At 73.0% G+C, this 56,755-nt stretch carries 54 protein-coding genes (2 of these 54 only partly in view); 36 read left to right on the top strand and 18 right to left on the bottom strand.

Going from position 1 to position 56,755, the window contains the following annotated elements:
• The 3 genes from TNCT1_RS15485 to holA all read left to right on the top strand — a co-directional run.
• A protein-coding gene (locus TNCT1_RS15485) for an arylamine N-acetyltransferase (RefSeq protein ID WP_143632201.1) crosses the window boundary here: on the top strand, positions 1-808 show its 3' portion. Its footprint begins 86 nt before the window's first position; the window shows 808 of its 894 coding nt (coding positions 87-894); its start codon lies beyond the left edge, outside the window; it ends in the stop codon at positions 806-808.
• A 171-nt stretch (positions 809-979) separates the two neighbouring features.
• Positions 980-1,225, top strand: coding sequence for a hypothetical protein (locus TNCT1_RS15480; protein ID WP_143632199.1), 246 nt, complete (start codon positions 980-982; stop codon positions 1,223-1,225).
• Positions 1,226-1,287: 62 nt separating this feature from the next.
• A complete protein-coding gene (holA, locus tag TNCT1_RS15475; protein WP_143632197.1) occupies positions 1,288-2,277 on the top strand; it encodes a DNA polymerase III subunit delta in 990 nt (329 codons plus the stop codon).
• 636 nt (positions 2,278-2,913) lie between these two features.
• Here holA and rpsT read toward each other — a convergent pair.
• On the bottom strand, positions 2,914-3,180 hold the full coding sequence (gene rpsT / locus TNCT1_RS15465) for a 30S ribosomal protein S20 (RefSeq protein WP_143632195.1): 267 nt from the start codon (positions 3,178-3,180) through the stop codon (positions 2,914-2,916).
• A gap of 227 nt (positions 3,181-3,407) precedes the next feature.
• On the opposite strand from rpsT, the gene lepA reads away from it, so the two are divergent.
• From lepA to hemW, 4 genes are all read left to right on the top strand, one after another.
• Entirely contained in the window at positions 3,408-5,282 is a 1,875-nt protein-coding gene (lepA, locus tag TNCT1_RS15455; RefSeq protein WP_143632191.1) for a translation elongation factor 4, read from the top strand.
• A gap of 261 nt (positions 5,283-5,543) precedes the next feature.
• On the top strand, positions 5,544-7,418 hold the full coding sequence (locus TNCT1_RS15450; RefSeq protein ID WP_143632189.1) for a long-chain fatty acid--CoA ligase: 1,875 nt from the start codon (positions 5,544-5,546) through the stop codon (positions 7,416-7,418).
• Between the two features lie 187 nt (positions 7,419-7,605).
• The gene (locus TNCT1_RS15445; RefSeq protein WP_235902627.1) at positions 7,606-9,411 is read left to right on the top strand and encodes a SpoIIE family protein phosphatase; all 1,806 of its coding nucleotides are present in this window, start codon (positions 7,606-7,608) and stop codon (positions 9,409-9,411) included.
• A gap of 27 nt (positions 9,412-9,438) precedes the next feature.
• A complete protein-coding gene (gene hemW, locus TNCT1_RS15440) occupies positions 9,439-10,671 on the top strand; it encodes a radical SAM family heme chaperone HemW (protein WP_143632186.1) in 1,233 nt (410 codons plus the stop codon).
• Between the two features lie 15 nt (positions 10,672-10,686).
• On the opposite strand, the gene TNCT1_RS15435 is transcribed toward hemW, so the two are convergent.
• Positions 10,687-11,484: a DUF3097 domain-containing protein gene (locus TNCT1_RS15435; RefSeq protein ID WP_143632184.1), complete on the bottom strand. Its 798-nt coding sequence runs from the start codon at positions 11,482-11,484 to the stop codon at positions 10,687-10,689.
• Between the two features lie 34 nt (positions 11,485-11,518).
• Positions 11,519-12,241 carry an MBL fold metallo-hydrolase gene (locus TNCT1_RS15430; protein ID WP_143632182.1) on the bottom strand — a complete coding sequence of 241 codons (723 nt, stop codon included), beginning with the start codon at positions 12,239-12,241 and terminating at the stop codon, positions 11,519-11,521.
• A gap of 161 nt (positions 12,242-12,402) precedes the next feature.
• On the opposite strand from TNCT1_RS15430, the gene hrcA reads away from it, so the two are divergent.
• The 10 genes from hrcA (at position 12,403) to TNCT1_RS15380 (ending at position 23,373) form a co-directional block, all read left to right on the top strand.
• Positions 12,403-13,419, top strand: a complete 1,017-nt coding sequence (hrcA, locus tag TNCT1_RS15425; RefSeq protein WP_143632180.1) for a heat-inducible transcriptional repressor HrcA — start codon at positions 12,403-12,405, stop codon at positions 13,417-13,419.
• A complete protein-coding gene (dnaJ, locus tag TNCT1_RS15420) occupies positions 13,420-14,556 on the top strand; it encodes a molecular chaperone DnaJ (protein ID WP_143632178.1) in 1,137 nt (378 codons plus the stop codon).
• 285 nt (positions 14,557-14,841) lie between these two features.
• Positions 14,842-15,963: a nitronate monooxygenase gene (locus tag TNCT1_RS15415; protein WP_143632176.1), complete on the top strand. Its 1,122-nt coding sequence runs from the start codon at positions 14,842-14,844 to the stop codon at positions 15,961-15,963.
• A complete protein-coding gene (locus tag TNCT1_RS15410; protein ID WP_143632174.1) occupies positions 15,960-16,709 on the top strand; it encodes a 16S rRNA (uracil(1498)-N(3))-methyltransferase in 750 nt (249 codons plus the stop codon). Before TNCT1_RS15415 ends, TNCT1_RS15410 begins: the two co-directional genes overlap by 4 nt.
• Before the next feature lie 16 nt (positions 16,710-16,725).
• A complete protein-coding gene (locus TNCT1_RS15405; protein WP_143632172.1) occupies positions 16,726-17,118 on the top strand; it encodes a VOC family protein in 393 nt (130 codons plus the stop codon).
• 90 nt (positions 17,119-17,208) lie between these two features.
• Positions 17,209-17,763 carry a hypothetical protein gene (locus TNCT1_RS15400; protein ID WP_143632170.1) on the top strand — a complete coding sequence of 185 codons (555 nt, stop codon included), beginning with the start codon at positions 17,209-17,211 and terminating at the stop codon, positions 17,761-17,763.
• 60 nt (positions 17,764-17,823) lie between these two features.
• Positions 17,824-21,030: a S41 family peptidase gene (locus tag TNCT1_RS15395; protein WP_174266306.1), complete on the top strand. Its 3,207-nt coding sequence runs from the start codon at positions 17,824-17,826 to the stop codon at positions 21,028-21,030.
• 64 nt (positions 21,031-21,094) lie between these two features.
• Positions 21,095-21,448 carry a histidine triad nucleotide-binding protein gene (locus tag TNCT1_RS15390; RefSeq protein ID WP_143632165.1) on the top strand — a complete coding sequence of 118 codons (354 nt, stop codon included), beginning with the start codon at positions 21,095-21,097 and terminating at the stop codon, positions 21,446-21,448.
• A 6-nt stretch (positions 21,449-21,454) separates the two neighbouring features.
• Entirely contained in the window at positions 21,455-22,360 is a 906-nt protein-coding gene (locus TNCT1_RS15385; RefSeq protein ID WP_143632162.1) for a ribonuclease Z, read from the top strand.
• 20 nt (positions 22,361-22,380) lie between these two features.
• Positions 22,381-23,373, top strand: coding sequence for an adenosine deaminase (locus TNCT1_RS15380; RefSeq protein WP_174266305.1), 993 nt, complete (start codon positions 22,381-22,383; stop codon positions 23,371-23,373).
• Here TNCT1_RS15380 and TNCT1_RS15375 read toward each other — a convergent pair.
• Positions 23,337-24,626, bottom strand: a complete 1,290-nt coding sequence (locus TNCT1_RS15375) for an MFS transporter (protein WP_143632159.1) — start codon at positions 24,624-24,626, stop codon at positions 23,337-23,339. The two genes, TNCT1_RS15380 and TNCT1_RS15375, sit on opposite strands and share 37 nt — an antisense overlap.
• Before the next feature lie 316 nt (positions 24,627-24,942).
• On the opposite strand from TNCT1_RS15375, the gene TNCT1_RS15370 reads away from it, so the two are divergent.
• The 7 genes from TNCT1_RS15370 (at position 24,943) to TNCT1_RS15340 (ending at position 31,888) form a co-directional block, all read left to right on the top strand.
• The gene (locus TNCT1_RS15370) at positions 24,943-25,890 is read left to right on the top strand and encodes a 5-dehydro-4-deoxyglucarate dehydratase (protein ID WP_268894171.1); all 948 of its coding nucleotides are present in this window, start codon (positions 24,943-24,945) and stop codon (positions 25,888-25,890) included.
• 278 nt (positions 25,891-26,168) lie between these two features.
• Positions 26,169-27,293 carry a carbohydrate kinase family protein gene (locus tag TNCT1_RS15365; protein ID WP_174266322.1) on the top strand — a complete coding sequence of 375 codons (1,125 nt, stop codon included), beginning with the start codon at positions 26,169-26,171 and terminating at the stop codon, positions 27,291-27,293.
• A 272-nt stretch (positions 27,294-27,565) separates the two neighbouring features.
• Positions 27,566-28,645 carry a PhoH family protein gene (locus tag TNCT1_RS15360; protein WP_143632151.1) on the top strand — a complete coding sequence of 360 codons (1,080 nt, stop codon included), beginning with the start codon at positions 27,566-27,568 and terminating at the stop codon, positions 28,643-28,645.
• Positions 28,646-28,657: 12 nt separating this feature from the next.
• A complete protein-coding gene (gene ybeY, locus TNCT1_RS15355) occupies positions 28,658-29,155 on the top strand; it encodes an rRNA maturation RNase YbeY (RefSeq protein ID WP_143632148.1) in 498 nt (165 codons plus the stop codon).
• A 16-nt stretch (positions 29,156-29,171) separates the two neighbouring features.
• The gene (locus TNCT1_RS15350; RefSeq protein ID WP_143632145.1) at positions 29,172-30,470 is read left to right on the top strand and encodes a hemolysin family protein; all 1,299 of its coding nucleotides are present in this window, start codon (positions 29,172-29,174) and stop codon (positions 30,468-30,470) included.
• Complete coding sequence (locus TNCT1_RS15345) at positions 30,467-30,826, top strand: MmcQ/YjbR family DNA-binding protein (protein ID WP_143632141.1); 360 nt, start codon at positions 30,467-30,469, stop codon at positions 30,824-30,826. The genes TNCT1_RS15350 and TNCT1_RS15345 overlap by 4 nt, the downstream gene beginning before the upstream one ends.
• Before the next feature lie 42 nt (positions 30,827-30,868).
• Complete coding sequence (locus TNCT1_RS15340; protein WP_143632139.1) at positions 30,869-31,888, top strand: S66 peptidase family protein; 1,020 nt, start codon at positions 30,869-30,871, stop codon at positions 31,886-31,888.
• Here the strand turns inward: TNCT1_RS15340 and TNCT1_RS15335 are convergent.
• Positions 31,873-33,315, bottom strand: coding sequence for an MFS transporter (locus TNCT1_RS15335; protein WP_143632137.1), 1,443 nt, complete (start codon positions 33,313-33,315; stop codon positions 31,873-31,875). The genes TNCT1_RS15340 and TNCT1_RS15335 overlap by 16 nt on opposite strands.
• Before the next feature lie 148 nt (positions 33,316-33,463).
• Between TNCT1_RS15335 and TNCT1_RS15330 the strand changes: the two genes are divergently transcribed.
• Together TNCT1_RS15330 and TNCT1_RS15325 are read left to right on the top strand one after the other, a co-directional pair.
• The gene (locus tag TNCT1_RS15330; RefSeq protein ID WP_235902623.1) at positions 33,464-34,285 is read left to right on the top strand and encodes a helix-turn-helix transcriptional regulator; all 822 of its coding nucleotides are present in this window, start codon (positions 33,464-33,466) and stop codon (positions 34,283-34,285) included.
• 28 nt (positions 34,286-34,313) lie between these two features.
• Positions 34,314-34,676 carry a cytidine deaminase gene (locus tag TNCT1_RS15325; RefSeq protein WP_143632133.1) on the top strand — a complete coding sequence of 121 codons (363 nt, stop codon included), beginning with the start codon at positions 34,314-34,316 and terminating at the stop codon, positions 34,674-34,676.
• 19 nt (positions 34,677-34,695) lie between these two features.
• Here TNCT1_RS15325 and TNCT1_RS15320 read toward each other — a convergent pair whose 3' ends face one another.
• Positions 34,696-35,034, bottom strand: a complete 339-nt coding sequence (locus tag TNCT1_RS15320) for a P-II family nitrogen regulator (protein ID WP_143632131.1) — start codon at positions 35,032-35,034, stop codon at positions 34,696-34,698.
• On the bottom strand, positions 35,031-36,353 hold the full coding sequence (locus TNCT1_RS15315) for an ammonium transporter (protein ID WP_143632129.1): 1,323 nt from the start codon (positions 36,351-36,353) through the stop codon (positions 35,031-35,033). The genes TNCT1_RS15320 and TNCT1_RS15315 overlap by 4 nt, the downstream gene beginning before the upstream one ends.
• Before the next feature lie 174 nt (positions 36,354-36,527).
• On the opposite strand from TNCT1_RS15315, the gene era reads away from it, so the two are divergent.
• A complete protein-coding gene (gene era / locus TNCT1_RS15310) occupies positions 36,528-37,481 on the top strand; it encodes a GTPase Era (protein ID WP_174266304.1) in 954 nt (317 codons plus the stop codon).
• A 59-nt stretch (positions 37,482-37,540) separates the two neighbouring features.
• Here the strand turns inward: era and TNCT1_RS15305 are convergent, their stop codons facing one another.
• From TNCT1_RS15305 to TNCT1_RS15290, 4 genes are all read right to left on the bottom strand, one after another.
• Positions 37,541-38,791, bottom strand: coding sequence for an MFS transporter (locus TNCT1_RS15305; RefSeq protein WP_143632125.1), 1,251 nt, complete (start codon positions 38,789-38,791; stop codon positions 37,541-37,543).
• Complete coding sequence (locus TNCT1_RS15300; protein WP_143632123.1) at positions 38,788-40,101, bottom strand: GH1 family beta-glucosidase; 1,314 nt, start codon at positions 40,099-40,101, stop codon at positions 38,788-38,790. Before TNCT1_RS15300 ends, TNCT1_RS15305 begins: the two co-directional genes overlap by 4 nt.
• A 67-nt stretch (positions 40,102-40,168) precedes the next feature.
• Positions 40,169-40,435, bottom strand: coding sequence for a protealysin inhibitor emfourin (locus TNCT1_RS15295; RefSeq protein ID WP_143632121.1), 267 nt, complete (start codon positions 40,433-40,435; stop codon positions 40,169-40,171).
• A gap of 21 nt (positions 40,436-40,456) precedes the next feature.
• Positions 40,457-41,527, bottom strand: coding sequence for a M4 family metallopeptidase (locus TNCT1_RS15290; protein WP_143632119.1), 1,071 nt, complete (start codon positions 41,525-41,527; stop codon positions 40,457-40,459).
• Positions 41,528-41,876: 349 nt separating this feature from the next.
• Here TNCT1_RS15290 and leuA point away from each other — a divergent pair, with 349 nt between their 5' ends.
• The 3 genes from leuA (at position 41,877) to TNCT1_RS15270 (ending at position 45,894) form a co-directional block, all read left to right on the top strand.
• Positions 41,877-43,598, top strand: a complete 1,722-nt coding sequence (gene leuA, locus TNCT1_RS15280; protein WP_143632117.1) for a 2-isopropylmalate synthase — start codon at positions 41,877-41,879, stop codon at positions 43,596-43,598.
• A 184-nt stretch (positions 43,599-43,782) separates the two neighbouring features.
• The gene (locus TNCT1_RS15275; RefSeq protein WP_143632115.1) at positions 43,783-44,478 is read left to right on the top strand and encodes a TerB family tellurite resistance protein; all 696 of its coding nucleotides are present in this window, start codon (positions 43,783-43,785) and stop codon (positions 44,476-44,478) included.
• A gap of 225 nt (positions 44,479-44,703) precedes the next feature.
• Positions 44,704-45,894: an exo-alpha-sialidase gene (locus TNCT1_RS15270; RefSeq protein ID WP_143632113.1), complete on the top strand. Its 1,191-nt coding sequence runs from the start codon at positions 44,704-44,706 to the stop codon at positions 45,892-45,894.
• 16 nt (positions 45,895-45,910) lie between these two features.
• Here the strand turns inward: TNCT1_RS15270 and TNCT1_RS15265 are convergent, their stop codons facing one another.
• Positions 45,911-46,186 carry an FG-GAP repeat protein gene (locus tag TNCT1_RS15265; protein ID WP_373920475.1) on the bottom strand — a complete coding sequence of 92 codons (276 nt, stop codon included), beginning with the start codon at positions 46,184-46,186 and terminating at the stop codon, positions 45,911-45,913.
• A gap of 231 nt (positions 46,187-46,417) precedes the next feature.
• On the opposite strand from TNCT1_RS15265, the gene TNCT1_RS15260 reads away from it, so the two are divergent.
• A complete protein-coding gene (locus TNCT1_RS15260; protein ID WP_143632109.1) occupies positions 46,418-46,888 on the top strand; it encodes a hypothetical protein in 471 nt (156 codons plus the stop codon).
• Between the two features lie 38 nt (positions 46,889-46,926).
• Here TNCT1_RS15260 and TNCT1_RS15255 read toward each other — a convergent pair whose 3' ends face one another.
• The gene (locus tag TNCT1_RS15255; RefSeq protein WP_143632107.1) at positions 46,927-47,853 is read right to left on the bottom strand and encodes a dihydrodipicolinate synthase family protein; all 927 of its coding nucleotides are present in this window, start codon (positions 47,851-47,853) and stop codon (positions 46,927-46,929) included.
• 450 nt (positions 47,854-48,303) lie between these two features.
• On the opposite strand from TNCT1_RS15255, the gene TNCT1_RS15250 reads away from it, so the two are divergent.
• From TNCT1_RS15250 to TNCT1_RS15240, 3 genes are read left to right on the top strand one after another with little or no spacing between them, the layout of a single operon-like run.
• A complete protein-coding gene (locus tag TNCT1_RS15250; RefSeq protein WP_143632105.1) occupies positions 48,304-48,525 on the top strand; it encodes a hypothetical protein in 222 nt (73 codons plus the stop codon).
• Positions 48,526-48,574: 49 nt separating this feature from the next.
• Positions 48,575-49,321 carry a DNA repair protein RecO gene (gene recO / locus TNCT1_RS15245; protein WP_143632103.1) on the top strand — a complete coding sequence of 249 codons (747 nt, stop codon included), beginning with the start codon at positions 48,575-48,577 and terminating at the stop codon, positions 49,319-49,321.
• 32 nt (positions 49,322-49,353) lie between these two features.
• Positions 49,354-50,193 (top strand): isoprenyl transferase, encoded by an 840-nt coding sequence (locus TNCT1_RS15240; RefSeq protein WP_143632100.1) that lies wholly within the window; start codon positions 49,354-49,356, stop codon positions 50,191-50,193.
• 140 nt (positions 50,194-50,333) lie between these two features.
• On the opposite strand, the gene TNCT1_RS15235 is transcribed toward TNCT1_RS15240, so the two are convergent.
• The 4 genes from TNCT1_RS15235 to TNCT1_RS15220 are packed head-to-tail and all read right to left on the bottom strand — an operon-like array spanning position 50,334 to position 53,480.
• Positions 50,334-50,753, bottom strand: a complete 420-nt coding sequence (locus TNCT1_RS15235; RefSeq protein WP_143632097.1) for a Fur family transcriptional regulator — start codon at positions 50,751-50,753, stop codon at positions 50,334-50,336.
• 59 nt (positions 50,754-50,812) lie between these two features.
• On the bottom strand, positions 50,813-51,715 hold the full coding sequence (locus TNCT1_RS15230) for a metal ABC transporter permease (RefSeq protein WP_143632095.1): 903 nt from the start codon (positions 51,713-51,715) through the stop codon (positions 50,813-50,815).
• Entirely contained in the window at positions 51,715-52,482 is a 768-nt protein-coding gene (locus TNCT1_RS15225) for a metal ABC transporter ATP-binding protein (protein ID WP_143632092.1), read from the bottom strand. The genes TNCT1_RS15230 and TNCT1_RS15225 overlap by 1 nt, the downstream gene beginning before the upstream one ends.
• A gap of 20 nt (positions 52,483-52,502) precedes the next feature.
• Entirely contained in the window at positions 52,503-53,480 is a 978-nt protein-coding gene (locus TNCT1_RS15220) for a metal ABC transporter substrate-binding protein (RefSeq protein WP_143632090.1), read from the bottom strand.
• A 163-nt stretch (positions 53,481-53,643) separates the two neighbouring features.
• On the opposite strand from TNCT1_RS15220, the gene TNCT1_RS15215 reads away from it, so the two are divergent.
• Positions 53,644-55,026 (top strand): glycine--tRNA ligase, encoded by a 1,383-nt coding sequence (locus TNCT1_RS15215; protein WP_143632087.1) that lies wholly within the window; start codon positions 53,644-53,646, stop codon positions 55,024-55,026.
• A gap of 90 nt (positions 55,027-55,116) precedes the next feature.
• On the opposite strand, the gene TNCT1_RS15210 is transcribed toward TNCT1_RS15215, so the two are convergent.
• Positions 55,117-56,169 carry a chitinase gene (locus TNCT1_RS15210; RefSeq protein ID WP_143632534.1) on the bottom strand — a complete coding sequence of 351 codons (1,053 nt, stop codon included), beginning with the start codon at positions 56,167-56,169 and terminating at the stop codon, positions 55,117-55,119.
• A gap of 189 nt (positions 56,170-56,358) precedes the next feature.
• Between TNCT1_RS15210 and TNCT1_RS15205 the strand changes: the two genes are divergently transcribed.
• A protein-coding gene (locus TNCT1_RS15205) for an aldo/keto reductase (protein ID WP_143632084.1) crosses the window boundary here: on the top strand, positions 56,359-56,755 show its start. Its footprint extends 614 nt past the window's final position; only the first 397 of its 1,011 coding nucleotides appear in the window; its start codon is at positions 56,359-56,361; its stop codon lies beyond the right edge, outside the window.

The raw sequence follows: 56,755 nt of genomic DNA, 5'->3' as shown, positions 1-56,755 counted from the left end.
GCATCTGCGCCATCTGCGGACCGTCCCCTTCGAGAACCTCTCCATCCACCTCGGCGAGGAGATCGTCCTGGAGGAGGAGCGGCTGCTGGACAAGGTCGTCGGACGGCGGCGGGGCGGCTTCTGCTACGAACTGAACGGCGCCTTCGGGGCGTTGCTCGCCGCCCTCGGCTACGAGGTCGCGCTGCTGGCGGGGCGGGTGTACGGGAACGAGGGGCGCCTCGGCATCCCGTACGACCATCTCGCGCTGCGGGTGCGCACGGCGGACGGCGCCGACTGGCTCGCCGACGTCGGGTTCGGTGCGCACAGCCACTTCCCGCTGGCGCTCGCCGAACGCGGTGGTCAGGCCGACCTCAGCGGGACCTACCGGGTGCGGGAGGCCGGCCCGGACCCGGCCGGGGTGACCGGGGCAGCCGCGGACCGGGCCGCGGCGACCGGGGGCCGGGCCGCGGCGAACGGTGCCGGGGCGGGCCCGGCCGGCGGCGCCGACCTGGACGTGCTGCGGGACGGCAGAGCGCAGTACCGGCTGGAGACGCGGCCGCGCGCGCTGGCGGACTTCACCGGCGGGGCCTGGTGGCACAGCACCTCGCCGCACTCGCACTTCACCCGCTCCCTGGTGTGCTCACGGGTGAACGACGACGCGGGCCGGATCACCCTCAGCGGACGCGCGCTGACCCTCACGACACCCATCGGGGAGAAGGAGACACGGGAACTGGGCACGGACGAGGAGGTGCTGGCCGTGTACCGGGAGCGGTTCGGGATCGAGTTGGCGGCCGTGCCGGCGGTGCGGCCGCCGAGCCGGACCGCCTGAACCGGCCCGCCACCGCGTCCGCACCTAGGCCCGCTGCCGCGTCCGTACCTGGGCCCGCCGCCGCGCCCGGGCCCGCGCCCGCGCCAAGACCGGGGCCGGGTCCGGCGGAGCCGCCGGGGCGGGCGGACGCCCACCGCTCCCCGCCCGGGCCCGGTGCCGGAGAATGTGTCCGTGAGCGATGTGAGACACGTGCTGGTGCTGCCCGACCGCGACGCCGCCGAGGAGGTGGCCGAGGCGCTCGGGGAGCACTTCGGCATCGACGAGCAGCCGCGGCCGGTACGGGACGCCCTGGCCGGCGAGGACGACGCCGAGGACGCGCAGTGGCTGCTGGCGCTGCGCGACGAGGCCGGCCGGCTCGACCCCGCCGAGCTGGACGCGTTCGCGGGCCGGTGGGACGGCTGGCGCGAGGAGCCGTGAGCCCGGCCAGCCGGGGTGCGCGGGCGGGGTCGCTGTCAGTGCCGCGTGGGATGCTGTAGGCGATGGCCAGGAAGACTGCGAATGACGACCCTCTCGCCCCGGTGACGCTCGCCGTGGGCCAGGAGGACCTGCTGCTCGACCGTGCGGTGCAGGAGGTGGTGGCCGCCGCCCGGGCCGCCGACGCCGACACCGACGTACGGGACCTGACGCCGGACCAGCTGCAGCCCGGCACGCTCGCCGAGCTGACGAGTCCCTCGCTCTTCGCCGAGCGCAAGGTCGTGGTCGTGCGCAACGCGCAGGACCTTTCGGCCGACACGGTCAAGGACGTGAAGGCGTACCTCGGGTCGCCCGCGGAGGAGATCACCCTCGTGCTGCTGCACGCGGGCGGCGCGAAGGGCAAGGGCCTGCTCGACGCCGCGCGCAAAGCGGGCGCGCGCGAGGTGGCCTGTCCGAAGATGACCAAGCCGGCGGACCGGCTGGCCTTCGTGCGGGGGGAGTTCCGCTCGACCGGCCGGTCGGCCACGCCGGAGGCCTGCCAGGCGCTCTGCGACGCCATCGGCAGCGACCTGCGGGAGCTGGCCTCCGCCGTGTCGCAGCTCGTCGCCGACGTCGAGGGGACGATCGACGAGGCGGTCGTCGGCCGGTACTACACCGGGCGGGCCGAGGCCTCCAGCTTCACCGTCGCCGACCGTGCCGTGGAGGGCCGGACGGCGGAGGCGCTGGAAGCGCTGCGGTGGTCGCTGGCGACCGGAGTGGCCCCGGTGCTCATCACCAGCGCGCTCGCCCAGGGGGTGCGCGCGATCGGCAAGCTGTCCTCGGCGCGCGGCGGCAGGCCCGCGGACCTCGCGCGGGAGCTGGGCATGCCGCCCTGGAAGATCGACCGCGTGCGCCAGCAGATGCGGGGCTGGACACCGGACGGGGTGTCCGTGGCGCTGCGCGCGGTCGCCGAGGCCGACGCGGGTGTGAAGGGCGGCGGCGACGACCCCGAGTACGCGCTGGAGAAGGCGGTCGTGATCATCGCCCGGGCCGCGCGCTCCAGAGGCCGGGGCTGACACAGCCGCCCCCTCGCCGGCGTCCGGACCGAGTCCGGCCGCCCCTTGCCGGCGTCCGCCACGCGCTACCGCGGCCATGTGCCTCGCAGTCATCTGCCCCCCAGGCCACGTCCCCCCCCCCCGGCCACGTGCCCCCCGGCCACGTGCCCCCCGGCCACGTGCCCCCCGGCCACGTGCCCCCCGGCCACGTGCCCCGGCCACGCGCCTCGCAGTTATGTGCCCCAGGACCGCGCGCCTCGCGGCCACGTCTTCCCCCGGCCACGCGCCCCGGCCGCGCGCCCCCGGACACGCGCTGGAACCGTGCGCCCCCGGACACGCACCGGAACCGCGCGCCCCGCGCCCCCGCTCCCCGCGACCTCGCGCCCCTGAGGAACGCCCCCGCCCCCAGGCGACCGCCTGCCCCCCCCCGGGAGACGTCCCGGGCCCCGGGAGACGCCCCCGAGCACCGAGCGGCCGGCATGCCGAAGGCCCCGTCGTCCGCCCTGGGGAAGGGAGGGTGACGGGGCCTTCGGATGGATCCTGAGGATTCGTACCCGCGTGGCGAACGCAGGCCGCGTACGAATCCGGGGTGCCGGACGGGAGCGGATGAGAGAGGGCCCGCTCTGGGTCCTTCCGGCGTCAGATCAGGAAGGTGTTTCAGCCCTGGAGGGACGCGACCTTGGAAGCGAGCGCCGACTTCTTGTTGGCGGCCTGGTTCTTGTGGATGACGCCCTTGGAGACGGCCTTGTCGAGCGCACGCGCGGCAGCGCGCTGCAGCTCGGTGGCCTTCTGGACGTCACCCGCGGCAGCGGCCTCGCGGGCCTTGCGGATCGCGGTCTTCAGGGAGGACTTGACGGCCTTGTTGCGCAGCCGCGCCTTCTCGTTGGTCTTGATCCGCTTGATCTGGGACTTGATGTTCGCCACGAAGGAGCCTTTTCAGGTTCAGGTGCCGGGCCGGGAAGGGTCCCGAACCGGTGATCCAAAATTTCTCTGACGTACCTCGCGCTGAGAGGGCATGAGGCACAGCCATCTACAGTACCAGTGGCCCTGCGAGCGGCCCAAATCGGTCCTCGGTCCCTCCGCGTGGGACCATGGAGACTACGTATCGATCCGACCCGAGGCATAAGGCGCCTCAAGAGACAGGACCCTGCGTGCCCGCGACCCCTAACCATGTGCCCGAGCCGAGCCGTACCGACCCGGCTCTGATCCGCAACTTCTGCATCATCGCGCACATCGACCACGGCAAGTCCACGCTCGCCGACCGGATGCTCCAGCTGACCGGTGTGGTCGAGCAGCGGCAGATGCGTGCTCAGTACCTCGACCGGATGGACATCGAGCGCGAGCGCGGCATCACGATCAAGTCCCAGGCGGTGCGTCTGCCCTGGGCCCCGACCGGGGGCCCCGACCAGGGCACGACGCACATCCTCAACATGATCGACACCCCGGGGCACGTCGACTTCACCTACGAGGTCTCGCGGTCGCTGGCCGCCTGCGAGGGAACCGTCCTCCTCGTCGACGCCGCCCAGGGCATCGAGGCGCAGACCCTCGCCAACCTCTACCTGGCGATGGAGAACGACCTCACGATCATCCCCGTGCTCAACAAGATCGACCTGCCGGCCGCGCAGCCGGAGAAGTTCGCCGAGGAGCTGGCGAACCTGGTCGGCTGCGACCCGGACGACGTCCTCAAGGTCTCCGCGAAGACCGGCCTGGGCGTCGACGCCCTGCTGGACAGGGTCGTCAAGGAGATCCCGGCGCCGGTCGGGGTCGCCGACGCCCCCGCCCGCGCGATGATCTTCGACTCGGTCTACGACTCCTACCGCGGTGTCGTGACGTACGTCCGTGTCATCGACGGCCAGCTCAACAAGCGTGAGCGCATCCGGATGATGTCGACGGGCGCCACCCACGAGCTGCTGGAGATCGGGACCAACTCGCCCGAGATGCTGCCCGCCGACGGCCTCGGCGTGGGCGAGGTGGGCTACCTGATCACCGGTGTGAAGGACGTCCGCCAGTCCAAGGTCGGTGACACCGTCACCAGCCAGGCCAAGGGCGCCACGGAGGCGCTCGGCGGCTACAAGGACCCGAAGCCCATGGTGTTCTCGGGCCTGTACCCGCTGGACGGCTCCGACTACCCCGAGCTGCGCGAGGCCCTGGACAAGCTGCAGCTCAACGACGCCGCGCTGGTCTACGAGCCGGAGACGTCCGCCGCCCTCGGCTTCGGCTTCCGCGTCGGCTTCCTCGGCCTGCTGCACCTGGACGTCATCCGGGAGCGGCTGGAGCGCGAGTTCGGGCTCGACCTGATCGCGACCGCACCGAACGTGGTCTACCGCGTGGTCATGGAGGACGGGACCGAGCACACGGTCACCAACCCCAGCGAGTTCCCCGAGGGCAAGATCAACGAGGTGTACGAGCCGGTCGTGCGCGCCACCATCCTGGCGCCGACCGAGTTCATCGGCTCGATCATGGAGCTGTGCCAGACCCGGCGCGGCACCCTGCTCGGCATGGACTACCTCTCGGAGGACCGGGTCGAGATCCGCTACACGCTGCCGCTCGCGGAGATCGTGTTCGACTTCTTCGACCAGCTCAAGTCCAAGACCCGCGGCTACGCCTCCCTGGACTACGAGCCCACCGGCGAGCAGACGTCGAGCCTGGTCAAGGTCGACATCCTGCTGCACGGCGACAAGGTGGACGCGTTCTCCGCGATCACCCACAAGGACGCGGCCTACGCGTACGGCGTCCGGCTCGTCGCCAAGCTGCGCGAGCTCATCCCGCGGCAGGCCTTCGAGGTGCCCATCCAGGCCGCCATCGGCTCCCGGGTCATCGCCCGCGAGACCATCCGCGCCATCCGCAAGGACGTCCTCGCCAAGTGCTACGGCGGTGACATCTCCCGTAAGCGGAAGCTGCTGGAGAAGCAGAAGGAAGGCAAGAAGCGGATGAAGATGGTGGGTTCCGTGGAGGTTCCGCAGGAGGCCTTCATCGCGGTCCTGTCCAGCGATGACAGCGCGGGGTCGGCCAAGGGCAAGAAGTAACCGGAGGTTACGCCCGGTCACATCCGCAAACCGGACACCGAGGGGCTCGTCGTGCGAAAGTGCGGCGGGCCCCTACGCGTGCGTAGCGTCGCTCTGCGTGGAAAGTGACAGGCCGATGCCCCTTACGCAGCGGCCGGTCGCCGCTTACCCTGATCCCTGCCCGATAGTTACTCGCGAGTTAAACAACGAGTCCGATCCCCACCGTGAGTCAACCCAGCCGCACCTGAGCCAGCCGCGCCGTCGCGGGCCCCGGAGGATGTCGTGAGCGACACACAGACCCTGATCGAGAACCGTCCGCCCTCCGTGGCGGCCCTCTTCCTGGAGCGCGTGGCGGCCACACCGGACGCCGAGGCCTACCGCCATCCCGTGCCCCCGGCCTCCGGGGAGGGACCCGACGACTGGAAGTCGCTGAGCTGGGGCGAGGCGGCCGAGCGGGTCTACGCCATCGCCGCCGGTCTCATCGAGCTGGGACTCGAGCCCGAGCAGCGGGTCGCCCTCGCCGCATCCACCCGGGTCGAGTGGATCCTCGCCGACCTCGGCATCATGTGCGCGGGCGGCGCCACCACCACGATCTACCCGCAGACCAACGCCGACGAGTCGGCGTTCATCCTCTCCGACTCCGACAGCCGGATCCTGATCGCCGAGGACGCGGCCCAGCTCGCCAAGGCCGTGGAGAAGCGCGCCGAGCTGCCCGCGCTGACGAAGGTCGTCGTCATCGACCCGGCGGGCGTGGAGACCGGTGACTGGGTGACCACCCTCACCGAGCTGGAGCAGCGCGGCGCCGCCTATCTCGAGACGCACCCCGAGCTGATCAAGGAGCGGGTCGGCGCGATCTCCCGGGACCAGCTCGCCACCCTGATCTACACCTCCGGCACCACCGGCCGTCCCAAGGGTGTGCGCCTGCCGCACGACAACTGGGCGTACATGGCCAAGGCGATCGCGGCGACCGGCCTGGTCAGCGGTGACGACGTGCAGTACCTGTGGCTGCCCCTCGCGCACGTCTTCGGCAAGGTGCTCACCTCCGGACAGATCGAGGTCGGTCACGTCACCGCCGTCGACGGCCGGGTCGACAAGATCATCGAGAATCTCCCGGTGGTGCAGCCGACGTACATGGCAGCAGTGCCGCGCATCTTCGAGAAGGTCTACAACGGCGTCGCGGCCAAGGCCCGTGAGGGTGGCGCGGCCAAGTACCGGATCTTCCAGTGGGCCGCCGAGGTCGCCCGCGAGTACGCCAAGGTCTCGCAGGACAACTTCCGCCGCACCGGCGCCCACTCGGTGCCGTTCGGCCTGGCCGCCAAGCACAAGGTCGCCGACACCCTCGTCTACGGCAAGCTCCGCGAGGCCTTCGGCGGCCGGCTGCGCGCCTGCGTCTCCGGCGCCTCCGCGCTCGCCCCCGAGATCGGCTACTTCTTCGCCGGCGCCGGCATCCACATCCTGGAGGGCTACGGCCTCACCGAGTCCTCCGCGGCCTCCTTCGTCAACCCCGGCGAGGCCTACCGCACCGGAACCGTCGGCAAGCCGCTGCCCGGCACCGAGGTCCGCATCGCCGACGACGGCGAGATCCTGCTGCGCGGCCCCGGCATCATGGACGGCTACCACCAGCAGCCCGAGAAGACCGCCGAGGTGCTGGAGTCCGACGGCTGGTTCCACACCGGCGACATCGGCGAGCTGTCCGCCGACGGCTACCTGCGCATCACCGACCGCAAGAAGGACCTCATCAAGACCTCGGGCGGCAAGTACGTCGCCCCGGCCGAGGTCGAGGGCCAGTTCAAGGCGGTGTGTCCGTACGTCTCCAACATCCTGGTGCACGGCGCCGACCGGAACTACTGCACCGCCCTCATCGCCCTCGACGAGATCGCGATCCTGCAGTGGGCCAAGGACAACGGCCTCGATGGCAAGCCGTACGCCGAGGTGGTGGCCGCGCCGCAGACCGTCGAGATGGTCGACGGCTACGTCAAGGAGCTCAACGCGGGCCTGCAGCGCTGGCAGACCATCAAGAAGTTCCGGCTGCTGCCCCGCGACCTCGACGTGGAGCACGGCGAGATCACGCCCAGCCTGAAGCTGAAGCGGCCCGTCGTGGAGCGCGAGTACAAGCACCTCATCGACGACATGTACGCGGGGACCCGCGAGTCCTGACGGCGGCGTGCGAGAAGGGTGGGGGCCGCGCCCCGGTGCGGCCCCGCCCCCTTACGACTCGCATCGCATCTCGTCCGGAACTGTCCGTCTTCCCCCGCCTCAGTAGCACACTTCTCACGCGTTGCCGCCCGCTTCGGTGACTCCCCGCTTAGGCTCGCGTCCGGTCTGTCACCCTGGCCGCATGGACATGGCGGCCATACCGACGCAGCGGGAGAACGACACCGACGCCCCTGAGGTGCGCGGCCACGCCGGCCTGCCCGGCAGCCCCCTCGCCCCGGGCTCCGCCCGCGCCCTGGTGCGCGCCGCGCTCGCCGACGTACCCGGGACGCCCCGGCGGTTCGTGGACGACGCCATGGCCGTCGTCAGCGAACTCGTCACCAACGCCGTCGTGCACGCGGGCACCGACGTGGACGTGGACTGGCGCCTGGAAGCGACCGGCGCCTTCGTGGTCGAGGTCGGCGACCGCCATCCCTCCCGCGCCCCGCGCGAGTCCGGCGAGACGTCGTACGACACCTCCGAGTACGGGCGCGGGCTGCGCCTGGTCGCCAACCTCGCCGAGTCCTGGGGCGTCACCTACCGGCGGGGCGGGAAGACCGTGTGGGCGCGGCTGCTGCCCGGCGGCGAGCCCCCGGACGGCCCCGCGAACGAACACGACCTGGACATCGCCGAGGTCCTCGCGCCGCGGCCGCAGGGCGAGGGACGGGACCGGGACTGGCTCGGCCGGGGCGCGCTGTCCTTCCTCGCCGAGGCCTCCGACCTGCTCGCCGGACAGCTCGACGAGAACCTGGTCGCCGCCCTCACCGGCCAGCTCATCGTGCCCCGGCTCGCCGACTGGTGCGCGGTCTGGCTGGAGGACGAGGCGACCGCACGCGGCGGCGACGGCGGCGGGCCGGCCCGGGTCTGGGCGGCCGGCGAGGAGCGCGCCGAGGAACTGCACCGCGCCCTGGAGAAGGACCCGCCGCGGCCGCCGGCGGGCCTGCGGTCCGGCCCGGAGCCCTATCCCTGGCCCGGCGAGGTGCTCGGCACCCACGGCACGGCCCTCGCCTTCCGGCTCATCGCCGGCGGCCGTCCCCTGGGCACCCTGGTCCTCGGGCGGTGCGGGCAGCACGCCTTCCCCGAGGAGGTCACCGGCCTCGTGGAGGACCTGAGCCGCCGGGTGGCCCTCGCCATCGGCGCGGCCCGCCAGTACGCCCGGCAGGCCACCATCAGCGCCGTCCTGCAGCGCGGGCTGCTGCCCGGAGCGGTCGCCGAGATCCCCGGGGTGAGCAGCGCCCTCGTCTACGAGCCCTGCGACAAGGGCGGCCCGAGCGGCGACTTCTACGACCTGTTCCCGGCGGGCGACGGCCGCTGGTGCTTCGCGGTGGGCGACGTCCAGGGCAAGGGCCCGGAGGCGGCCGTCGTGATCGGGCTCGCCCGGCCCTGGCTGCGCCTGCTCGCCCGCGAGGGCTACCGGGTCGCCGACGTCCTCGACCGGCTCAACCAGCTCCTCCTGGACGACGCCACCGAGGCGGCCGACGCCGCCGCCCGTGCGCTGGCCGCGGCCGGCGGCCGGCCCGTGACGGCGGGGGACGGGCCGCAGACCCGCTTCCTGTCCCTGCTCTACGGCGAGCTGACGCCCCTCGCGGACGGCGGCGTCCGCTGCACCCTCGCCTCCGCCGGGCACCCTCTTCCGCTGCTCCTGCGCCCCGACGGCGAGGTGCGCACCGCCGCCCGCCCGCAGACCCTGCTCGGCGTCGTGGAGGACGAGACCTACACCAGTGAGACCGTCGAGCTGCGGCCCGGCGACAGCCTGCTGTGCGTCACCGACGGCGTCACCGAGCGGCGCTCCGGCTCCCGCCAGTTCGACGACGGCGACGGGCTCGCCCGGGCCCTGTCCGGCTGCGCGGGCCTGAGCGCCGAGGCGATCGCCGAGCGGATCCGCGGCCTCGTGCACGGCTTCGGGGGCGGTCTGCCCGAGGACGACCTGGCCCTGCTGGTGCTCCAGGCCGGGTGAGTCCCGCCGTACGGGACAATGGAGGACATGCCTTCCGCACTCCCCGACGGCGAGCCCGTCCCCGACGACGGCGCGCTGCCCGCCTCCGCGCTCGCCGGGGCCGCCGGCCGCCCCCTCGGGTTCTACCTGCACGTCCCGTACTGCGCGACCCGCTGCGGCTACTGCGACTTCAACACCTACACCGCCACCGAGCTGCGCGGCACCGGCGGCGTGCTCGCCTCCCGGGACAACTACGCCGGCACCCTGACCGACGAGGTCCGGCAGGCGCGGAAGGTGCTGGGCGACGACCCCCGCCAGGTCCGTACGGTCTTCGTGGGCGGCGGCACGCCCACGCTGCTGCCCGCCGCCGACCTCGTGACCATGCTGGCGGCGATCCGCGACGAGTTCGGTCTGGCGCCGGACGCGGAGATCACCACGGAGGCCAACCCGGAGTCGGTCGACCCGGCGTACCTCGCCGCCCTCCGGGAGGGCGGCTTCAACCGGATCTCCTTCGGCATGCAGAGCGCGCGGCAGCACGTGCTGCGGGTCCTGGACCGCACGCACACCCCCGGCCGCCCGGAGGCCTGCGTGGCCGAGGCGCGGGCGGCGGGCTTCGAGCACGTCAACCTGGACCTGATCTACGGCACCCCGGGGGAGAGCGACGACGACTGGCGGGCCTCGCTGGACGCGGCGATCGGCGCGGGCCCCGACCACGTCAGCGCGTACGCCCTGATCGTCGAGGAGGGCACCCAGCTCGCCCGCCGCATCCGCCGCGGCGAGGTCCCGATGACGGACGACGACGTCCACGCGGACCGCTACCTGATCGCGGAGGAGACCCTGTCGGCCGCGGGCTTCGACTGGTACGAGGTCTCCAACTGGGCCACCTCCGAGTCCGGGCGCTGCCTGCACAACGAGCTGTACTGGCGGGGCGCCGACTGGTGGGGCGCGGGACCCGGGGCCCACTCGCACGTGGGCGGGGTGCGCTGGTGGAACGTCAAGCACCCCGGAGCGTACGCGGCGGCGCTGGCGGAGGGCCGGTCGCCGGGGGCCGGGCGGGAGCTGCTGTCGGACGAGGACCGGCGGGTGGAGCGCATCCTGCTGGAGCTGCGGCTGCGGGAGGGCGTCCCGCTGTCGCTCCTGAAGGAGGAAGGACTGGCGGCCTCCCGCCGGGCGCTGACGGACGGACTCCTCCAGGACGGGCCGTACCGGGAGGGCCGGGCCGTGCTGACGCTGCGCGGGCGCCTGCTGGCGGACGCGGTGGTACGGGACCTGGTGGACTGACGGCCCCCGGCCCCGCTACGCGGTGACGAAGTCGATCAGCTCCTCGACCCGCCCCAGCAGCTCCGGCTCCAGGTCCTTGTAGGACCGCACCCGGGACAGGATGTGCTGCCAGGCCGCGCCCGTGTTCTCCGGCCAGCCCAGGGCCCGGCAGACGCCCGTCTTCCAGTCCTGGCCGTGCGGGACGCGGGGCCAGGACCGGATGCCGACCGAGGCCGGTTTCACCGCCTCCCAGACGTCGATGTACGGGTGGCCGACGACCAGCGCGTGCTCGCTCGTCACCGACTCGGCGATGCGCCACTCCTTGCTGCCCGGCACCAGGTGGTCCACCAGGACGCCGAGGCGCGCGTCCGGGCCCGGCGCGAACTCCGCGACGATCGACGGCAGGTCGTCCACGCCCTCCAGGTACTCCACCACCACGCCCTCGATGCGCAGGTCGTCGCCCCAGACCTTCTCGACCAGCTCCGCGTCGTGCCGGCCCTCGACATAGATGCGGCCGGCGCGGGCCACGCGCGCGCGTGCGCCTGGAACGGCCACCGAACCGGACGCCGTGCGGGTGGGCCGGGCCGGCCCCGACGGCGGCCGGACCAGGGTCACCGCCCTGCCCTCCAGCAGGAACCCGCGCGGCTCCAGCGGGAACACCCGGTGCTTGCCGAAGCGGTCCTCCAGCGTCACGGTGCCCGCCTCGCAGCGGATCACCGCCCCGCAGAACCCGGTGCCGGCCTCCTCCACCACCAGGCCCGGCTCCGCCGCGACCTCCGGCACGGGCCGGGGCTTCTTCCAGGACGGGGTCAGATCGGCGGAGTACTGGCGCATTCGGATGACGATAGGAGAACCGGCGGCCCTGTGCTCATGACACGCCGAAACGCGCCGCCAGCACGTCCCGCTGGCGCCGCACGAAGGCCGAGTCCACCACCGCTCCGTGACCGGGTACGTACAGCGCGTCCTCACCGCCCAGGGACAGCAGACGGTCGAGCGCGTCCGGCCAGCGGGCCGGCACCGCGTCCGGGCCCGCCTGCGGTTCGCCCGACTCCTCCACCAGGTCGCCGCAGAAGACGACCTCCGGGGCGCCCGGCACCAGCACCGCCAGATCGTGGGCCGTGTGGCCGGGGCCCACGTTGGCCAGCAGCGCCTGCCGCCCGTCGCCGAGGTCCAGCGTCCACTCCCCGCAGACCAGGTGCCGGGGCGGCGCCAGCGCGTCCACCGCCTCGTCGGCGTCCGCGGCCGGCAGGCCGTTCCTGACCGCGTCCAGGCGCAGCTCCTCGCGCTCGTGCGCCAGCGCCGCGTCCGCGCCCACCGCCGCGTACACCTCGGCCCCGGCCAGGGCGGCCGCGCCGAAGACGTGGTCGAAGTGGGGGTGGGTGAGCGCGAGATGGGTCACGCGGTGGCCCGCGAGCCGCTGGGCCCGCTCCCGCAGCCGCGCGCCCTCGGCGAGGCTCGACCCGGCGTCCACCATCAGCGCCGTACCCGCCCCGAGCACCAGGCCCGAGGTGCAGTCCCAGCCGGGCAGCCGGCACCGGCCGACCCCGTCGGCCAGCCGCTCCCATCCCAGCTCTTCCCAAGTCACGGTCATGACGCGACGCTAACGGCAGGACGGGGTGCGGCGGGACCGACCTTGCCCAGTGCGTACCCCACGGCCGTACACTGGCGGGGGAACGCTGGCACTCGGACACACAGAGTGCCAGGGGGACGACCCGAAGGGCCGAGCGGAAGACATGCTGGAGGTGCGCGCGGATGCTGAGTGAACGCAGACTTCAGGTGCTGCGCGCCATCGTCCAGGACTACGTGGGCACCGAGGAGCCGGTCGGTTCCAAGGCGCTCACCGAACGGCACAGCCTCGGCGTGTCCCCGGCGACCGTGCGCAACGACATGGCCGCCCTCGAGGAAGAGGGCTACATCGCCCAGCCGCACACCAGCGCCGGCCGTATCCCCACCGACAAGGGGTACCGGCTGTTCGTGGACAAGCTCGCGGGCGTCAAGCCGATGACCGCGCCCGAGCGGCGGGCGATCCAGAACTTCCTGGAGGGCGCCGTCGACCTCGACGACGTCGTCGCGCGCACGGTGCGGCTGCTCGCGCAGCTCACCCGGCAGGTCGCCGTCGTGCAGTACCCGTCCCTGACCCGCTCCACCGTGCGGCACGTGGAACTCCTCTCGCTCGCCCCGGCGCGCGTGATGCTCGTGCTGATCACGGACACCGGCCGGGTCGAGCAGCGGATGGTGGACTGCCCGGCGCCGTTCGGGGAGACGGCCCTCGCCGACCTCAGGGCAAGACTCAACAGCCGGGTCGCGGGCCGTCGGTTCACCGACGTGCCGCACCTGGTCGAGGACCTGCCGGAGGCCTTCGAGCACGAGGATCGCGGTACGGTCTCCACAGTGCTCTCCACACTGCTGGAGACACTGGTCGAGGAGAACGAGGAGCGGCTGATGATCGGCGGCACCGCCAATCTCACCCGCTTCGGACATGACTTTCCCCTCACGATCCGGCCCGTCCTGGAGGCCCTGGAGGAGCAGGTCGTGCTCCTCAAGCTCCTCGGCGAGGCGAAGGATCCGGGCGTGATGGTGCGCATCGGGCACGAGAACGCCCACGAGGGACTCAACTCCACGTCCGTCGTGTCGGTCGGCTACGGTTCGGGCGGCGAGGCGGTTGCCAAGCTCGGCGTGGTCGGACCGACCCGCATGGACTACCCGGGAACGATGGGAGCGGTACGCGCAGTGGCACGGTACGTCGGACAGATCCTGGCGGAGTCGTAAGTGGCCACGGACTACTACGCCGTTCTCGGCGTGCGCCGCGACGCGTCGCAGGATGAGATCAAGAAGGCCTTCCGGCGGCTCGCGCGCGAGCTGCACCCGGACGTCAACCCCGACCCGAAGACCCAGGAGCGGTTCAAGGAGATCAACGCCGCTTACGAGGTGCTGTCGGACCCGCAGAAGAAGCAGGTCTACGACCTCGGCGGCGACCCGCTCTCGCAGGCGGGCGGCGGTGGCGCGGGCGGCTTCGGCGCCGGCGGCTTCGGCAACTTCTCCGACATCATGGACGCGTTCTTCGGCACGGCGTCGCAGCGCGGGCCCCGCTCGCGCACCCGGCGCGGCCAGGACGCGATGATCCGGATCGACGTCGAGCTGGACGAGGCGGCCTTCGGCACGACCAAGGACATCCAGGTCGACACCGCGGTCGTCTGCAACACCTGCAACGGCGAGGGCGCGGCCCCGGGCACGACCGCCCAGACGTGTGACATGTGCCGCGGCCGCGGCGAGGTGTCGCAGGTCACCCGGTCCTTCCTGGGTCAGGTCATGACCTCCCGCCCCTGCCCCCAGTGCCAGGGCTTCGGCACGGTCGTGCCGACCCCGTGCCCGGAGTGCGCGGGCGACGGCCGGGTGCGCTCGCGCCGCACCCTCACCGTCAAGATCCCGGCCGGTGTCGACAACGGCACCCGGATCCAGCTCGCCGGCGAGGGCGAGGTCGGCCCCGGCGGCGGTCCGGCCGGCGACCTCTACGTCGAGATCCACGAGCTGCCGCACTCGACCTTCCAGCGGCGCGGCGACGACCTGCACTGCACGGTCACCATCCCGATGACCGCGGCGGCCCTCGGCACCAAGGTCCCGCTGGAGACGCTGGACGGCATGGAGGAGGTCGACATCCGCCCGGGCACCCAGTCCGGCCAGTCGATCCCGCTGCACAACCGGGGCGTCACGCATCTGCGCGGCGGCGGCCGGGGCGACCTGATCGTCCACGTCGAGGTCACCACCCCGACCAAGCTGGACCCCGAGCAGGAGAGGCTGCTGCGCGAACTGGCGAAGCTGCGCGGCGAGGAGCGGCCCCAGGGGCAGTTCCAGCCGGGTCAGCAAGGCCTCTTCTCACGGCTGAAGGACGCGTTCAACGGGCGCTGAGGGCTCCGCCCCTTGTCCGGGCTACAGGGCTCCGTTCCTTGTCCGCAGCGCAAGGGGCTCCGCCCCTCGGACCCCGCCAGGGGGCTCCCGCCCCCTGGACCCCCGGCCTCTGCCCACCCGCCACCCGGCTCGGGAGCTGGAAAGCGGCTGTGCCGCAGGGGACCGGCTCGGGAGCTGGAAAGCGGCTGTGCCGCAGGGGACCGGCTCGGGGGCTGGAAAGTGGCATGTGCCAGCGGGGATACGACCCGATTCGGAGCTCCCCCCAGGACGTGACAACATGCGGGCATGTCCTCCGCGCTGACCGATCTCGTCCCCCAGCCGATCGTGCAGGCTCCGATGGCGGGCGGGGTCTCCGTGCCCCAGCTCGCCGCGGCCGTGTCCGAGGCGGGCGGGCTCGGGTTCCTCGCCGCCGGGTACAAGACCGCCGACGGCATGTACCAGGAGATCAAACAGCTCCGGGGGCTGACCGCACGGCCTTTCGGCGTGAACCTCTTCGTGCCGCAGCCCGAGCACCCCGGCGCGGGCAGCGGCTCCGCAGCGGCGGCCGGCGCCGCGCCCTTCGACGCGGGCGCCGTCGAGGTCTACACCCACCAGCTCGCCGGTGAGGCCGCCTGGTACGAGACCGAGCTGGGCGACCCGGACAGCGGCCGGGACGACGGCTACGACGCCAAGCTCGCCGTGCTGCTCGACAACCCGGTGCCGGTGGTCTCGTTCCACTTCGGCGTCCCCGACCGCGAGGTCATCGACTCCCTGCGCCGCGCCGGCACGTACACCCTGGTCGCCGCCACCACCGCGGAGGAGGCGCGCGCGGTCGAGCGGGCCGGGGCGGACGCGGTGATCGCGCAGGGCGTGGAGGCCGGCGGACACCAGGGCACCCACCGGGACGTCCCCGAGAACGACGGCTCCGGCCTCGGACTGCTGGCACTGCTCGCGCTGGTCCGCGAGGCGGTGCGCATCCCGGTCGTCGCCGCCGGCGGCATCATGCGCGGCGGCCAGATCGCCGCCGTCCTCGCCGCGGGCGCGAGCGCCGCCCAGCTCGGCACCGCGTTCCTCGCCACCCCGGAGTCCGGCGCCCCCGACCTGTACAAGCAGGCCCTGACCAACCCCCTGTTCGCGCGCACCGAACTGACCCGCGCCTTCTCCGGCCGCCCGGCGCGCGGTCTGGTCAACCGCTTCCTGCGCGAGCACGGCCCCTACGCCCCCGCCGCCTACCCCGAGGTCCACCACGTGACGGCGCCGCTGCGCAGGGCTGCCGCCAAGGCCGGTGACGCGCAGGGCATGGCGCTGTGGGCGGGGCAGGGCCACCGGCTGGCCCGGGAGCTGCCGGCCGGGCAGCTCGTGGAAGTGCTGGCCGCCGAACTCGCCGAGGCCCGGACAGCGTTGTCGGCCGGGGGTGACGCGCGATGACCGCCCCCGTGTTCGTCGTCGGGCACTTCGACGCCGGGGACGGCGGCCACTACGTCCTGGACGGCCCCGAGGGACGCCACGCCGTCTCCGTGAAGCGGCTCCAGGCCGGCGAGGAGGTCGTCCTCACCGACGGCGCCGGCCGGTACGCGGTGTGCGAGGTGACCGGCACCGAGGGCAAGGACCGGCTGATCGTCCGCATGGGCACGGTCGCGGAGGAACCCGAACCGGCCCCGCGCATCACCGTCGTCCAGGCCCTGCCCAAGGGCGACCGGGGCGAGCTCGCCGTCGAGACCATGACCGAGGTCGGCGTCGACGCGATCGTGCCCTGGCAGGCCGCCCGCTGCATCACCCAGTGGCGGGGCGACCGCGGGCTGAAGGCCCTCGGCAAGTGGCGGGCCACCGCCCGCGAGGCCGGCAAGCAGTCCCGCCGCCTCCGCTTCCCCGAGGTCGCGGACGCGGCGACGACCAGACAGGTCGCCGCTCTCCTCGCCGCGGCCGACTTCGCCGCCGTGCTCCACTCCGACTTCGAGCACGTCAGCGCCCCTCTCGCCACCGCCGAACTCCCCGCACGGGGCGAGATCGTGCTGGTCGTGGGACCCGAAGGAGGCGTGGCCCGCGACGAGTTGGCCCTCTTCGAGGAGGCGGGCGCCAAGCCGTACGTGCTGGGGCCCACGGTGCTGCGCACGTCCACCGCCGGCACCGCCGCCGCGGCCCTGCTGCTGGGCCGCACCGGCCGCTGGTCCTGACCGCTGGGGGTACACCGTGGAACTCGCCCAAGTCCGGCTCCTCGTCACCGACTTCGCCGCCTGCTACCGCTTCTACGGCGAAGTCCTCGGCCTCAGGCCGCAGTCCGGCACCGGCGAGGGGCCGTACGAGAAGTTCAGCCCGCACGCCGGCTCCGCCGGGATCGCGCTGCAGGACCGCGCCATGATGGCCGGCGTCCTCGCGGAGACCGGTGAGACCGCCACCGGCCACCGCTCCCTGGTCGTGCTGCGCGTGGACGACCTCGACGCGTACTGCGCGGAGATCACCGCACGGGGCGCGACCGTGCTGCACGGCCCGGCCCCGATGACCGACCGCATGCGGGTGGCCCATCTCAAGGACCCCGAGGGCAACCTGGTGGAACTCCAGGAGTGGCTCCTGCTGCGCGGCTGACGCCACGGGAGCGGGGCCGCCGCTGCCCGAACGGGTGAGTGGCCGTAAGCGCCCTTCCGCACCGGGGACGGTGGTGGCACGCTGCCGTGCATGGGGGCATCGAGGCGGATCTGGCGCCGGCCGCGGGCCGTGCGCGGCGTGACCGTGGCGGGGCTCGTGCTGCTGGGCGCGGGCGCGGTGGTGGCGTGTCAGCCGGGCGACCTGAGCTCGGCCTCGGCCGCGTACACCACCGACGGCACCGCGACCGCCGAGCTGAGACGACGGCACGTGGACGTGAGCTGGCTCACCTGCACCGGTGCCTACGGCGACAAGGGCGTCCGGACGCCGGGCGGTTCACCCTCGCCCTCCGAGAGCACCGTCGTCTCCGTCGACTGCCAGGGCCGGACCAAGGACGGGCGGGAGATCACCGTCAAGGGCAAGGTGACCCGGGCCGTCGACGGGGCCTGTGTGCGCGGGGACCTCACGGGCACGGTCGGCGGCCGCCAGGTCTTCCGCGTCAGCGGGCTCGGCGACTGCGACGCCACCCCGGGACCGACATACCGGCCGCCCACCCGGCGGGGCGGGCAGCCGACGGTGACCGTGACGGTGACGCGCACCATCTGGTGCAGGAAGGACCCCAGTTGCTGGCCCGTGGAGGGCAAGTGAGTGCGGGGCAGGTGATCGGAACCGGCCCGGAGGACACCGGTGGCTGCGTACAGTGACGGGGTGACTCAGGGAGCTCCGACGGCATCCTCCGGCTATCTCCGATTCCCGCACCCGCACGGCGACCTGGTGACGTTCGTCGCCGAGGACGACGTCTGGCTGGCCCCCCTCGACGGCGGCCGCGCCTGGCGGGTCAGCGCCGACAACGTGCCCGTCGACCACCCCCGCATCTCGCCCGACGGCACCGCCGTGGCCTGGACCTCCACCCGCGACGGCGCCCCCGAGGTGCACCTCGCCCCGGTGGCCGGCGGCCCCGCCAGGCGGCTGACGCACTGGGGCAGCCCGCGGACCCAGGTGCGCGGCTGGACCGAGGACGGCGAGGTGCTCGCGCTCAGCACCCAGGGCCAGGCGAGCCTGCGCCGCAGCTGGGCCCGGGCCGTCCCGCTCGACGGCGGACCGGCCGCCACCCTGCCGTACGGGCCGGTCGGCGCCGTCGCCCACGGCCCGCACACCGTGCTGCTGTCCGCCCCGATGGGCCGCGAGGCCGCCTGGTGGAAGCGGTACCGGGGCGGCACGGCGGGCAAGCTGTGGATCGACCTGGCGGGCGACGGCGAGTTCACCCGGCTGCACGAGGAGTTGGACGGCAACGTCGAGTACCCGCTGTGGGCCGGCGACCGGATCGCGTTCCTCTCCGACCACGAGGGCACCGGCGCGCTCTACTCCTCCCTCGCCGACGGCTCCGACCTGCGCCGGCACACCCCGCTGGAGGGCTTCTACGCCCGGCACGCCGCCACCGACGGCACCCGGGTCGTCTACTCGAGCGCCGGTGAACTCTGGCTGCTGGACGACCTCGACGGCGCCGAACCGCGCCGGCTGGACATCCGGCTCGGCGGGCCGCGCGTGGACCTCCAGCCGTTCCCGGTGAACGCCTCGCACTGGTTCGGCTCCGGCGCCCCCGACCACACCGCGCGCGGCAGCGTCGTCGCGGTGCGCGGCGCCGTCCACTGGGTGACCCACCGCTCCGGGCCCGCCCGCGCGCTCGCCGCCCAGCCGGGCGTGCGGACCCGGCTGCCGCGCGCCTTCCGCTCCGAGGGCGAGGAGTGGGCGGTGTGGGTGACGGACGCCGAGGGCGAGGACGCCCTGGAGTTCGCGCCCGCCACCGGCGCCGCCCTCGGCACGCCCCCGCGCCGGCTCGCCGCCGGGCAGCTCGGCCGCGTCCTGGAGCTGGCCATGGCGCCCGACGGCAGCCGGGCCGCCGTCGCCTCGCACGACGGGCGGCTGCTGCTGGTCGAACGGGAGACCGGCGAGGTCCGCGAGGTCACCCGCAGCGAACACGGCGACGTCCACGACCTCGCCTTCTCGCCCGACTCCGGCTGGCTGGCCTGGGCCCACCCCGGCCCCCGCCCGCTCTCCCAGCTCCGCCTCGCCAACACCACCGACCTGTCGGTCACCGAGGCGACCCCGCTGCGCTTCCAGGACCACGCGCCCGCCTTCACCCTGGACGGCAGGCACCTCGCCTTCCTCTCCAGCCGCTCCTTCGACCCGGTCTACGACGAGCACGTCTTCGACCTGGCCTTCGTGGAGGGCACCCGCCCGTACCTGATCACCCTCTCCGCGACCACCCCGTCCCCGTTCGGGCCGCAGCGGCACGGCCGGCCCTTCGGCGCCCCCGACAAGGACGAGACACCGGACAGCGAGGGCGCCCCCGCGACCCGGATCGACCTCGACGGTCTCGCCGACCGCATCGTGCCCTTCCCGGTCGAGGCCGCCCGCTACTCCAACCTGCGCGCGGCCAGGGACGGGCTGCTCTGGCTGCGCCACCCGGTGCGCGGCGTCCTCGGCGCGGGCCGCGCCACGCCCGACGCCCCCGACCCGAGGACCCGGCTGGAGCGCTACGACCTCGCCCAGCGGCGCCTTGAACACCTCGCCGCCGACGCCGACCACTTCGAGGTCAGCGGCGACGGCAGGCGGGTGCTGCTGTGGAGCGACGGCCGGCTGCGGGTCGTGCCCTCCGACCGGCACGCCGCCGACGACGAGGACGGCGAGTCGAACATCGCCGTGGACCTGACCCGGATCCGGCAGACCGTCGACCCGCTCGCCGAATGGCGGCAGATGTACGACGAGACGGGCCGGATCATGCGGGACAACTTCTGGCGGCCCGACATGGGCGGCGTCGACTGGGACGGCGTCCTCGACCGCTACCGGCCCCTCCTCGACCGCCTCGGCGCCCACGACGACCTGGTGGACCTGCTGTGGGAGGTGCAGGGCGAACTCGGCACCTCGCACGCCTACGTCACCCCGCGCGGCGGCTACGGCGACGGCGCCCGGCAGGGGCTGCTCGGCGCCGACATCTCCCGCCACCAGGACGGCGGCTGGCGGGTCGACCGCGTCCTGCCCTCGGAGACCTCGGACCCGGCCGCCCGCTCCCCGCTGGCCGCGCCCGGGGTCGCCGTGCGCCCGGGCGACGCGATCGTCGCGGTCGGAGGGCAGCCGGTCGACCCGGTCACCGGCCCCGGCCCGCTGCTGGTCGGCACGGCCGGCAAGCCCGTGGAGCTGACCGTCTCGCCGGCCGGCGGCGGCGATCTGCGGCACGTGGTCGTGGTCCCGCTCGCGGACGAGGAGCCGCTGCGCTACCACGACTGGGTGGCCGGCCGCCGCGCCCACGTCCACGAGCGGTCCGGCGGCCGGCTCGGCTATCTGCACGTGCCCGACATGCAGGCGCCCGGCTGGGCCCAGATCCACCGCGACCTGCGCGTCGAGGTGGCCCGCGAGGGGCTGGTCGTGGACGTCCGGGAGAACCGCGGCGGCCACACCTCGCAGCTCGTCGTGGAGAAGCTGGCCCGGCGGGTCGTCGGCTGGGACCTGCCGCGCGGGATGCGGCCCGAGAGCTACCCGAGGGACGCCCCGCGCGGACCGGTCGTCGCCGTCGCCAACGAGTTCTCCGGCTCCGACGGGGACATCGTCAACGCGGCGATCCGCGCCCTGGGGATCGGCCCCGTGGTCGGCACCCGCACCTGGGGCGGTGTCATCGGCATCGACAGCCGCTACCGTCTGGTCGACGGCACCCTGATCACCCAGCCGAAGTACGCGTTCTGGCTGGAGGGCGCCGGCTGGGGCGTGGAGAACCACGGCGTCGAGCCGGACGTCGAGGTCGTCCAGCGTCCGCAGGACCACGCGGCGGGCCGCGACCCCCAGCTCGACGAGGCGATCAGGCTGGCGCTCCAGGCGCTGGAGGCCACACCGGCCAGGACGCCGCCGGAACTGCCGTGACCGGTTCCCCGGCGCCCCCGATACGATGCCCCGGTACCGATCACCGGCGTGAGGAGTCACACGCATGGCAGGGGAACCGCAGGACGACTGCCTGTTCTGCAAGATCGTCGCGGGGGCCATCCCGGCGACGGTCGTCCGCGAGACCGAGACCACCGTCGCCTTCCGGGACATAAACCCGCAGGCCCCCACCCACGTCCTGGTGATCCCCAAGGCCCACTACAAGAACGCGGCCGAACTCGCCGCAGGCGCCCCGGGGCTCGCCGCCGACGTGCTCGCCGAGACGCAGGCCGTCGCCGACGAGGAGAAGCTGGACAGCTACCGCGTCGTCTTCAACACCGGCAGCGGCGCCGGCCAGACCGTCTGGCACGCCCACGCGCACGTCCTCGGCGGCCGTGGGCTGGAATGGCCCCCCGGATAACCGGCCATGTCCGTCCGTGAGTTCGTCGTCCTCGGCACCGCGAGCCAGGTCCCGACCCGGCACCGCAACCACAACGGCTACCTGCTCCGCTGGGACGGCGAGGGCATCCTGTTCGACCCCGGCGAGGGCACCCAGCGGCAGATGCTGCGCGCCGGGGTCGCCGCCCACGACCTCGACCGGATCTGCGTCACGCACTTCCACGGCGACCACTCCCTCGGCCTGGCCGGAGTGATCCAGCGGATCAACCTCGACCAGGTGCCGCACGAGGTGACCGCGCACTACCCGCGCTCCGGCCAGCGCTTCTTCGACCGGCTGCGGTATGCGACCGCCTACCGGGAGACGGTCCGCCTCACCGAGGCCCCGGTCGCCGCCGACGGCGTGCTCGCCGCGACGCCGTCGTACACGCTGGAGGCCCGGAGGCTGTCGCACCCCGTCGAGTCCTACGGCTACCGGCTGACCGAGCCCGACGGCCGCCGGATGCTGCCCGCCGCCCTCGCCGCGCACGGCATCGCGGGCCCGGGCGTCGGCCGCCTCCAGCGCGAGGGCCGGCTCGGGGACGTGACGCTGGCGGACGTCAGCGAGGTGCGGCGCGGGCAGCGGTTCGCGTTCGTCATGGACACCCGGCTGTGCGACGGCGTGCACGCCCTCGCCGAGGGCTGCGACCTGCTCGTCATCGAGTCCACGTTCCTCGACGAGGACGCGGCGCTGGCGGCGGACCACGGCCATCTGACGGCCGGCCAGGCGGCGGCCGCGGCACGCGACGCCGGGGTGCGGCACCTCGTCCTCACCCACTTCAGCCAGCGCTACTCCGACCCGGCGGAGTTCGAACGGCAGGCACGGGCCGCAGGGTTCGAGGGCGAGCTGACCGTGGCCTACGACCTGCTGCGGGTGCCGGTTCCGAAACGGAGATAAACCCCCCGTACGATGCTTTGATGCCCCTCCCCAAAGCAGAACTGCACCTGCATATCGAAGGCACACTGGAGCCCGAGCTGGCGTTCGAGCTGGCCGCCCGCAACGGTGTCGAACTGCCCTACGCCGACACCGAACAGCTCCGCGAGGCATACCGGTTCGAGGATCTGCAGTCCTTCCTGAACCTGTACTACGAGCTGATGGCCGTGCTGCGCACCGAGCAGGACTTCGCGGACCTGGCCGACGCCTACCTCGCCCGCGCCGCCGCGCAGGGCGTCCGCCACGCGGAGATCTTCTTCGACCCGCAGGCCCACCTCGCCCGGGGACTGGACATGGGCACCGTCGTGGAGGGGCTGTGGCGGGCGCTCGGCCGCAGCGAGGAGAACCACGGCGTCTCCACCCGGCTGATCATGTGCTTCCTGCGCGACGAGTCCGCCGAGTCGGCGCTCGCGACCCTGGACGCGGCCAGGCCCTACCTGGACCGGATCACCGGCGTCGGCCTCGACTCCGCCGAGGTCGGCCACCCGCCGGTGAAGTTCCGCGAGGTGTACGAGGCCGCCGCCGCGCTCGGGCTGCGCCGGGTGGCGCACGCCGGTGAGGAGGGACCGCCGGAGTACATCACCGAGGCCCTGGACGTGCTCGGCGTGGAGCGCGTCGACCACGGCCTGCGCTGCCTGGAGGACCCCGCGCTGGTCGAGCGGCTGGTCCGGGACCGGATTCCGCTGACCCTGTGCCCGCTGTCCAACGTCCGGCTGCGCGCGGTGGACGTGCTCGCCGAGCACCCGCTGCCCGCCATGCTGGACGCCGGGCTGCGGTGCACGGTCAACTCCGACGACCCGGCCTACTTCGGCGGGTACGCGGGCGACAACTTCGACGCGGTGCGCTCGGCGCTGGGCCTCGGCGACGAGCGGCTCAGGGAACTGGCCCGCAACTCCTTCCTCGCCTCCTTCCTGGAGGACGACGAGGAGCGCCGGGCCCGCTACCTGGCCGAGGTGGAGGCGTACGAGTTCGGATAGGCGGTGCCGTACGCCCCCTGCGCGGCCGGGGCCGGAGCCTCCACGGGGATCTCCACGACCGGGATCTCGGACACGGGGCTCTCCACGACCGGGATCTCCACCACGGGGATCTTGGCCACCGGCAGCGGCTGCCGGCCCGCGCGCAGGGCCACCGCCGTCATCGGCACCGCGATCGCCAGCAGGCCGGCGGCCAGGACCCGGCCCATGACCGGGAAGCCCGCCCCGGCCGCCAGCACGCTCCCGGTCAGCGGGCCCGCCGCGGTGCCCAGCGAAGCCGCCGAGCCAACCAGCACCGCCCAGCGGCCCCGCGGGTCCAGGGAGGCGGCCAGGCCGATGACGTACGACAGCACGACCGGGTAGAGCAGGTTCCAGGAGATCTCGCCCGCCGCGAAGGCCGGCAGGCCGGTCGCCGAGGCGCTGAGCACGATGCAGCCCGCGATGAGGGCCGTGCCCGCGCCGATCGGCACGGCCCGGCCGAGGCGCGGTCCGAGCGCCCCGGCGCCCAGCACGCCGACCAGCCCGGCGCCGAGCGCGACGGCGAACACCGCGCCGACGGTGACCTCGGTCAGGTGGGCCTGGCCGAGCCCGATGCGTCCGCTGACGCCCCAGAGCGCGTTCTGCGCCAGCGACCAGCAGGGCATGGCCGCCGCGAGCAGCAGCCCGGCCCGCCGGTGGGGCAGCCGGGCGCCGCCGCCCGCCGGGCGGCGGGCCGGGGCCGTGGCGCCGGGCAGCCGCCCGGTGAGCGGCCACACCGCGAGCGCGGTCAGCGCGATCGCGGCGAGCGGCAGGCCGTGGCCGGGGCCGAGGTGGGGGATCGTCAGATAGAGCACGCCGGCGAGCGCGGAGACGCCGAGCAGGCCGAATGTGGTGGTCCGGTGCGGGTCACGCTGGGCCGCGATGCCGCCGGCGGCGACCGCCGTGACCGTGCCGGAGCCGAAGCCGCCGAGGAGCACGCCCACGACGACGGCCGGCACGACCCCGCTGAGCGCGGCCCCGCCGTAGCCGAGGGCGGCGAGCGTGAGCCCGAGCCGGGCCAGGCCGCGGGCGCCGGCCCGTTCGACCCGGGAGGCCAGCAGGAAGCCGGCGGCCGCCGAACTCAGCAGCAGGGCACTGCCGACCGCCCCGGCCTCGGTGGTGGTGAGCGGAAGCCCGGTGTCCAGCCGGCCGACCGTGGTCGGCAGCAGATACGGGGCGAGGTACCCGGCCGTGAAAAGGGCGACGAGGGGCCAGGGCATGGAGCGGGGGGCGGACACGGGCGTTCCCAGGGCAGGCGGAGGAGCGGCTCGAGAGCCGGGGGAGAGGGGAGGGCGACGGCCGTCGACGGACGGGAACGCGCGAGCAAGTTGTATCAAGCACGCGGTTCCAGATGAAGATCGGCAGGTGTGATCTGGATCACTGCTGTGTTTGGTCCGGACGATCGCGGGTAGCAGCTTGCATTTTCCTCGCGCCGGACGGCCCTGCCACCGCCCTGCCGTCGCCCGACTCTCCGCGGCGCCATTGACGGCTCTCTGTTCGTGTATCTAGCCTCTGTTCTCATACATGGACGACGTTCACAAGGGGAGATGTCTGGTGAGTGGCGACCGAAGCCCGCGGCACGTGGCGCGGCGACTGCGGGAGGGCATGGCGCGCGGCGTGCTGTCGTTCCCGCTCACCGCCTTCCACGACGACGGCACCCTCGACCCGGACGGCTGTCGCGCGCACCTGGCGGCCCGGCTCGCCGCCGGGCCGGGAGCCGTCTTCCCGGCCTGCGGCACCGGGGAGTTCTTCTCCCTCGACGAGGAGGAGTACCGGCAGGTCGTCACCATCGCCGTCGAGGAGGCGCGGGGCCGGGTGCCCGTGGTCGCCGGCACCGGGTACGGCTGGGCCCAGGCCGCCCGGTTCGCGCGGATCGCCGAGGAGGCCGGCGCCGACGCCCTGCTCGTGCTGCCGCACTACCTCGTCGCCGCGCCGCAGGAGGGCCTCGCCGTCCAGCTCGAGCAGCTCGCGGCCCGCACCCGGCTGCCGGTCGTCGCCTACCAGCGCGGCCAGGTCGCCTACACCGCGGCCACGCTGCGCCGCATCGCGCGCGTCCCGAACGTCATCGGCCTGAAGGACGGCCACAGCGACCTCGACCGCCTCCAGCGCCTGACCCTCGCCGCCCCGGAGGACTTCCTGTTCTTCAACGGCGCCGCCACGGCCGAGATGCAGGCCCGCGCCTACGCCACCGTCGGCGTACCGGCCTACTCCTCGGCGGTGCACGCCTTCGCCCCCGAGATCGCCGGCGCGTTCTTCGCCGCGCTGCGGGACGAGGACCACGCCACGACCGGGAGACTGCTGCGCGACTTCTACGTCCCGCTGGTCGAACTCCGCGACCGCGTCCCCGGTTACCCGGTGTCCCTGGTGAAGGCGGCGGCCCGGCTGCGCGGGGAGCGCGTCGGCCCGGTCCGGGCCCCGCTCACCGACCCCGCGCCCGCCGACCTCGCCGAGCTGAGGACCCTGCTCGCCGCCGGACTCGCTCTGGTGGGAGCCTCCTTGTGACCCCCGGCGGGATGCACGCCGACGCCGACTGCCCCGGAACCGGCCGGTCGCCCGGCCACTGGGCGCCCGGCCATCTATGTGAACGCCCGCCTCGCGCTGGACGCCCCCGCGGGTGAGAGCCGCACGAGGGGCGCCGTGGACGCCGGCGGGCCCCGCCGGTGAGGCGCCGGCGCTGACGCCGCAGCCGGTACGGAGTGGCCGTGGCCCTGGCGGGAAGTGGTGCACACTGGCCAGATCCGCACCAGCTCAGGGAGCGCACCGTGACTCCGTCCAGCACGATCGCCGGAGAGGAACCCGAACACCTCACACAGGCAGCGCGCTGCCAGGCCCAGGTCGACCCGCTCGCCGCGCTCCGTGCACCCGGCGACCCGCCCTGGGACGTGTACCTCACGGGCACCGTCTTCCTCGACATCGTCTTCACCGGCCTGGACTCGGCGCCCGTGCGCGGCACCGAGTCCTGGGCCCGGGGGATGGGCTCCAGTCCCGGCGGGGTCGCCAACATGGCCACCGCGCTCGCCCGGCTCGGCCTGCGGACCTCGCTGGCCGCCGCGTTCGGCGACGACCACTACGGCGAGTACTGCTGGGATGCCCTCGCCCGGGGCGAGGGCATCGACCTCGCGCCCTCCCGCAGCGTGCCCGGCTGGCACTCGCCGGTCACCGTCTCCATGGCGTACGAGGGCGAGCGGACGATGGTCTCCCACGGCCACGAACCGCCCCCCGAGGAACCCGCCCCGGACTTCCCGCCGCGCGCGCGGGCCGCCGTCGCCTCGCTGGCCCCGGGCAAGCGCTCCCCCTGGATCGCGGAGGCCGCCCGCGCGGGCACCCGGATCTTCGCCGACGTCGGCTGGGACGAGACCGGGGCCTGGGACCTGGCCGGGCTCCCCGATCTCGGGCACTGCGAGGCGTTCCTGCCCAACGCGGCGGAGGCGATGCGGTACACCGGGGCCGACTGCCCGCGCGCGGCCGCGCACGCGCTGACCGAGTACGTCCCCGTGGCCGTCGTCACCCTCGGCTCGGACGGGGCGTACGCCGTGGACCGCCGCACGGGGGAGTCGGCGGAGGTGCCGGCGATCGCCGTGGAGGCGCTCGACCCCACCGGGGCCGGGGACGTGTTTGTGGCCGGGTTCGTCACGGGGACCCTGGCGGGCTGGCCGCTCGCCGACCGGCTCGCGCTCGCCGGGCTCACCGCGGCGCTGTCCGTGCAGGAGTTCGGGGGCTCGCTGTCGGCGCCCGGGTGGTCCGAGATCGGGGCCTGGTGGCGCCGCGTCCAGTCGGTGCCGGGCCAGGACCCGGAGGCGCTGCGCCGCTACGGCTTCCTGGAGGGGCTGGTGCCCGAGGAACTGGACCGGCCCTGGCCGCTGCGACGGGCGGTGCCGACGATCGGGTTCGGCCGTTCGGCGTGACGGCGCGGGACTACGGCCCACACCCCGCCCCGGTCTGACCGCGGTCGGCGCGGGCTCGTGCGGGCGGCGCGGCCGCGAGGACGTCCGGCCGCCGCGGATCCGCCGCCCCGCCGCCGCGGATCCGCTTCCGCTCCGGGCCCGCCGAAGGCGCCGCCCGCTCATGGAAAAGCCCTACGGCGTTGTCGGTGGCCCGTCGTACTCTTGACAGTGCGAGGCCGCCCTCAGCTACGCGGCCGTGACGAGGAGGAACCGCAGGCCTTAAGCGCCGGCCCATGACTCAGACACCCCATGCTCACATCCCCGCGCGGGAGCAGGCGAGAGCGCAGCTCACCGTCCCCGCCCAGCACCCCATGGTGACCGTGCTGGGCTCCGGCGACTCCCTCCTGCGCGTGATCGAGAAGGCCTTCCCGGCGGCCGACATACACGTCCGGGGCAATGAGATCAGCGCGGTCGGCGATCCCGCGGACGTCGCCCTGATCTCACGCGTGTTCGACGAGATGATGCTGGTGCTCCGCACCGGGCAGCCGATGACGGAGGACGCAGTGGAACGCTCGATCGCCATGCTCAAGGCGAGCGAGAACGGGACGAGCGACGGCCCGGAGACCCCGGCCGAGGTGCTGACGCAGAACATCCTGTCCTCGCGGGGCCGCACGATCCGGCCCAAGACGCTCAACCAGAAGCGGTACGTCGACGCGATCGACAAGCACACGATCGTCTTCGGCATCGGCCCCGCCGGTACCGGCAAGACCTACCTGGCCATGGCCAAGGCGGTCCAGGCCCTGCAGTCCAAGCAGGTCAACCGGATCATCCTGACCCGCCCGGCGGTGGAGGCGGGCGAGCGGCTCGGCTTCCTGCCCGGCACGCTGTACGAGAAGATCGACCCCTACCTGCGCCCGCTGTACGACGCGCTGCACGACATGCTCGACCCGGACTCGATCCCGCGCCTGATGGCCGCCGGGACCATCGAGGTGGCTCCGCTGGCGTACATGCGCGGCCGTACGCTCAACGACGCCTTCATCATCCTGGACGAGGCCCAGAACACCTCGCCCGAGCAGATGAAGATGTTCCTCACCCGGCTCGGCTTCGACTCGAAGATCGTGATCACCGGTGACGTCACCCAGGTCGACCTGCCGAACGGGACCAAGAGCGGTCTGCGGCAGGTGCAGGAGATCCTGGAGGGCGTCGAGGACGTCCACTTCTCCCGGCTGTCGTCCCAGGATGTCGTCCGGCACAAGCTGGTGGGCCGTATCGTCGACGCGTACGAGATGTACGACAGCAAGCACGGCACCGAGAACGGCACCCACCAGGGCGGCCGTGGCAGGACCGGCGCCAAGGGTCCCAAGGGGAAGTAGACCAGCACGCCCATGTCGATCGACGTCAACAACGAGTCCGGAACCGAGGTCGACGAGCAGGCGATCCTCGACATCGCCCGCTACGCCCTCGCACGGATGCGCATCCACCCGCTCTCCGAGCTCTCGGTGATCGTCGTGGACGCCGACGCCATGGAGCAGCTGCACATCCAGTGGATGGACCTGCCCGGGCCCACCGATGTCATGTCGTTCCCGATGGACGAGCTGCGGCCGCCGTCGAAGGACGACGACGAGCCGCCGCAGGGGCTGCTCGGCGACATCGTGCTGTGCCCGGAGGTCGCCAAGAAGCAGGGCGAGGAAGCGCCGACGCGGCACTCCATGGACGAGGAGCTGCAGTTGCTCACCGTCCACGGCGTGCTGCACCTGCTCGGGTACGACCACGAGGAACCCGACGAGAAGGCCGAGATGTTCGGGCTGCAGGCCGCCATCGTCGACGGGTGGCGGTCCGAGCGGGGTCTGACCGGGCCGTCCCCGGCGCCGACCGTCTCGTAGGCGGGCCGGTCAACGCATGAATCCGCAGATCGTGACCGGCGCGATCGCGCTGGTCGTCGTCGCCTGGCTGGCCGCCTGCGCCGAGGCGGGCATCGCGCGCGTCTCCAGCTTCCGGGCCGAGGAGGCCGTGAAGTCCGGCCGGCGCGGCAGCGCCCGGCTGGCCCAGGTCGCCGCCGACCCCACCCGCTACCTGAACGTGGCCCTGCTGGTCCGCGTCGCCTGCGAGATGGCGGCCGCGGCCCTGGTGACCTACGCCTGCCTGCAGGAGTTCACCGCCACCTGGCAGGCCCTGCTGATCGCCATCGGCGTCATGGTGCTGGTGTCGTACGTCGCCGTCGGCGTCTCCCCGCGCACCATCGGCCGCCAGCACCCGCTGAACACCGCGACGGCGGCCGCCTACGTGCTGCTGCCGCTGGCCCGCGTCATGGGCCCCGTCCCGTCGCTGCTGATCCTCATCGGCAACGCGCTCACCCCCGGCAAGGGCTTCCGCCGCGGCCCCTTCGCCTCCGAGGCGGAGCTGCGCGCGATGGTGGACCTCGCCGAGCAGGAGTCGCTGATCGAGGACGACGAGCGCCGCATGGTGCACTCGGTCTTCGAACTCGGCGACACCCTGGTGCGCGAGGTGATGGTGCCGCGCACCGACCTGGTGGTCATCGAGCGCTACAAGACCATCCGGCAGGCGCTCACCCTCGCCCTGCGCTCCGGCTTCTCGCGCATCCCGGTCACCGGCGAGAGCGAGGACGACATCGTCGGCATCGTGTACCTGAAGGACCTGGTCCGCAAGACGCACATCAGCCGCGATGCCGAGAACGACCTGGTGTCCACCGCGATGCGCCCGGCCGTCTTCGTCCCCGACACCAAGAACGCGGGCGACCTGCTGCGCGAGATGCAGAAGGAGCGCAACCACGTCGCCGTGGTCATCGACGAGTACGGCGGCACCGCCGGGATCGTCACCATCGAGGACATCCTGGAGGAGATCGTCGGCGAGATCACCGACGAGTACGACCGGGAGATCCCGCCCGTGGAGGACCTCGGCGACGACCGCCACCGCGTCACCGCGCGCCTGGACATCACCGACCTCGGCGAGCTGTACGGCCTGGAGGAGTACGACGACGAGGACGTGGAGACCGTCGGCGGGCTGCTCGCCAAGGCGCTCGGCCGGGTCCCCATCGCCGGCGCGTCCGCCGTGGTCGAACTGCCCGACGAGCGCAGGCTGCGGCTGACCGCCGAAGCGGCGGCCGGACGCCGGAACAAGATCGTGACGGTGCTGGTGGAGCCGGCCGGCAAGCCCGCCGAGGAGGAGACGCCCGAGTGACCCCGAAGGAGCTGCGCGCCTTCTGCCTGTCCTTCGACGCGGTCGTGGAGGACTTCCCCTTCAACCCGGAGACCTCCGTCTTCAAGGTCCTCGGCAAGATGTTCGCCCTGACGAACCTGGGCGCGCGGCCCCTGACGGTGAACCTCAAGTGCGCCCCGGAGGACGCGGTGCGGCTGCGGGCGGAGCACGAGGGCCTGATCGTCCCCGGCCGGCACATGAACAAGCGCCACTGGAACACCGTGACCGTCGACGCCGGCCTCCCGGACCGGCAGGTCCGGGAGATGGTCGAGGACTCCTACGACCTCGTCGTCGCCGGGCTGCCGAGGGCGGAGCGGCTGCGGCTGGACCGGCCGTAATTGCGTGTCGGTGCCGGCGGGGGCCGTGCCAGAATCCGGCGCATGGACGTTCGATACCCGCGCCCGCTGCGCCCCGGTGACCGTATCGGTGTGACCTCTCCGTCCAGCGGGGTGCCCGAGCGGCTGCGCGGCCGGCTCGACGTGGCGGTACGCGACCTTCAGGCGCGCGGGTACGAGGTCGTCGTCGGCCGGTGCATGGACGGCTCGACCCACATCAGCGCCCCGGCCGCCGAACGCGCCGCCGAGCTGACCGGGATGCTGACCGACCCCACGATCCGGGCCGTGGTGCCCCCGTGGGGCGGTGAGACCGCCGTCGACCTGCTGCACCTGCTCGACTTCGAGGCCATCGGGCGGGCCGAGCCGACCTGGGTCGCCGGCTGGTCGGACATCTCCACGATCATCACCCCGCTGACCCTGCTCACCGGCGTCGCCACCGTGCACGGCAACAACCTCATGGACACCCCGTACCGGACGCCCGAGGGCCTGCTGTCCTGGCTGGACGTCATGACCGCCGCGCCGGGCGAGCCGCTCGCGCAGACCCCGCCCGGCCGCCACCGCAGCACCGGCTGGGACGACTACGCGCTCCACCCGGAGGTCCGCGACCTCACCCTGGACACGGCCGGCGGCTGGACCAGGCTGGACGGCACCGGCGACGTGGACGTCGAGGGCCGGCTGATCGGCGGCTGCATCGAGACCCTGGTCAACGTCGCGGGCACGCGCCTGCTGGACACGCGGGCCTTCGCGGAGGGCGACGATCTGCTCGTCTACGTCGAGGCGTGCGAGGACAACGCCTTCACCATCTGCCGCAACCTGCACGGCATGCGGCTCGCCGGGTTCTTCGACCGTGCCGCCGCCGTCCTCGTCGGCCGCACCAAGGCCCCCGACGCCCCCACCCTCAGTCAGACCGAGGCGGTCCTCGACGCCCTCGGCCCGCTCGGGGTGCCGATCGTCGCCGACGTCGAGTGCGGGCACGTGCCGCCCTACCTGGCGCTGGTGAACGGCGCGCGCGGCCGTGTGGTGCACACGGCCGCGCGGAGCGAGATCGTTCAGACCCTGGACTGACCCCGGCGCAGGCCGAGTCCGACGAGGACGGCGGCGCTCAGCACGATCGCCGCGTCCAGCGCGAGCACCGTGTGGACGCCGGACAGCAGGTCGCCGGAGGTGGTGGCCAGCACGCCCAGCAGGGGGATGCCGACGGTGATGCCCACCTGCTGGGTGGAGGTCACCAGGCCGGTGGCCAGCCCCTGTTCCCCGTCCGGGACGCCCGAGGTGACCGTGAGGCCGTAGGAGATGATCGCGCCCAGGTGGCACATGCTCGCCAGGGACACGGCCGCGGCGGCCGGCCACACCGACCAGGTGTGGGCGTTCAGCGGCAGCAGGGCGGCGACCAGCGCGCCCTGCCCGGCCAGCGAGCCGACCAGCGTGCGGCGGGCGCCGAAGCGGCCGATGACCCGGGGGGCCAGGGTGCCGGCGACGGCCGACAGCGCGCCCTGGAAGCCGAAGACCAGGCCCGTCTCGAAGGCCGACAGACGCAGCGTCTCCTGCAGGTACAGGGTCAGCACGAGGACCACCGTCGACATCATCGAGAAGGTGACCAGACCGCCCACGTTGCCCCACGCCACCGTGCGGCGGCGCAGCATGGGCAGGGAGACCAGCGGGGAGGCCGAGCGGGACTCCACCGCCGTGAACACGGCCAGCAGGAGCAGGCCGGCGACCAGCGCGGCGATGACGTCGGCGCGGCCGAAGCCGCGGTCGGCGGCCGTGGACAGGGCGTAGATCAGCGACAGCAGGCCGGCGGTGACGGTGACCGCGCCGGGCACGTCGAGACGCGGGCGGTCCGGGGTGCGTGACTCGGGCAGCAGACCCGGCGCCAGCGGCAGCACGGTCAGCGCGAACACGGTGAGCAGGGCCATGGTGGAGCGCCAGCCCAGCGCGTCGGTCAGGACGCCGCCCGCCACCATGCCGACCGTGAAGCCCAGCGACAGCAGCGTGCCGGAGATGCCGAGGGCGCGGTCGCGGGCCGGGCCCTCCGGGAAGGTGGTGGTGAGCAAGGACATGCCCGTGGGCACGATCGCCGCCGCGCCGAGGCCCTGCAGCGCCCGCCCGGTGAGGAAGGACACCGGGTCCCAGGCCAGGGTCGCCAGCAGGGAGGCCGCGCCGAACAGGGCCAGGCCGGCGATGAACAGCTTCCGGCGGCCGTACAGGTCGCCGACGCGGCCGAACAGCAGCAGGAAGCCGCCGGAGGGCAGCGCGAACGCGGTGACCGCCCACTGCAGCGCGGAGCGGCTCAGCCCGAGGTCCGCGCCCAGCTCCGGCAGGGCCACGTTCAGCACGGAGAAGTCCAGCGCGACCATGAACTGGGCCGCGCACAGCACGAAGAGGACCAGCTTGTCCCGCGTCGACAGCCGGGGCGTGCCGAGCGGCTCGCCGGGGGCCGGGGCCGGGGCGGGGGCCGGGGTGGTGGTCTGAGTGGTGGTGTCGAACGCCATGGACAGAGCTTGTGGCGAGCGGAATACGCGTGGGGAGTCGGAACTTATGGTGGTGGTGGCACCACCAGACACCACGGGGGAGGAGCGGTACGTGACCGCTGCGGAGGCGACACGCAGTCAACGGCGGGACGAGCTGCGGGAGTTCCTGATGAGCCGGCGGGCCCGGGTGAGCCCCGAGGAGGCCGGACTGCCGGGCGGCGGCGGCCGGCGCCGGACGCCCGGACTGCGCCGGGAGGAGGTCGCCGTGCTGGCCGGGGTGGGCGCGTCCTGGTACCAGTGGCTCGAACAGGGGCGGGACATCTCCGTCTCGCCGCAGGTCCTCGACGCCGTGGCGCGGGTGCTGCGGCTCAGCGACGCCGAACGCCGGCACCTGTACCTGCTGGCCGGGATGAACCCGCCGGCACCCCAAGTGGCGCCGGAGAAGCGGGACATGTGCGAGGGGCTGCGCCGGCTGATCGACACCTGGATGCCCTACCCGGCGCACATCATGGACTCGTACTACAACTGCGTGATGTACAACGACGCGGCGGCGCTCGTCCTCGGCATGCGGCCGGACACCACCCAGAACTGCCTCGTCGACTTCTTCGTCGATCCGCTGTACCGGTCGCGCAGCAGGAGCTGGGAGCGCAACGCGCGCACGGTCGTGGCCCAGTTCCGGGCCGCCTGCGCGGCCCGGCCGGACGACGAGGGGTTCCAGGCGGTGCTCGCCGAGGCGTCGGCGCGCAGCCCCGAGTTCGTGGCGCTGTGGGCCGAGCGGGACATCGAGGATCAGGGGCAGGTACGCAAGGAGCTGACCCACCCGCTGGCCGGGCTGCTGGTCGTGGAGTCGACGGTGCTGAAGGTGCCGGCCCGGCCCGACCTGATGATCGTGCTGCACACCCCGCTGGACGAGGAGGACACCGCGGCGAAGCTGGAGTGGCTGGCGTCCCCCGAGGGACGGCGGGACGCCATGCACCCCGTGGCGGGGTGAGCCCGCGGTGGCTTCGTATGCTCTGGGCATGACCGACAGCAACGCGCTTGACCCCGAGGACCGCAAGATCGTCACGCTGGCCCGTTCCGTGCGCGCCCGCAACGGTGTGCCCGAGGGGGCCGCCGTACGCGACGAGACCGGGCGCACCTACGCCGCCGGGTCGGTGGACCTGCCCTCGCTGCGGCTGAGCGCCCTGCAGACCGCCGTCGCCATGGCGGTCGCCTCGGGCGCGCGGTCGCTGGAGGCGGCGGCCGTGGTGAGCGAGGCCGAGGAGGTCGCGCCGCAGGACCGGGCCGCCGTGGCCGACCTCGGCGGCGACGCGACGCCGGTGCTGCTCGCCGGCCCCGACGGGGAAGTGCGGCGGACGGCCCAGGCGGGCACCGGCCGGTAGCGGGCCGGGCGGCTGCCCGTCAGAGGGCGTCGGGGCCGCGTTCGCCGGTGCGCACCCGTACGACGGTCTCCACGGGCAGCGCCCAGACCTTGCCGTCCCCGATCCTGCCCGTGCGCGCGGCCGCGACGACCGCGTCGATCACGGCGTCGGCGACCGCGTCCTCCACCACGACCTCGATGCGCACCTTCGGCACCAGGTCGACCCGGTACTCGGCGCCCCGGTAGACCTCGGTGTGGCCGTGCTGCCGGCCGTACCCGCTCGCCTCGCTGACCGTCAGACCGTGCACCCCCAGCTCCTGCAGGGCGGTCTTGACCTCCTCCAGACGGAACGGCTTGACGATCGCGGTGATGAGCTTCATGCCTGGCTCTCGACCTTCCGGGTGGGGTCCTGCTGGGCGGCGACGAGGGAGTGTCCGACCGGGGCGCCGTGGCCCAGGACCCCGTGATCGTAAGCCGTCTCGGCGTGCACCGTGAGGTCGAGCCCGGTGTGCTCCTGCTCCTCGCCGGCCCGGAAGCCCAGCACCCGGTCGATCACCTTGCCGAGGCCGTACGTCACCGCGAAGGCGTACGCGCCGACGACGGCCACGGCCAGCGACTGCCTGCCCAGCGGCACCAGTCCGCCGCCGTAGAACAGCCCCTCGGCGCCGCCGGTCATCGCCCGCTCGGCGAACAGGCCGATCAGCAGGGTGCCGATGACACCGCCGACCAGGTGGACGCCGACGACGTCCAGCGAGTCGTCGTAGTTCAGACGGAACTTCCAGCTCACCGCGTAGGAGCAGACGACGCCGGCGGCCAGGCCCACCACCAGCGCGCCCAGCAGGGAGACGGTGCCGCAGGACGGCGTGATCGCGACCAGACCGGCCACCGCGCCGGAGGCCGCGCCCAGCGTGGTCGGGTGGCCGTCGCGCCGTTGCTCGACGAAGAGCCAGCCGAGCAGGCCGGTGCAGCCGGCCGCGAGCGTGTTGAGGAAGGCCGCCGCGGCGAGGCCGTTCGCGCCGAGCGCGGAGCCGGCGTTGAAGCCGAACCAGCCGAACCAGAGCAGGCCGGCGCCGAGGACCACCATGGGCAGGTTGTGCGGGCGCATGGCGTCCTTCCTGAAGCCGAGCCGGGGCCCGAGCACCAGGCACAGGGCGAGTCCGGAGGCGCCGGAGGTGATCTCCACGGGCATGCCGCCGGCGAAGTCGAGCGCCCCGAGCCGGTCCGCGATCCAGCCGCCCGGGCCCCACACCCAGTGCGCCACGGGGACGTACACGAGCAGCGCCCAGACCGGGACGAACACCAGCCAGGCCGAGAACTTCGTGCGGTCCGCGACCGCGCCGCTGATCAGGGCCGCGGTGATGATCGCGAAGGTGAGCTGGAAGGTGGCGAAGAGCAGGGTGGGCACGCTGCCGTGGACGCTGCCCGGGCCGATCCCGCTCATGCCGGAGTGGCCCAGGCCGCCGATCAGCCCGCCGAGGACGTCGTCCCCGAAGGCGAGGGAGTACCCGGCCGCCAGCCAGACCACCGTCACCAGGGCGATCGACACGAAGCTCATCATCAGCATGTTCAGGACGCTCTTCGTGCGCACCATGCCGCCGTAGAAGAGGGCCAGGCCCGGGGTCATCAGCAGGACGAGGGCGGTGGCGGCGAGGAGCCAGGCGGTGTCGCCGGTGTCGACGTGGGCTGCGGCGAGGGTCACGGGCGTCTCCAGCGGTGTGGGGGCTCGTCAGAGGGTCACCGGCCGGGATTTCCGGTTGCGTACGGGTGTGTTTCCGTGACGTTTCGTTGCGGGGCGGTTTCGTCGGGCTCACATCGAGAGCCCGTGGCGGCCGTTGGTACGGCGCGGTCCCGTGGATCAGGGACAATGAACGCCATGAGCGTTCGTACCCAGTCATCCGAGCCGTCGGGCGAGGCCGCCCACCGCGCCGGCTTCGCCTGCTTCGTGGGCCGCCCCAACGCGGGCAAGTCCACCCTCACGAACGCTCTGGTCGGGCAGAAGGTGGCGATCACCGCCAACCAGCCGCAGACCACGCGGCACACGGTGCGCGGGATCGTGCACCGCCCCGACGCCCAGCTCATCCTGGTTGACACCCCGGGCCTGCACAAGCCGCGCACCCTGCTCGGCGAGCGGCTCAACGACGTCGTGCGCACGACGTGGGCCGAGGTCGACGTGATCGGCTTCTGCCTGCCCGCGAACGAGAAGATCGGTCCCGGCGACCGCTTCATCGCCAAGGAACTGGCCGGCATCCGCAAGTCCCCGAAGGTCGCCATCGTCACCAAGACGGACCTGGTCGACTCCAAGACCCTCGCCGAGCAGCTCATCGCGATCGACCAGCTCGGCAAGGAGCTGGGCATCGAGTGGGCGCAGATCGTCCCGGTGTCGGCGACCGCGAACAAGCAGGTCGACCTGCTGGCGGACCTGCTGATCCCGATGCTGCCCGAGGGTCCGGCCCTCTACCCCGAGGGCGACCTCACCGACGAGCCCGAGCAGGTCATGATCGCGGAACTCATCCGCGAGGCGGCCCTTGAGGGCGTCCGCGACGAGCTGCCGCACTCCATCGCCGTGGTCGTGGAGGAGATGCTGCCGCGCGAGGACCGCCCGGCCGACAAGCCGCTGCTGGACATCCACGCCAACGTCTACATCGAGCGCCCCAGCCAGAAGGGCATCATCATCGGCCCCAAGGGCAAGCGGCTGAAGGACGTCGGCATCAAGTCCCGCAAGCAGATCGAGGCGCTGCTCGGCACGCCGGTCTTCCTGGACCTGCACGTCAAGGTGGCCAAGGACTGGCAGCGGGACCCGAAGCAGCTCCGCCGCCTGGGGTTCTGAGGCGGCCGGCAGGCCCCGCCGCCGCCCGGCAGGCCCCGCCGCCGCCCGGCGGGCGCCGCTCACTCGACCCCCCTGATCCGCCCCACCAGCACCGCCCCCGCCAGCCCGATCACGGCCGCCACTAGGTACAGCACCCGGTAGCCGCCCAGGTACGTCACGATCGGCGCGGCGAGGGCGGGCGCCGCGACCTGCGGCAGGGCGTTGGCCACGTTGATCACGCCCAGGTCCTTGCCGCGGTCCAGCGCCCTCGGCAGCACGTCCGTCATCAGGGCGAAGTCGACCGAGGTGAACACCCCGAAGCCGACCCCGAGGACCGCGGCCGCGACGACCGCGCCCGGCCAGGTCTGCCAGCCGGCGAGGGCCGCCGTCGCCACCGCCATCAGCACGCCCGACCAGATCACGAACGGCTTGCGGCGCCCCGAGCGGTCCGACCACACGCCGCCCACCACGACCGTGGCGAGCAGGGTCGCACCGTTCACGGCCGTCAGGACCAGCACGCCCCGGCCGGGATCGCCGTAGTGGAGGCGGTCGCGCAGGTAGTACAGCAGGTACAGCAGGACCAGCGCGTTGCTGAGGTTGATCAGGAAGCGGGTCAGCCAGGCCCAGCCCAGGTCCCGGTGGCGGCGCGGGCTGAGCCAGAAGCCCGCCAGGAAGGCCCGCCAGGACCAGGCCGGCCGGTCCGCCCGGGCCAGCCGCAGATCCTCGTACCGCAGCACGTACGGTCCCACGCCCACCAGCGTGAACACCGCGCACGCCGTGTACCCGGCCGCGGTGCCGCCCGCCGCCGTGGCCAGGCCCGTGCCCCCGACCACCCCCAGGATCTGCGCCGCGCCCAGCCAGCCGCCCACCGCGCCCCGCCGGCCGCGCGGCACCCGGTCCGGGACGGCCGCCGTCACCGCCGCGAAGGCCGCGTTCAGGGTGAGCTGGGCCAGGCACCAGCCCAGCGCCATCGTCCCCACCCCGTCCGCGGCCGCGAGCAGCAGCAGGGACAGCGCCCCGCCCGCCGCACCGGCCACGATCCACGGGGTGCGGCGGCCCCAGCGGGCGGTGGTGCGGTCGGACAGGGCGCCGAAGAGCGGGTTCGCGAGCAGCGAGACGACCGCGCCGGCTCCGGTCACCCAGGCCAGGACCGTCTCCTTCTCCATCCCGGCGGCGGGCGCGAAGTCCCTCGCCTGAGAGGCCAGCAGGATCTGCAGCGGGCCGAACCAGCCCACCCAGATCGCCCCGTTGGCCAGCGCCAGCGCCGCCGTCCAGCCCCGGCGGACCGGTTCGACGGGCTCGGCCAGGGCGGCCGAGGCGGCGGCGGTCATCTCTGGGCCCGCAGCACGTCCCTGAACCAGCGGTAGGACGCCTTGGGGGTGCGCTCCAGCGTCGCCTGGTCGACGTGCACCAGGCCGAAGCGGCGCGCGTACCCCTCCGCCCACTCGAAGTTGTCCATCAGGGACCAGACGAAGTAGCCGCGCACGTCGACGCCCGCCTCGAGCGCCGTGTGCAGGGCGCGGATGTGGGCGTCCAGGTAGGCGATGCGCTCCTGGTCGTCGACGCCCTCGTAGGAGCAGCCGTTCTCGGTGATGACGACCGGCGGGAGCCGGTCGCCGTACCGGTCGCGGAAGCCGGTCAGCAGCTCGGTCAGGCCCTCGGGGACGACCGGCCAGCCGAAGTCCGTCACCGGGCGGCCCTCGATCGGCCTCACCGAGAAGGGGAGTTCGGCGGGCAGACCGACCCCGCCGAACTCGGTGGCGGTGCCCTGCGGGGCGCTCACCCGGGACGGGGCGTAGTAGTTGACGCCGTACCAGTCGAGCGGCGCGGAGATGACCGACAGGTCGGACGCCACGTCTCCCGGCATCAGCTCGCCGACGCCCTCCGGGTACGCGCCCAGCAGGACCGGCTCGGCGAACAGCCGGTTCAGCAGCAGGTCGTAGAAGCCCGCCGCCTCCTGGTCGGCCGGGTCGCCGGAGGCGGGCCAGGTGGGGCCGTGGGAGTTGGCGATGCCGACGTCCGCGGCGCCGGCCGCGCGCAGGGCCCCCACCGCGAGCCCGTGGGCGAGCAGTTGGTGGTGGGCCGCGGGCAGCGCGTCGAACAGCAGCCGCCGGCCGGGGGCGTGCACGCCGAGGGCGTGGCCCAGCAGGGTGTGCTCGGCCGGCTCGTTGAGCGTGATCCACTTGCCGACCCGGTCGCCGAGCCGTCCGGCGACCGTGGACACGTACTCGGCGAACCGGGCCGCCGTGTCCCGTTCCAGCCAGTCCAGGCCGGCGGGCAGGTCCCAGTGGAAGAGGGTGGGCACGGGCCGCACGCCCGCCGCGCACAGCTCGTCCACCAGCCGGTCGTAGAAGTCGAGGCCACCGGGGGAGTTCACCCGGGGCCACGACACGGAGAAGCGGTACGCGTCCACGCCGAGACCGGCGAGCAGCGCCACGTCCTCCCGGTAGCGGTGGTAGTGGTCACAGGCCACCGCCGCCGTCGAACCGTCCTTCACCCGTCCCGGCGTGGCCGTGAACACGTCCCACACGGACGGCTCCCGTATGTCGGCCGCCCCCTCGATCTGGTGGGCCGAGGTGGACACGCCCCACAGGAAGCCGGCCGGGAAGCGGGGGATCGCCTTGCCTGCGTCAGTCGCCATGGCCCGGATCATCCGTACCGTCGGTAACGGAAGTCAACGCCCCTGCGGGAACCGGCGCCCGCCGGCCCTAGGCCCCCTCCTTCAGCACCCTCGTGATCAACTCCCTCTGCTCCTCGGTGAGTCGGGGGTCGGCCGCGTGGACCGTGCGGCCGTCGACCGTGATCTCGTAGGCGAAGCCGTCCGGGACCCCCGCCGGTGGCGTCGAACCGCCGGAGGCCAGGACGCGTTCGGCCAGGGCCTGCCACTCCTGGGCGTCGGGCCGGGCCGAGGTGTCCACCTCGGCCCGGCGCTCGATGCCCGCGAATCCGCCTGTGCGCCGTACCTGAATACGCATGGGAGCCTGTCTAGTACGGAACTACAGCGTCCGCACCCCGACCTGCTCCCAGGCCTTCTGCACGGCCTCCAGTTCGTCGCCGGCGCCGTACCGCTCGCGCGCCGCCTTCACGGTCAGTTTGGCGAAGTCGGCGAACTGGGCCTGCTGCTGGAGCTCGCCGCCGGTCAGCACGTCGTACCAGACCTGCCCCGCCTTCTCCCAGGAGTGGCCGCCCATGGCGGTGGCGACCAGGTAGAACGCGTGGTTCGGGATGCCGGAGTTGATGTGCACGCCGCCGTTGTCGCGGCCGGTGCGCACGTAGTGCTCCATGGTCGCCGGCTGCGGGTCCTTACCGAGGTTCGGGTCGTCGTACGCCGTGCCCGGCGCCTTCATCGAGCGCAGGGCCGTGCCGTGCACACCCGGGGCGAGCAGTCCGGCGCCGATCAGCCAGTCGGCCTCGGCGGCGGTCTGGCCGAGGCTGTACTGCTTGATCAGCGAGCCGAAGACGTCGGACAGCGACTCGTTGAGCGCGCCGGGCTGGCCGAAGTAGGTGAGGTTGGCGGTGTGCTGGGTGACGCCGTGGGTCAGCTCGTGGCCGATGACGTCGACCGGGATGGTGAAGTCCAGGAAGATCTCGCCGTCCCCGTCGCCGAACACCATCTGCTCGCCGTTCCAGAAGGCGTTGTCGTAGTCGGTGCCGAAGTGCACGCTGGCGTCAAGCGGCAGGCCCGCGCCGTCGATGGAGTCGCGGCCGTACGCCTTCTGGTACAGGTCGAAGGTGGCGCCGAGACCCGCGTAGGCGCGGTTCACCGAGGCGTCCGCGCCCGGCTCGGAGCCCTCCTCGCGGACCTTGGTGCCGGGCAGGTCCTGCCGGTGGCGGGCGTCGTAGACGGTGCGGTGCGGGCGGCCGGCGGCGGCGCCGGCCGGCTGGGCGACGGCGGGCGCGCCGAGCACCGTGGTCAGGCGGCGCTTGGTGCGCTGGTAGGCGTCGTGCTCCAGGGACCGGCGGGCGGGACCGGAGAGCGCCAAGTCGCCGGATCGCGCGAGCCGGTCGAGGACGTGCGGCGGGACGATCGTGCAGAAGACGGGCTCGAAGCCCCCGTTGGTGGTCATACTCGGCACCATCGCACTGCGTGACATGACTGTCACTACTCGCAACCATGATTGGTGAAATACCCGGACATCCGTCGTCGCGCTGCGTCACGGGGTGGTAAGCGATCGTGACCCCGGAGTGAGATTGCACGCTTTTCGTCCGATTGGTCCCGGCGGTCCCGCATACTGGGACAGGCCCGCGCATCCGGTGCGGCTCGGCTAGGCTGCGGAGCATCATGCGTTTCGGGCTGCTTCTCCTTAGCTGCCGCGGCGAGGGCCTGTAGAGGCCGACTCCCTCCCCGCGGAGCTCTGGCGTTGCGTCGTCGGCCGTCCACTCGGACATCCGGACACCCTGAGGAGCCCACGCATCATGGCCAACCGCCAGCAGCCCAGTTCCATGCCGATCCACAAGTACGGCCGGTACGAGCAGGTCGACATCCCGGACCGCACCTGGCCCGGCAAGCGTGTCACCGTCGCCCCCCGCTGGCTCTCCACCGACCTGCGCGACGGCAACCAGGCCCTGATCGACCCCATGTCCCCCGAGCGCAAGCGCCGCATGTTCGACCAGCTGGTGGCGATGGGCTACAAGGAGATCGAGGTCGGCTTCCCCGCCTCCGGCCAGACCGACTTCGACTTCGTACGCTCGATCATCGAGGAAGAGGGCGCGATCCCCGAGGACGTCACGATCTCCGTCCTGACCCAGGCCCGCGAGGACCTGATCGAGCGGACCGTGGAGTCCCTGAAGGGCGCCCGGCGGGCCACCGTCCACCTGTACAACGCGACCGCCCCGGTGTTCCGCCGGGTCGTCTTCCGCGGCTCCAAGGACGACATCAAGCAGATCGCCGTCGACGGCACCCGCCTGGTGATGGAGTACGCCGAGAAACTGCTGGGCCCCGAGACCGAGTTCGGCTACCAGTACTCCCCGGAGATCTTCACCGACACCGAACTGGACTTCGCGCTGGAGGTCTGCGAGGCGGTGATGGACGTCTACCAGCCCGGCCCGGGCCGCGAGATCATCCTCAACCTGCCCGCCACCGTGGAGCGTTCGACCCCGTCCACGCACGCCGACCGGTTCGAGTGGATGCACCGCAACCTGTCCAGGCGCGAGTACGTCTGCCTGTCCGTCCACCCGCACAACGACCGCGGCACGGCCGTGGCGGCCGCCGAACTGGCCGTGATGGCCGGCGCCGACCGCGTCGAGGGCTGCCTGTTCGGCCAGGGCGAGCGCACCGGCAACGTCGACCTGGTCACCCTGGGCATGAACCTGTTCTCGCAGGGGGTCGACCCGCAGATCGACTTCTCCGACATCGACGAGATCCGTCGCACGTGGGAGTACTGCAACCAGATGGAGGTCCACCCGCGCCACCCGTACGTGGGCGACCTGGTCTACACGTCCTTCTCCGGCTCCCACCAGGACGCCATCAAGAAGGGCTTCGACGCCATGGAGGCCGACGCGAAGGCCAAGGGCGTCAGCGTCGACGACATCGAGTGGGCGGTGCCGTACCTGCCGATCGACCCCAAGGACGTCGGCCGCTCCTACGAGGCCGTCATCCGGGTCAACTCGCAGTCCGGCAAGGGCGGCATCTCCTACGTCCTGAAGAACGACCACAAGCTGGACCTGCCGCGCCGCATGCAGATCGAGTTCTCCAGGCTCATCCAGGCCAAGACGGACGCCGAGGGCGGCGAGATCACGCCGAAGGACATCTGGGCCGTCTTCCAGGACGAGTACCTGCCGAACCCGCAGAACCCGTGGGGCCGCATCCAGGTCCGCACGGGCCAGTCGACCACGGACACCGACGGCGTGGACACGCTGACCGTGGAGGCGACCGTCGACGGCGAGGACACCGTCCTGACCGGCTCGGGCAACGGCCCGATCTCCGCCTTCTTCGACGCCCTGCAGTCCATCGGCGTCGACGTACGCCTGCTGGACTACCAGGAGCACACGATGAGCGAGGGCGCCTCCGCGCAGGCCGCCTCCTACATCGAGTGCGCGATCGGCGACAAGGTCCTGTGGGGCATCGGCATCGACGCGAACACGACGCGTGCGTCGCTGAAGGCCGTCGTCTCCGCGGTGAACCGCTCGGCCCGCTGACCCCTCTGACCGGGTCTTTCGGGGCCCCGGCCGCCGTACCGGGCGGCCGGGGCCCCGTCGTTTCCCGGCCATCGCGCGCACCAGGTCACGGAAAGGTCTCGTACGGGGTACTGACTCAGCCTCCGGGATGTGGCTAACATCACGCCAGCGCTGCGATGTTGCCGCGCGGTTACGGAGGTGCGACGTGCTGCCAGTACGGGGACGAGACGGCCGTGCCGCCAGGGCTGCGCGCATCCTGGGCACCCGCACCGCGTGGACACCCGTCGGCGACGGCGAGTTCTACTGCCCGGGCTGCGGGGGCGACCGCAACTACCAGCGGCTCTCCGGCCGCCGCCGCCTCACCCTGCTCGGAGTGCCGCTGCTGCCGCGCGGCGCCGCCGGACCCGTCGTGGAGTGCGCCGCCTGCGGCCACCACTACGGCACCGAGGTCCTCGACCACCCCACCACCCGCCGCTTCTCCGCGATGCTCCGCGACGCCGTGCACACCGTCGCCCTCGCCGTCCTCGCCGCGGGCGGCACCTCCTCCCGCACCGTCCTGGAGACGGCCGCCGGCACCGTCCGCGCCGCCGGCTTCCAGGACTGCACCGAGGACCGGCTGGCCGCCCTGGTCGAGGCGCTCGCCGCCGACACCGGCCGGGTCCTCGGCGGGCCGTGCGGCGCGAGCCTCGCCATAGAGCTGCACGAGGCCCTGGACCCGCTCGCCCCGCACCTCGCCCCGGCCGGCCGCGAGTCCCTGTTCCTCGACGCCGCCCGCATCGCCCTGGCCGACGGCCCCTACACCCCCGCCGAACGCGACGCGCTCACCACCGTCGGCGCGGCCCTCACCATCTGCGCCGAGGACGTCGGCAGGCTGCTGACGGCCGCCCGGACGCCGTCCTGACCCGCCCGGGCCCGCCACCGCGCTCCGGCCGGTGACCGCGGGCAGCATGGGGGCGTGACCCCGCTGAGCCGCGCCCTCGCCGCAGCCATCGCGCCCCACGGTCGGCGCGGCCCTCACCGTCTGCGCCGGACGTCGGCAGGCTGCCGGCGGCCGCCCGGACGCCGTCCTGACCCGCCCGGGCCCGCCACCGTGCCCGGGCCGGTGACCGCGGGGAGCATGGGGGTCGTGACCCCGCTGAGCCGCGCCCTCGCCGCAGCCGCCGCGCTCCTCGCCCCGCTCGCCGTCGTGCAGCCGGCCCGGCCCGCGTCCGGCTGCGCGTCCTCGGTGCCGTACACCGCGGGGGAGGGCGGCTACGACGCCTACCGCATCCCGGCCGCCGTCGTCACCCGGCGCGGAACCGTGCTGGCCTTCGCCGAGGGCCGGCACGACGGCGCGGGCGACAGCGGCGACATCGACGTCGTGCTGCGCCGCTCCGCCGACGGCGGCTGCACCTGGGGGAAGCTCACGGTGGTGGCCGCCGGGCAGGGCGACACCCGGGGCAACCCGGCCCCCGTCGTCGACCCGCGCACCGGCGCGGTCGTCCTCGTCACCTCGTTCAACGCCGGCTCGGCGACCGAGGCGCGGATCATGCGCGGCGAGGTCGCCCCCGGGCAGGGCCGCCGGGTGTTCGTGCAGCGCAGCCTGGACGACGGCCGCCGCTTCACGACCCCGCGGGACATCACGGCCGCGGTGAAGCCGCCGCGCTGGCGCTGGTTCGCGACCGGCCCCGGTCACGCCCTGGCCCTGACCCGCGGCCCCCACGCCGGCCGCCTGCTCGTGCCCGCCGACCACTCCACCGCGCCGCCGCCCGGCTCACCCGACACCGGCCAGGAGCCCCGGTACTACGGCGCCCACGCCCTCTACAGCGACGACGGCGGCCGCACCTGGCGGCTCGGCTTCACGGACGACGGCCACGACGGCGTGACCAACGCCAACGAGACCGGCGCCGCCCAGCTCCCGGACGGACGGCTGTACTTCTCCTCGCGCGACCAGCACGGCAGCGGACCCGGCCACCGCCTCGACGCCTTCTCCAGCGACGCGGGCGCGACCCTGGACGCCCCGTTCGCCGTGCAGAGCACGCTGGACGACGTCCCGGTGGTCCAGGGCAGCGTCCTGCAACCACCCGGCGCACACGCCGCCCCGTTGCTGTTCTCCGCGCCCTCCGTGCCCACCGCCCGCCGGGCGATGGCCCTGTGGCGCAGCACCGACGGCGGACGGACCTTCAGCAGGGCGCTCACCCTGTCCGGCCGGCCCGCCGCCTACTCCGACCTCGTCCCGCTCGGCGCGCACACGGCCGGGCTGCTGTACGAGACCGGCACGAACGGGCCGTACGAGAGGATCGAGTTCCGGCGGCTGCCGGCGCGGACGACGCGCTGACCGGCCGCCGGCCGCGTCAGCGGCGGTCGAAGGCCGCGCCCAGGGCGGCCTTCGCCGCGACCGTGCCCAGCGTGCCCGCGCCCAAGGAGACCGAGCCCTTGCCGGTCACCTGCGTGGCGGTCCCCGGGAGCGCCCACACCGAGCCGGCGCCCGCGTTCTCCCCCGGAGCCCCGGCGTACAGCTCCGCCCGGCCGTCGCCGGTGGTGTCGGCGAGCCGCACGGCCCCGCCGAACCGGTCGCCCTTCTCCCGGATCCTGCCGGAACACGACGACCGGCCGCAGCCGTCTCGCACACCCGGTCGAGACCCCCGTCGAAACCGGATGGTTGTACTGCCTCCATCGGGCGTTCACCGGGACCGCGGCCTGCCCGGCCACGACGGCGGCAACCACCTTGACTGCAACGGCAGTTGGCCATCCTTTGCCTCTTGTTGATCCGGACGGCACTGCTTGAGTCGACTCGAACAGGTGAGCATGGAAGATCGTTCACTGCCTTCGACGCTCTAGGCCGCCTGACGACCCAATCGGTGACCGGTGTCGGTGATCGGACGGTGCAGCACCGTGCGTACTCCGACCGAGCCGACGGCAACCAGATCGGACGTTTCATGTCGACCCGGACCGTGGACGCGATGAAGGCGCTCAGCAGGTTTGGCGAACTCGCCTGGTTCAAGCTGCCGACCGAATACAACGACGAGTACGGCTACCACCAGGTGGCCTACATGGGATGGCGCTACAAAGCTCCGAGGGAAGGCGTGGACCAGTTCGTCGAGGATGTCGTGAAGGATGTTCCCACTCAGCTCGCATGGGTGCTCGACCGGACGAGGAGAAACCGGATCCTGCTGCCGAATCGCGTTCTGCTCGAGACCGGCGGTCTCGGGAATCCGGCATTCGCTGACGTCGTTCACTCCGTGAACACGCGGGACCAGGAATTCTGTATAGCGTCCATTTCGGACCTCGCTCTCATCGTTCAGCATCTGCAACGGGTCCCGGTCCCGTAGGCAGGTCGGATCGAGGTGCGGGGCGCTCGTGCCTCCGCCTACAGCAGTCCCGCCCCCGTCAGCTGCTGGCTCACCCGGGTCACCTCGTCGCCCGACAGCTGTACCTGGGGTTCGGCCGTCGCCGGGCAGTCGATGACTCCGCGCAGGTGCAGGGCCGCCTTGAAGGCGCCCAGGGCCGAGGAGCTCGCGCCCATCCGGGCCGGGTCGCCGGCCGCGACGATGCCGAACAGGGCGCACAGCCGCTCCTGTTCGGCCCGGGCGCCCTCCCAGTCGCCCGCCCGGCACAGCCGGTAGAGCCGGACGTACCCGTGCGGGTCCACGTTGGCCAGCCCCGGCACCACCCCGTCGGCGCCCAGCGCCAGCGCGGCGTCCGCGATCAGCTCGGAGCCGGTCAGCACGCCGAACCCGGCGTGGGCGCGGGCCCCGGTGACGACCTCCCGGAACGCGGCCAGGTCCCCGCTGGAGTCCTTCAGGCCGGCCAGCACCCCGTCGGCGGCCAGACCCAGCACCAGCTCGGCGGGGAGTTTGGTGTGCACGGCGACCGGGATGTCGTAGGCGATCACCGGGACCGGGCTGGCGGCGGCGATCCGGCGGTAGTGGTGGACGATCTCGGCGGGGTGGGTGCGGGCGTAGAAGGGGGCGGTGACGACGACGGCCTGCGCCCCCGCCGCACTGACCTCCCGGACGTGCTCCAGGACGCGCGGAGTGGTCATGTCGATGGCCCCGGCGATGACGGGGAGCCGGCCGCCGGCGTGGTCCGCGACCGCCTCCACCACCTGCCGGCGCTGGCGGTCCGTCAGGAAGGCCGCCTCCGAGGTCGAACCGAGCACGAACAGCCCGTGCACCCCGCCCGCCACCAGGTGGTCCACCAGTCTCAGCAGCGAGGGCACGTCCACCTCGCGCTCGGGTGTGAGCGGGGTGCAGACGGGCGGGACGACACCGGTGAGCGGGGCGGGGAGGGTCATTCACGGCTCCTGGCGGGCTGGGTCGCGGACCGGCCGGTCCTCCTGCCCAGGATGGCGGCAGCGGCGGCGGTGTCCGTGCCGCGACGCGGCCGCGCGATCCGGCGTGGAGCGCGGGTCGTGCTCCGGAACGGCAGCGGCGGGCGCGGAACCGGCCCCCCCGGAACGGCGCCGAGGCCGCCCCGGAACCGCCCCGGAGCGGCGCCGAAGCCGCCCCAGAACCGCCCCGGAACGGCGCCGAGGCCGCCCCGGAACCGTCCCGGAGCAGCGTCGGCGAGTGCGCCACCGCCCGGCCGGAGGCGGTGCCTGACCTGCGGCGGGCGGCGCGGGGCCGGCGTCGTACGGCGGGCGGCGCCGCGGGCAGACTCCGGCCGAGTGTAGACACGCTGGGCCACCAGTGGCATGCGAAGAGTGAAATTGCCGGTGGCAGGGGAACCACCGGAGGTGGACGCGATGAATCTCCCGGTCGGCTCCTGCGCCGTCGACACCCGTACCGGACGCCTCGGCATCGTCATGGGGCACGAGGGGCCGTACGTACAGCTGCGGCCCTACGGCGGCGGCCGCGAGTGGGACTGCGATCCGCGGGCCGTCCGCGCGGCCACCCCCGGCGAGCAGCTCCATGCCGTGGCCGCCCATGCCGACGCGCGCGGGCGGACGCGGGGGCCGGTGGCCTGAACCGCCGCCCGCGGGCCCGGCGGCCCGTGCGGGCGGGCAGAATGGAGCCATGAGTCTGTTCCGCGACGACGGCATCGTCCTGCGGACCCAGAAGCTCGGCGAAGCGGATCGCATCATCACGCTGCTCACCCGCGGGCACGGCCGGGTACGGGCCGTGGCCAGGGGTGTGCGTCGGACGAAGTCGAAGTTCGGGGCCCGGCTGGAGCCCTTCTCCCATGTCGACGTGCAGTTCTTCGCACGCGGCAGTGAGCTGGTCGGGCGCGGGCTGCCGCTGTGCACGCAGAGCGAGACCATCGCGCCCTACGGCGGCGGGATCGTCACCGACTACGCCCGGTACACCGCGGGCACCGCGATGCTGGAGACGGCCGAGCGGTTCACCGACCACGAGGGCGAACCGGCCGTCCAGCAGTACCTGCTGCTCGTCGGCGGGCTGCGCACCCTGGCCCGCGGCGAGCACGCCCCGCACCTCGTGCTGGACGCCTTCCTGCTGCGCTCGCTCGCCGTCAACGGCTACGCCCCCAGCTTCGGCGACTGCGCGAAGTGCGGGATGCCCGGCCCGAACCGGTTCTTCTCGGTGGCCTCCGGCGGCTCGGTCTGCGCCGACTGCCGGGTGCCGGGCAGCGTCGTGCCCTCCCCGCAGACCCTGGTGCTGCTCGGCGCGCTGCTTACGGGAGACTGGGAGACGGCGGATGCGTGCGAGCCGCGCCACGTCCGGGAGGGCAGCGGGCTGGTGTCCGCGTATCTGCACTGGCACCTGGAGCGCGGGCTGCGCTCGCTCAGGTACGTCGAGAAGTAAGCGCGAGAAGAGCTAGAGGAGTCGAGGAGCACATGGTCGTACGCGGGATCCTGGGAAGCCGGCGCCGCGAGTACAGGGCGCCCGAGCCGCACCCGTCCGGTGCCCGCGCGCCGAAGCTCCCGGGCGAGCTGGTACCGAACCACGTGGCGATCGTCATGGACGGCAACGGCCGCTGGGCCAAGGAGCGGGGGCTGCCCCGCACCGAGGGGCACAAGGTCGGCGCCGAGCGGGTGCTCGACGTGCTGCAGGGCTCGGTCGAGATCGGCGTCCGCAACATCTCCCTGTACGCCTTCTCCACCGAGAACTGGAAGCGCTCGCCCGAAGAGGTCCGCTTCCTGATGAACTTCAACCGCGACTTCATCCGCAGGACCCGCGACCAGCTCGACGCGCTGGGCATCCGGGTGCGCTGGGTGGGCCGTATGCCCAGGCTGTGGAAGTCGGTGGCCAAGGAGCTCCAGGTCGCCCAGGAGCAGACCAAGGACAACGACCTGCTCACCCTGTACTTCTGCATGAACTACGGCGGCCGGGCGGAGATCGCCGACGCCGCGCAGCGGCTCGCCGAGGACGTGAAGGCGGGCCGGCTCGACCCGTCGAAGGTCAACGAGAAGACCCTCCAGAAGTACATGTACTACCCGGACATGCCGGACGTCGACCTCTTCCTGCGCCCCAGCGGCGAGCAGCGCACCTCCAACTACCTGCTCTGGCAGAGCGCCTACGCGGAGATGGTCTTCCAGGACGTGCTGTGGCCCGACTTCGACCGCCGTGACCTGTGGCGGGCCTGCGTCGAGTTCGCCTCCCGCGACCGCCGCTTCGGCGGCGCGATCCCGAACGAGGAGCTGCTGGCCATGGAGGGCCGCACCGAGGAGGACTGACAGCGGCCGCCGGCGCACCGGGCGGCGGCGGCAAGCGCGACGGCAAGTGCGACGGGCGGCGGCAAGTGCGACGGGGCGGGGCTCCATGAGCCGCCGCCCCCCCTGCCCGCCGTACGCCCGGACGCCCGTACGGCGCCCGGTCAGCCGCCGGGGACCGTCGCGCAGTCCGCGCAGGTGCCGAAGATCTCCACCGTGTGGGCCACGTTCACGAAGCCGTGCTCGGCCGCGATGGCCTCGGCCCACTTCTCCACCGCCGGGCCCTCGACCTCGACCGCCTTGCCGCAGGTGCGGCAGACCAGGTGGTGGTGGTGTTCGCCGGTGGAGCAGCGCCGGTAGACGGACTCGCCCTCGGAGGTGCGCAGGACGTCGACCTCGCCGGCCTCGGCGAGGGACTGCAGCGTGCGGTAGACGGTGGTGAGCCCGACGGAGTCGCCCTTGTGCTTGAGCATGTCGTGCAGGTCCTGCGCGCTGCGGAACTCGTCGACCTCGTCCAGGGCCGCCGCCACGGCGGCACGCTGCCGGGTGGCCCGGCCCTTCACGGGCGGTCCAGCGGTCGTCACCGGTTGCCTCCTCGTCTCGCGTCTGCCCGGGCCATTGTGCCAGTCCGGGCCGCCCGCGGTCAGGCGCCGACGCCGTCCCCGGCCGCCCGTCCGGCCGGAATCGAGCACTCCGCGGGGTCCCCGGCCGGCCGTGCCGCGGCCGCCGCGCGGGCGCGCCGGCGGGCCAGCGGAGCGGCGGCCGCGGTCAGCGCGACGAACGCGGCGATGGTCAGCAGCACGATCGTCGCGCCGGGCGGCACGTCCTGGTAGAACGACGTGATCGTGCCGCTGATCGTCACGGTGACGCCGAGCGCGACGGCGATCGCGAAGGTCGCCGCGAAACTGCGGGTGAGCTGCTGGGCGGCGGCGACCGGCACCACCATGAGCGCGGAGACCAGGATCAGCCCGACCACCCGCATGGCGACCGTCACGGTGACCGCGGCGGTGACCGCGGTGAGCAGGTTCAGCGCGCGCACCGGCAGCCCGGTGACCCGGGCGAACTCCTCGTCCTGGCTGACCGCGAAGAGCTGGCGGCGCAGGCCCAGGGTGACCAGGACGACGAACGCGGCCAGCACCATGATCGTGGTGACGTCCGAGGGGGAGACCGTCGACAGCGAGCCGAACAGGTACGAGGTCAGGTTGGCGTTGGAGCCGCCCGGCGCGATGTTGACGAACATGACGCCGCCCGCCATGCCGCCGTAGAAGAGCATGGCGAGCGCGATGTCGCCGCGCGTCCTGCCGTACCAGCGGATCAGCTCCATCAGGACCGAGCCGAGCACCGAGACGGCCGTGGCCATCCACACCGGGGAGGCGTTCAGCAGGAAGCCGAGGCCGACGCCGGTCATCGCCACGTGGCCGATGCCGTCGCCCATCAGGGGCTGGCGGCGCTGGACGAGGAAGATGCCGATCGCGGGGGCGGTGACGCCGACCAGGACGGCCGCGAGGAGCGCCCGCTGCATGAAGGCGTAGTTCAGGAATTCCATCAGTTCAGCAGTCCCGTGCGGATCGGCCCGGCGCCCGTGGGCGCGTGCGGGTGTACGTGGTCGTGGCCGGGCAGGGCGTGCTGTCCCACGGCCTCGGGCGGCGGGCCGTCGTGCAGCACGCAGCCGTCGCGCAGGACGACCGCCCGGTCGATCAGGGGCTCCAGCGGGCCCAGTTCGTGCAGCACGAGCAGCACCGTGGCACCCTGGGCGACCTGCTCGCGCAGGGTCGCGGCCAGCACCTCCTGGCTGGCGAGGTCGACGCCGGCCATCGGCTCGTCCATGATCAGCAGCTCGGGCTCGGCGACCAGGGCGCGGGCGATCAGCACCCGCTGGTGCTGGCCGCCGGAGAGGGCGTCCACCGGGTCCCCGGCGCGGTCCGCCATGCCGACCAGCTCCAGGGCGTGGCGCACGGCCTCCCGGTCGGCCCTGCGGAACAGGCCGAAGCGGGTGCGGGAGAGCCGGCCCGAGGAGACGACCTCGGTCACCGTCGCAGGCACCCCGCCGGCGGCCGTGGTGCGCTGCGGTACGTAGCCCACGCGCGCCCAGTCGCGGAAGGCGCGGCGGGGGGTGCCGAACAGCTCGATCGTGCCGCCGGCGACCGGTACCTGGCCGATGACGGCGCGGATCGCCGTGGACTTGCCGGAGCCGTTGGCGCCGAGCAGCGCGACCACCTCGCCGCGGTGCACGGTGAGGTCGATGCCACGCAGCACGGGACGTGCGCCGAGTTCGGCGGTCACCTTGCGCAGCGCTATGACGGGTTCGCCCATGATCTGGTCCTCCGTGCCGGTCACTTGGCGCCCAGAGCCCGCTGGAGGGCCTTGAGGTTGGCCTCCTGGACCGAGAAGTAGTCGGTGCCGCGGGACTTGGCGGTGATGCCCTCCAGCGGGTCCAGGACGTCGGTCCGCAGGCCCGCGTCGTGCGCGACGGTCCTCGCGGTCCGGTCGCTGACGAGCGTCTCGTAGAAGACGGTGGAGACGCCGTCGGCCCCGGCCGTCCGCTGCAGGTCCCTGATCCGCGCGGCGCTGGGCTCGGACTCGGGGTCCAGGCCGTTGACGGCCTCCTCGGTGAGCCCGTAGCGCTCGGCGAGGTAGCCGAAGGCGGCGTGGGTGGTGATGAAGGTCCTGGTCCGGGTGTTCGCCAGGCCTTCCTCGAACCGCGTGTCCAGGGCGTCCAGCTTCTTCACCAGGGCCGCGGTGTTCTTCCGGTAGTCGGCCGCGTGGTCCGGGTCGGCCTTCTCGAAGGCGCGGCCGACGCCCTCGGCGACCTGGGCGTAGCGCACCGGGTCGAGCCAGATGTGCGGGTCCTTGCCGCCGGGCCCCTCGCCCTCGTGCGTGTCGTGCCCGGCCGCGTGGCCGCCGACCTCGTCGCCGTGCTGTTCCAGGGTGGTCAGCGAGGCCGCGTCGATCTTGGAGTGCACCGGGGACTGGGCCACCGCGTCGTCCACGCTCGGCTGCAGGCCCTTCAGGTAGAGCACGGCGTCGGACTGTTCGAGGCCGCCGATCTGCCTCGGGCTGATCTCCAGGTCGTGCGGCTCCTGGCCGGGCGAGGTGAGGGTGGTGACGTGGACGTGGCCGCCGCCTATCCGCTCGGCGAGGAAGGTCATCGGGTAGAACGACGCGACGACGTCGAACCTGTCCGTGCCGCCCGCGGCGGCACCGCCGGCGGAGCAGGCGGTGAGGGCCGTCAGGCCCAGCGCGGCGGCGACCGCGACCGCGGGTCCGGACGTGCCTGGTCGGAAGGACGCGCGGCGTCGACGTTCGTTCATGACAGTCATTTTCAACAAACATGGAAACCGTTGTCAACAAGGCCCGGGGTGAGAGCCTGGACAGGGGGCCGATTTGGCTGTGGGGGAGCCTGCGCCGGTAACCTGAATCAATTCGCTGGAAGCATCTCGCTTCAACGCCCGTCGTCGTAATGAAGAGAGCACCGTGGCCGCCGACAAGATCGACACCATCGTCAGCCTGAGCAAGCGCCGTGGCTTCGTTTTCCCCTGCAGTGAGATCTACGGCGGACAGCGTGCCGCCTGGGACTACGGACCGCTGGGTGTCGAGCTCAAGGAGAACATCAAGCGTCAGTGGTGGCGCTACATGGTGACGTCGCGCGAGGACGTGGTCGGTATCGACTCGTCCGTCATCCTGGCCTCCGAGGTCTGGGTCGCCTCCGGCCACGTCGCCACGTTCACGGACCCGCTGACCGAGTGCACCTCGTGTCACAAGCGGTTCCGCGCCGACCACCTCGAGGAGGCGTACGAGGAGAAGAAGGGCCACGCCCCGGCGAACGGCCTGGCCGACATCAACTGCCCGAACTGCGGCAACAAGGGCCAGTTCACCGAGCCCAAGCAGTTCTCGGGCCTGCTGTCGACGCACCTCGGCCCGACCCAGGACTCCGGGTCCGTCGCCTACCTGCGCCCCGAGACCGCCCAGGGCATCTTCACCAACTTCGCCCAGGTGCAGACCACCTCGCGCCGCAAGCCGCCGTTCGGCATCGCCCAGATGGGCAAGTCGTTCCGCAACGAGATCACGCCGGGCAACTTCATCTTCCGCACCCGCGAGTTCGAGCAGATGGAGATGGAGTTCTTCGTCAAGCCGGGCGAGGACGAGAAGTGGCAGGAGTACTGGATGGAGCAGCGCTGGAACTGGTACACGGGCCTCGGCCTGCGTACCGAGAACATGCGCTGGTACGAGCACCCGAAGGAGAAGCTCTCCCACTACTCCAAGCGCACCGCCGACATCGAGTACCGCTTCCAGTTCGGCGGCAGCGAGTGGGGTGAGCTCGAGGGCGTCGCCAACCGCACCGACTACGACCTCGGTGCCCACTCCAAGGCCTCCGGCCAGGACCTCTCCTACTTCGACCAGGAGGCCGGGGAGCGCTGGACGCCGTACGTCATCGAGCCCGCGGCGGGCGTCGGCCGCGCCATGCTGGCCTTCCTCCTCGACGCCTACGTCGAGGACGAGGCGCCCAACGCCAAGGGCAAGATGGAGAAGCGCACCGTGCTGCGCCTCGACCACCGCCTCGCGCCGGTGAAGGTCGCCGTGCTCCCGCTGTCCCGCAACCCGGAGCTGTCGCCGAAGGCCAAGGGTCTCGCCCAGGCGCTGCGGCAGAACTGGAACATCGAGTTCGACGACGCGGGCGCCATCGGCCGCCGCTACCGCCGTCAGGACGAGATCGGCACGCCGTTCTGCGTGACGGTCGACTTCGACACGCTCGACGACAACGCGGTGACCGTGCGCGAGCGCGACACCATGAAGCAGGAGCGCGTCTCCCTGGACCAGATCGAGGGCTACCTGGCCCAGCGCCTCGTGGGCTGCTGACGCCCGCGGCGCACGCACCCCGACGCCCGCGCCCCGGCCGGTTCCACCGGCCGGGGCGCGGGCGTCGCGCCGTTCAGGGCGACGAGGGGCTCAACGCCCCTGCAGCGAACGGACGTTGTCGCCGAACGTCCAGTTCTTCGAGCCGTCCCAGTTGAGCGACCAGGTCATCAGGCCCTTGAGCGAGGTGCCGTAGTGCCGCCAGGCCTGGGAGACCAGGGACGGGGACATGTAGCCGCCGCCCGCGCCAGGCTGGGCCGGCAGGCCGGGGACCTGCTTGTCGTACGGCACCCTGATCGTCGTGCCCTGCACCACCAGGCCCTTGTCCAGGCAGTCGGTCTGCGCGGTGAAGCCCGCCACCGTGCCCGCCGAGTAGGAGTCGCCGGAACAGCCGTACATGCTGCCGTTGTAGTACTGCATGTTCAGCCACCACAGCCGGCCGTTGTCCGCGTACTTCTTGACGATCGGCAGGTACGCGCCCCAGATCGAGCCGTAGGTGACGCTGCCGCCGGTGACGTACGCGGTCTCCGGGGCCATCGTCAGGCCGAAGCCGGACGGCATCCGGGCCAGCACCCCGTCGATGATGCGGATCAGGTTGGCCTGGGACGTGGAGAGCTGGTTGATGTTCCCGCTGCCCACCAGGCCGGTCTCGATGTCGATGTCGATGCCGTCGAAGTTGTACTTCTGCAGGATCGGCACGATGGTCGCGACGAACCGGTCGGCGACCGCGCTGGAGGAGAGGTCGATGCCGGCGGCGGCGCCCCCGATGGAGAGCAGGATCGTCTGCCCGGAGGCCTTGGCGGCGCACATCTCGGCGGGCGTGGCCACCTTCACGCCGTTGTCCATGCCGTCCTCCCACAGCGCCGTGCCGTCCGCGCGGATGACCGGGAAGGCCGCATTGACCACGTTGTAGCCGTGCGCGGGTATGCGGGAGTCGTTGATCGGGGTCCAGCCGAAGGGCGGGTGGACGCCGTTGGCGGAGCCGTCCCAGTTCTCCCAGTAGCCCTGAAGCACCTTGCCGGCCGGCCGTGACTTCACCGCGCAGGTGTCGGCGGCGGAGGCGGTGGGGGCGGTGGCGACGGCGAGCGGGGCGAGGACGGCGGCGGTGAGCGCGGCGGTGAGCAGTCGCAGCGTGCGGCGGAGCATGCGGAGCCTCCCGGTGGGGGTGCGGTGAGGTGTCGTAGGCATGACAGTCCTCTGGTCCAGACCTTTCGTCAATAGGTCTGGACCAATCCGCCCGAGGGGCCAGGTGAATGAGAGGTCGGGTGTGCGGCGGCTGACAACTATGGAATGACAGATATTGAAATCTGTCATTCGTCATGGCAGGGTGGAGGCATGACGATGCGAACCCGAAACCTCGGCACCACCGGCCCCCAGGTCTCCGCCCTCGGCCTCGGCTGCATGGGCATGTCCGCGCTGTACGGCGACACCGACCGGGCCGAGTCCATCGCGACCGTCCACGCCGCCCTGGACGCGGGCGTGACCCTGCTGGACACCGGCGACTTCTACGCCATGGGCCACAACGAGATGCTGGTCGGCGAGGCCCTGCGTGCCGCCTCGCCGGCCGCCCGGGAGAAGGCGCTGGTCAGCGTGAAGTTCGGCGCCCTGCGCGACCCGGACGGCAACTGGAGCGGCTACGACGGCCGGCCCGCCGCCGTGAAGAACTTCGCCGCCTACTCCCTGCAGCGCCTCGGCGTGGACCACATCGACGTCTACCGGCTCGCCCGGCTCG

The sequence above is a fragment of the Streptomyces sp. 1-11 genome (assembly GCF_007176755.1).
Classification (GTDB): domain Bacteria; phylum Actinomycetota; class Actinomycetes; order Streptomycetales; family Streptomycetaceae; genus Streptomyces.
The sequence above is the reverse complement of the archived record's forward strand: the minus strand, read 5'-3'. Positions and strand labels throughout refer to the sequence as shown.

Bases quoted from the DNA above. Each gene is read 5' to 3' on its own strand.
- holA (WP_143632197.1), top strand. From the start codon at position 1,288: ATGGCCAGGAAGACTGCGAATGACGACCCTCTCGCCCCGGTGACGCTC.
- TNCT1_RS15445 (WP_235902627.1), top strand. From the start codon at position 7,606: ATGGCGGCCATACCGACGCAGCGGGAGAACGACACCGACGCCCCTGAG.
- hemW (WP_143632186.1), top strand. From the start codon at position 9,439: ATGCCTTCCGCACTCCCCGACGGCGAGCCCGTCCCCGACGACGGCGCG.
- TNCT1_RS15435 (WP_143632184.1), bottom strand. From the start codon at position 11,484: ATGCGCCAGTACTCCGCCGATCTGACCCCGTCCTGGAAGAAGCCCCGG.
- TNCT1_RS15430 (WP_143632182.1), bottom strand. From the start codon at position 12,241: ATGACCGTGACTTGGGAAGAGCTGGGATGGGAGCGGCTGGCCGACGGG.
- hrcA (WP_143632180.1), top strand. From the start codon at position 12,403: ATGCTGAGTGAACGCAGACTTCAGGTGCTGCGCGCCATCGTCCAGGAC.
- TNCT1_RS15415 (WP_143632176.1), top strand. From the start codon at position 14,842: ATGTCCTCCGCGCTGACCGATCTCGTCCCCCAGCCGATCGTGCAGGCT.
- TNCT1_RS15410 (WP_143632174.1), top strand. From the start codon at position 15,960: ATGACCGCCCCCGTGTTCGTCGTCGGGCACTTCGACGCCGGGGACGGC.
- TNCT1_RS15400 (WP_143632170.1), top strand. From the start codon at position 17,209: ATGGGGGCATCGAGGCGGATCTGGCGCCGGCCGCGGGCCGTGCGCGGC.
- TNCT1_RS15390 (WP_143632165.1), top strand. From the start codon at position 21,095: ATGGCAGGGGAACCGCAGGACGACTGCCTGTTCTGCAAGATCGTCGCG.
- TNCT1_RS15385 (WP_143632162.1), top strand. From the start codon at position 21,455: ATGTCCGTCCGTGAGTTCGTCGTCCTCGGCACCGCGAGCCAGGTCCCG.
- TNCT1_RS15380 (WP_174266305.1), top strand. From the start codon at position 22,381: ATGCCCCTCCCCAAAGCAGAACTGCACCTGCATATCGAAGGCACACTG.
- TNCT1_RS15360 (WP_143632151.1), top strand. From the start codon at position 27,566: ATGACTCAGACACCCCATGCTCACATCCCCGCGCGGGAGCAGGCGAGA.
- ybeY (WP_143632148.1), top strand. From the start codon at position 28,658: ATGTCGATCGACGTCAACAACGAGTCCGGAACCGAGGTCGACGAGCAG.
- TNCT1_RS15350 (WP_143632145.1), top strand. From the start codon at position 29,172: ATGAATCCGCAGATCGTGACCGGCGCGATCGCGCTGGTCGTCGTCGCC.
- TNCT1_RS15340 (WP_143632139.1), top strand. From the start codon at position 30,869: ATGGACGTTCGATACCCGCGCCCGCTGCGCCCCGGTGACCGTATCGGT.
- TNCT1_RS15335 (WP_143632137.1), bottom strand. From the start codon at position 33,315: ATGGCGTTCGACACCACCACTCAGACCACCACCCCGGCCCCCGCCCCG.
- TNCT1_RS15330 (WP_235902623.1), top strand. From the start codon at position 33,464: ATGAGCCGGCGGGCCCGGGTGAGCCCCGAGGAGGCCGGACTGCCGGGC.
- TNCT1_RS15325 (WP_143632133.1), top strand. From the start codon at position 34,314: ATGACCGACAGCAACGCGCTTGACCCCGAGGACCGCAAGATCGTCACG.
- TNCT1_RS15320 (WP_143632131.1), bottom strand. From the start codon at position 35,034: ATGAAGCTCATCACCGCGATCGTCAAGCCGTTCCGTCTGGAGGAGGTC.
- era (WP_174266304.1), top strand. From the start codon at position 36,528: ATGAGCGTTCGTACCCAGTCATCCGAGCCGTCGGGCGAGGCCGCCCAC.
- TNCT1_RS15305 (WP_143632125.1), bottom strand. From the start codon at position 38,791: ATGACCGCCGCCGCCTCGGCCGCCCTGGCCGAGCCCGTCGAACCGGTC.
- TNCT1_RS15300 (WP_143632123.1), bottom strand. From the start codon at position 40,101: ATGGCGACTGACGCAGGCAAGGCGATCCCCCGCTTCCCGGCCGGCTTC.
- TNCT1_RS15295 (WP_143632121.1), bottom strand. From the start codon at position 40,435: ATGCGTATTCAGGTACGGCGCACAGGCGGATTCGCGGGCATCGAGCGC.
- TNCT1_RS15290 (WP_143632119.1), bottom strand. From the start codon at position 41,527: ATGACCACCAACGGGGGCTTCGAGCCCGTCTTCTGCACGATCGTCCCG.
- leuA (WP_143632117.1), top strand. From the start codon at position 41,877: ATGGCCAACCGCCAGCAGCCCAGTTCCATGCCGATCCACAAGTACGGC.
- TNCT1_RS15255 (WP_143632107.1), bottom strand. From the start codon at position 47,853: ATGACCCTCCCCGCCCCGCTCACCGGTGTCGTCCCGCCCGTCTGCACC.
- TNCT1_RS15250 (WP_143632105.1), top strand. From the start codon at position 48,304: ATGAATCTCCCGGTCGGCTCCTGCGCCGTCGACACCCGTACCGGACGC.
- recO (WP_143632103.1), top strand. From the start codon at position 48,575: ATGAGTCTGTTCCGCGACGACGGCATCGTCCTGCGGACCCAGAAGCTC.
- TNCT1_RS15240 (WP_143632100.1), top strand. From the start codon at position 49,354: ATGGTCGTACGCGGGATCCTGGGAAGCCGGCGCCGCGAGTACAGGGCG.
- TNCT1_RS15230 (WP_143632095.1), bottom strand. From the start codon at position 51,715: ATGGAATTCCTGAACTACGCCTTCATGCAGCGGGCGCTCCTCGCGGCC.
- TNCT1_RS15225 (WP_143632092.1), bottom strand. From the start codon at position 52,482: ATGGGCGAACCCGTCATAGCGCTGCGCAAGGTGACCGCCGAACTCGGC.
- TNCT1_RS15220 (WP_143632090.1), bottom strand. From the start codon at position 53,480: ATGAACGAACGTCGACGCCGCGCGTCCTTCCGACCAGGCACGTCCGGA.
- TNCT1_RS15210 (WP_143632534.1), bottom strand. From the start codon at position 56,169: ATGCTCCGCCGCACGCTGCGACTGCTCACCGCCGCGCTCACCGCCGCC.